The following is a 55,170-nucleotide window of genomic DNA, read 5'->3' on the forward strand; positions in this document are numbered from 1 at the left end:
CAGCCCGCCCCCTTGCGCATACCGCATGAAGACGTCGTACCGCAGGGATCACGACCCGTCACCACAGCCCGGACATCACCGATTCAACCTGAGTACCGGCGACCACCTCCGCTCGGGCCCTGACAGCCGCCTCGCGGTCAGCCTCGTAGGCGTTGGCGTCATAGACCTCGACGATGCCGCGGTCCGGCCATGCGGTGGTGCGGTACTCCGCGATGAGCGCCATGGTCGCGTGTGTCTCCCTACGGGACGATGGTGACGTAGAAGGCGTCACCATCGAGTATGCGATTTGCCGTGTACGGGACTGCTGCACGGCGATGTGACGGCCGCCGTCGACGCGGCCACGGGCACGGTGGGCGACTCGACGGGCTACTCTCCGTTCGGCGAGGTCACGGCGCAGTCGGGCGCGGCCGGCCCGCTCGGCTACCAGGGCGAGTACACCGACCCGGACACCGGCCAGGTGAACATGCACGCCCGCTGGTACGACCCGGCGAGCGGCGGCTTCTCCTCCCGCGACTCCTGGACGCTGAACCCGGTGCCGTCCGTCAACGCGAACCGGTATGGGTACGGCGGTGGCGACCCACTGGGCAACACGGACCCGAGCGGACATTGCTTCGGCCTCTGCGTGGCAATCGGCATCGGCGTGGTGCTGCTGGCGACGGCCGTCGCGACCAGCGCGGGGGTCGGGGCGAAGCAGTCGCAGGGCGCGAGCTGGACGGACAGCGGCAGCTGGAAGCAGTCCTGGAAGAACGAGAAGCGGGGCGCGGGCCGGATCTGGTGCGGCATCCGTGACCTGTTCGGCAGCCACAAGACGCACCACAGGAAGAGCACCACCGGAGGCCACTTCTCCCTCCCGAACACCTCCGGCCTCGCGGCCGCGATCCGGGCGCAGGCGCAGGCCCGTGCCGCCGCGCGGGCGAACCAGGGCAACTCCGGCGGTGGCGGTGGTGGCGGTGGCGGCGGTTACGGCGGCGGAACCGTCGGCTTCGGGAGCACCGGCCCCTGCGTCTGGGACTGCTTCGTCGAGCAGGGGCCGCCGCCGCCCCCGCCCCCGCCGCCGTGGCGCAAGCTGATCAAGCAGGCGCTGACCACCGAGACGGCACGGCCGACCACGGACGCCGATGTCGACGAGGAGCACCAGAGGTTCGTCGACGACGCCTTCACCCGGGCGCAGAAGGACCTCGGACTCACCGACAAGCAACTGCGCAGGTACTTCAAGTACTTTCCGACACTGAAGGACGACGCGAAGTTCCGTGAGGAGTTCAAGAACCATCTGGCTGGATGGAACGACCAACCGGGCAACTGCATGAGCGGCGGCAACACGTCCTCCGTCTACTACATGTCGCTCGACTCCGCGAACGGAAACCGGGCCACGGGAGTCCTCGCCTGCCTGGGTGCCGATGCCGTCGACTACCGAGGGCGGGGCAGGAAGGCCGACCCTGACAAGGAAACGGAGATCATGGGCGGCGACACCGCACGAGGCCGTGGCACGGACCGCACCAACCCGGCCGGCTGGCAGCACCTTGACGGTGACCGCGGCTGGGCGCGGGGCCACCTGCTGGGTCGGCAGCTGGGCGGCAACGGTCGGGACTGGCGCAACCTGGTCAAGATGTACAACGCCGCCAACTCCGACGTGATGGCTGGCTATGAGGAGACCGTGCGCGGGAGGCTCGACGCAGGGGAGAAGATCTTCTACGCCTCTATCCCCGAATACGACGGCGGTAATCCCGTGCCCAAGACCGTCGAAATGTACGCTCTGGGCAGCAGTGGGTCCTTCTTGCACTGGACCGTGTACAACACGCCGGACGGGCTTCCGCCCGCCACTGGAGGCACACCGTGAGTATCGAGCAACTGGCCCGTGACGCGGGGCTGATTGCTCCCCGTCGCTACCAGGTGGACTGGGATCATGCCGAGGCGGCCGTGGGTACGGGGCTGCCGGCGGACTACAAGGAGTATGTGTACTGGTTCGGTCCCGGTGGTTTCGACGACTATCTGATCGTCTGTGTGCCCGGCGTCGAGAACAGCAACACGGAGCTGGCCGCGCGCCTTGCCGAGGAGCACCGGGGTGCCCGCGCACGTGCTCAGCTCACCGGTGCGGGGCCTCGTGTGCCGTTGTTCCCGGAGCCGGGCGGATGGCTGCCTTGGGGTTTCACCACGGGCGGTGATGGCTTGTACTGGGTCAGGTCCGAGGGCGCCCCCGATCGCTGGACCGTCGCGGGCCGCCCGAGCCGCGGGTCGGACCTCGCGTTCTTTGATGGGGGCTTCACCGCGTTCTTGCACACCGTCGTCTGGGACACCGTGGAGATGCCGTTCATCGCCGAGACCGACAGTGAGGTACCGATCGCCTTCGAGCCCCGCAGCGGCAAGTGGCTGGGCGGCGTGGGCACGCGCTTGGAGGCGTACGGCCGCTTCGAGGAGGCCCCGGGAGTGGGATCTTGAGCAACTCGCTCGTCTACGCGGGGTTGACGACCCCGCGTCGCTACCAGGCGGGCTGGGACCGTGCCGAGGCGTCCGTCGGTACGGGACTGCCAGCGGACACAAGGAGTACGTCTACTGGTTCGGTCCCGGTGGTTTCGACGAGTACCTGATCATCTGCGTGCCCGGTGTCGAGAACAGCAACACGGAGTTGGCAGCCCGGCTCGAGCACGAGCATCACGGAGTGCGTGTACTGGCTCAACTCTGCGGGTGCCGATCATTCATCCGCGCAGATCAGCAGCCTGGGGGCGGCCTGTGCAGGTGTGCGGCGGAGGCAGAGGCCGAACGCGTTCAACGATTCGTCACTGATGGTTGAACGCGTTCAAGTTCATCATCCTGCGAACGCTCGAGTTGACAGCTCACAGGCTTCCTACGTGCACGGATGGGTTTTCGGCACCCGCAGCATCAACGTCCACATGGGCACTCCCTTCGGCCTGGTCAACCAGATCCTCCTGGCCCTCCTCGCCGTCGGCCTCATCTGTGTGACCGTCTGGGGCTACCGGATGTGGTGGCAGCGCCGCCCCACCCGCTCCGACCGCCGCGTCGCGCTCGGTACCCCACCCGCCCGCGGAGGCTGGCGCAACCTGCCGTCCGGGGCGCTCGCCGTCGGCATCGTCGTAGTCGCCGTGGTCCGCTGGGTCATCCCGCTGTTCGGTATCCCGCTGGCCGTCTTCCTCGCCGTCGACCTGACCGTGGGCGTCGTCCGGAATCGCAGCACGGCCGGGTCAGCCGCCGCGAGCTGACCGGGTACAGGGCGGGTGGGCCGGGGCGGGAAACTCGCCGCCCCGGCCCACCCTGTGCAACGCCCCGGAAGAGTGACACGCGCCTCGGCCGGGAACTCGCCCCTCCGCGCCCCGACTCAGTGCTGGACGGCACCGGATGAACACGAGAACCGGTGCATCCGTATCAACGGGCGTGCGAACACCGCGCCGAAACACAGGAGTTGCGCCATGGCGCAGAAGCAGTACCGCGTCACCGGCATGAGCTGTGAGCACTGCTCCGCGAGCATCACCGGGGAGGTCTCCCAGGTCCCCGGTGTCACCGCCGTGGACGTCGACGTCGCGGCGGGGTCGGTCTCCGTCGGCGGCACACAACTCGACGACGCGCGACTGCGCGCGGCGACCGTGGAGGCGGGGTACGAGGTCACGGAACCGGCCGCGGCCTGACGGATCCCTCTCTGCTCACGGCCGCCGGGGGTTGTGCGGCCCCGGTGGCCAAGAGCGGAATGACTCCTTTCGCCAGCAGGCGCCGGAGGACCCGGACCGTGGGAGACGCGGGAGCGTCAACGCGGACCCGACACGGCCCGGTTGACCGCCAGGTGCAGCCCCCCGTTCGTCACCAGCCCCGCGGCAGCCCCGATCAGTGCCCCAGGCACACTGCCGACGAAGAATCCCAGCCAGGCGTAGCCTCCGGCTAGCACCATCGTGGCCCGGACGGACAGAGACCACACCCTGCCCAGGTGTCCGCTCACCGCCGTCCACCCGCGTGCACGAGCGACCGGCCGCTCCCAGGGCCACGCCTCGTCCACGCCGCTCACCTGACTGCCGAGTGCTCCGGCCACAGCGGTCGTCGCGCACACGGGCCCGGTGTCCGCCGCGGCCGTCCGGCTCCGCCTGCTGTCGCGATGGTGGGCATCACGCGCCGCCGCCACCAGGGACTGCGTCCTCGCGCTCGTCTTGACCGTGCTGTCGTTCGTGGCGCCGCTGTCGCGGATCGGGGCGCAGCTCGGTGGCCTTCCGCCCGGGACGCGTCCGTCGCGGGTGTCCTGCTGACGTTGGGGCAGGCTTTACCGCTCGCGGTACGTACCCGGTGGCCGGCCGGCCGGCCGGCTGTCTGGCGGTGGTGGGGGCCTCGTTCGTACTCCATGAGTCCCTCGGCTACCCGCCGACTTTCGCCAGCCTCGGCCTGTACGTCGCGCTGTACTCGGTGAGGGCTCATCAGGAACGTCTTCGGCGGGTCGTGCCGTTGGTGGCGACGGGCGGATATGTGGTCCTCTGCGTCGTCCTGCACGCGCTGGGCTCGCCCAACGGTCTGACCGACTGTCTGGTCTACTACCTGGCCCTGGCTGCGATGTGGGCCCTGGGTGTCCTGTTCCGCGAGCGGCGCGGACCCGTGGGCCATGGCGGTCAGGGCGCTCCTCGGCGAGTTCGGCGCCGGGCGACTGTTGGTCGATACGAACCGCTTCGGCCATCTCCTCGATGGGCCGGAGTCCGTGTTGCAGCACCACCGCGGCCGTCCCGCCCAGCACCACCCGGGCGAGCACCGCGAAACCGAGGCCGCTGCGCTCCGGCCGCCGCACAAGCACGACGTCGTCAGTGCGGTCGCGGGTAGGAGCGCCTGGCGCGGTCCACGTCCTGCTGGGCGCGTTCCCTGCGCTGCTGCCAGACCTTCTCCACGGCGGCGCGGTCGGCCAGAGCTTGCGTCACGGCCTGGACATGAACCTTGACCGCCTCCGGCGTGAGAAGAGCCAGGACCTGCTCGGTGACGTAGGGGTCCAGACTGCGTGTGCCGGTGCGCAGGAGGGCGACGAGCAGGCCGCGGGAAGTCTCGATGGCCACTGGCATCGGATCGGCCTCGGTGTCGCCGTGCCCGGCGAGCAGGTCCAGCAGCTGCCGGTAGCCGGCCGCATCGTCTGAGATGCGGGCCTTGGCGATCAGCTGCCCGGTCGCGTCGACCAGGGCGACATCGTGATGTTGTTCCGCCCAGTCGATACCGCAGAACACGCTCATATGCGTCTCCTTCGTTCGCTTGTCTGCGCTGGTGACGAGCGCATGCGGGCCGCGCGACGCTCTAATGCCAGGACTCACCGGTCCGCCATCTCACAAGCCGTTCGCGGCACCGGCGCACCGCACGGGCCTCGGTCTCGCCCAGAGCTCACGGGCTCGCGGAGACGAACGGGAGGTCACCATGCGGCGGGCTCGCACCACGAGCATCAACGTCCGCTGTGGGCCCGAGAGTTTCATGGCGGCCGGAGGACGCCGGGCGCGGCCAGTCTTTCAACAGGCATCGCCGTGCCGAAGAGGGTTCGGAGTCATCCCGACGCCCACCGGACCACCACGAAACCCACCGTGGAGAACGGTGCCTGTCTTCTTTGAGACCTCACAGGTCAGAAGGAACTGAGGCATCCGCTCCACGCGTTCCAGACCCGCCTCAACAAGCGGGTGCGGAAGCACGTACGCACTGCATTAGGGGGTGTGCCTCCAGCAGGGTGTTGATCTGCGCTTCCATCGCGCGTCGTTGAGTGTGGACGGCGGCGAGCGAAGCGGCCAGCGCGGGCACGACGATGTCGAGGGTGACGGTGCCGGGAACGACGACGGTCTGCTCGTCGAGGGCATCGAAGACGTCGTCGATCAGCCTCTGGGCGATGCGCGGGGCCTTGGGCCGGATGAGGTCGACGAGCCTGCGGCGGCCCGCCTTGCGCAGTGCCTTCGGGGATCCGTGGCGTTCCAGCAGCCAGGTCACCGCGGGGTGGTCCAGGCGCGGGCCGAGCACGCGTTCCAGGCTGGGGTGGAACTGGGTGAGCAGGCCGCGTATCCGGTGGGAGATGCGGGTGGCCTCGGCGGCGAGGTCCTGGTCGAAGCCCACCAGTACGGTCAGTTCGGCGGTGATCTCGTCGGTGAGTTCCAGCGAGCGCAGAGTGTGCGGCATCGTGCGGGCGGCGTCGGCGATGACCGCGGCGTCCTTCGCGTCGGTCTTCGTCTCGCCCGGGTAGAGGTCGGCGATCCGCCGCATCGCCAGCCCGGGCAGGTAGCGACCTTGCAGCCGGCGTCGCGGGCGACGGTCAGCGGCAGGGCGCCGATCGAGGCGGGCTGGTCCACCAGGACGAGGACCTGGCCGCCCGGAGCCGTCTGCCGTGGGCCGCGGCCGGTCCCGGTCCTACCTCAGCGGCGGCCCGGTCGACCCGCGCGGGGTGAGCGAGGGGGTGGCGACCTGGTGGGACGCGGGTTCCTCGTCGTCGATGACCGCGAACAGGGTCCGAGCCACGTCGGCGCCGAACCCGTGCACGTCGTGGCTCATCGCGGACAGCGGCGGGTGGGTCAGCCGGCACAGCTGGGAGTCGTCCCAGGCGAGCAGGGAGAGGTCACGCGGCACCGACAGGCCCAGTTCCGCGGCGACTGCGGTCCCGGCGACGGCCATGATGTCGTTGTCGTAGACGATGGCCGTCGGCCGCTCGGCCATGAGCAACAATGAACGGGTGGCGCGGGCCCCCTCCTCGCCCTCGTACCCCGTGGCGACCTGAAGGTCGTCGGCGATGCCCAGTGCTCGCGTGGCCTCGGTGAACGCCTTCGCGCGGATGGCGCTGTGGCCGAGCCCGGCGGGCCCGCCGACGCGGGCGATGCGGCGGTGGCCGAGGGCCGCCAGATACCGTACGGCCTCCGTGGCGGCGGTGGCGTCGTCCGTCCACACCGAGGTGAAACCGCCCGTCAGTGACGGGTGGCCGACCGCCACCGCGGGGAGTCCGGCGGCCCGCAGCGCGGGCACGCGCGGGTCGTTCTCGCGGAAGTCGACCAGGATCGATCCGCCTATCTGCCGACCCTGCCACCACCGCTGCTGGAGTGCGATCTCCTCATCCATGTCCCGCACCAGGTGCAGCAGGAGCGAGCAGGACCGCTCGGCCAGCACGCTCTCGACCCCGGAGATGAACTCCATGTAGAAGGGTTCCAGGCCGAGCAGCCGGGCCGGGCGGCAGATCGCGAGGCCGATGGTGTCGACCTTGGTGCCGGACGACAGGCCGCGGGCCCGGGCGTTGGGTGCCCAGCCCAGCTCCCGGGCCGCCTCGAAGATGCGGTCCCGGGTGGTGTCGGACACCCCGGGCTTGCCGTTGAAGGCGAGCGACACCGCTCCCTTCGACACGCCGGCCCGGGCCGCGACGTCCTTGATGGTGACACGTTGGGTGGGTGCGCTCACGCCGGTTCCACACAGAAGATCGCGGCACGGGCGGGTCCGGCGTCCGGCTCGGGCCAGCCGCCGACCCGGATCCTTCTCTCCTCGCCGGGGAGCATGGTGACGAGACCCGTGTCGGCCACCGCGTCGGGGGCGAGTCGGTCGGGTTGCAGGAGGAGGTCTCGTACGAGGGTGTGCGCTGTTACCACGACGTCGACTGTATCGGCATCGTCGGCGACCGGTTCCACCCGAACGTCGAACTCCGGGCGCGGATAGGGGAACTCCCGGTCCGGCGCGGGGAAGTGCACGGCGCGCAGCCCGTCCACGTCCGCGACCAGGAACTCCCCATCCCCGGTGAGGCCGAGTGCGTCCCCGGGCAGCGATGTCCGTACGGCTTCACGCGCCGCCACCTCCACGGTGAGCGGCAGTTGGGCCGTCACCGTTCCGTCGGAGGTCGTCCGGCGTACGATGACCTCGGCCCGCCAGGGGGTGGCCGACTGGTTGACCAGGCCGAGCACGACGCCGTCCGGGGTGGGTTGCAGGGTGAGCAACCGGTCGGCGTACAGGCGCCGCAGTTCGTGGTAGAGCGGCTTGAGCCGGCCGTCTCCGTCGATGGCCGCCCAGGAGCTGACGGGCCAGCAGTCGTTGAGCTGCCATACGACGGTGCCCGCGCAGACCGGCCAGTGGGAGCGCCAGTGCTCGATGCCCGTGGCGATGGCCCGGGCCTGGATGAGCTGGGTCAGGTAGTGCCAGCGGTCGAAGCCGGCCTTGGTGCCGTCGGGCAGCACGAAGTGGCGCTCGACACCGCGGTTGAGTTTGCCATTGCCGTCCTCGGCTTTCTGGTGGTGCAGCATGCCGGGCGAGTCGGGAGCCAGGTCCTCGCCTGGCAGCGCGTGGCGCAGGGTGGCCAGGGCGGGCGGCGCCTGCCAACCGAACTCGGCGACGAACCGGGGCACGCTGTTGCGGTACTCGGCGAAGTCCAGGCGGTTCCACACCTCCCAGGAGTGATGGGTGCCGTGTGCCGGGTCGTTGGGGTGGTGGTCCCAGGAACCGGACCAGGGGCTGCCCGCCGTGTACGGCCGGGTCGGGTCCAACTCGGCGACGACACGCGGCAACAGGCCCAGGTAGTACCCCTCGCCCCAGGAGTCACCGGCGAGTTCGGGCTCCCAGCCCCAGTCCCTGAAGCCCCAGAGGTTTTCGTTGTTGCCGTTCCACAGCACCAGCGAAGGGTGCGGCATCAGGCGTACGACGTTCTCCCGCGCCTCGGCCTCCACCTCGCCGCGCAGCGGCTGTTCCTCGGGGTAGGCGGAGCAGGCGAACAGGAAGTCCTGCCAGACCATGAGGCCGAGTTCGTCGCACACGTCGTAGAAGGCGTCGTCCTCGTAGATGCCGCCGCCCCAGATGCGCACGAGGTCGATGTTCGCGTCCGCGGCCTGGGTGAGGCGGTGCCGGTAGCGCTCCGGGGTGACGCGGGAGGGCAGGACGTCGTCGGGGATCCAGTTCACGCCGCGCGCGAAGAGGCGTACCCCGTTGACAACCAGGGTGAAGCCGGTGCCGTGCTCGTCGGCGGTGCGGTCCAGTTCGATCGTGCGGAAGCCGATGCGACGCTGCCACGTGTCCAGCGTGGTGTCGCCGTCGGCGAGGGCGACCATCAGGTCGTACAGCGGCTGTTCGCCGTGCCCGCGCGGCCACCACAGCCGCGGGTTGGGCACGTCCAGCACGAGCAGCGCGTGACCGTCCTCGACGGTGACCTCGGTATCCACCCCGGCCACCGAGGTCCGGGCGGTGAGGGGGCGCCCGGTGCCCGAGGCGGTGCGGTCCACCGTGAGGTGGACCTCGACACGGCCCTGCGTCCCGTCGACCGTGACCATGGGGCGGACCGCTGAGATCCGGGCGGTCGACCAGTGCTCCAGGCGGACGGGCCGCCACATTCCGGCGGTCACGACGGTGGGGCCCCAGTCCCAGCCGAAGCCGCACGCCATCTTGCGGATGTACTGGGACGGTTCGGGATAGACGTTGGGCCGGTCGCCGACCGTCTTCCGTACCGCCTCCGCCTCTTCCCGAGCCGGGGCGAAACGCACGTGGAGCTCTCCGCCGCGGCCGGTGACGTCGAACCGGTGGGTGCGATGCATGTTGCGGGTCCGGCCGAGCACCTCCCCGTCCAGAGTGATCTCGGCCGCGGTGTCGAGGCCGTCGAAGACCAGGTCCGTGCGCTCGTGGGCGGTCTCGGCCGGGATCCGGGCCGTGTACGTCCAGGCCCGGTCGCCGACCCAGGCCACCTCGTGCTCGTTGGTGCCGATGAAGGGGTCCGAGATGAGTCCCGCGGCCAGCAGATCGGTGTGCACGCAGCCCGGTACCCGGGCAGGCAGCACCGTGTCGTCATGGCGCAGCCCCCACCCGTCGCTGAGCAGGGTGACGTCCTTCATATACGGCTCCCCTCATGTGAGGCAAGGTCGGTTCTGGGATACGGCACACGCCAACCTAGCCACCCGGGCGAGCGATGTCCATAAACCGGTATAGCTCTCCTTGGAGCGCCCTATCTGCCCAGTTCTATTCGGTTTTGCCCAGGGAATCAACCACAGCCTGAAGACACTCCGTAACAATTATGTATCGCAACGAGCGGGCGAGCTTTACCGGTTCATTTCCTCGGTGCCATAGTTCCGGCAACCCAAAGGCGGGCCTGAGCCGCAATCTGGAAGGAGCTGGTCATATGGGGAGGAAGACGCTGGCCGTCGCCGCACTGATCGCCGTCACGGCGCTCACCGCGACGGGATGCACGGGGGCGGCGGCGCCGAAGGGTGAGTCCGCTGCCGCGGCGACGGACCCGAGCAGCGTGTCCGGCACCATCACGGTCCTGACGCACCGCACGGACCTGGTGCAGAACGGCACGATGAAAAGGTACGCAGCCGCGTTCAACAAGATCTACCCCAAGGTCACGGTGAAGTTCGAGGCCATCACCGACTACGAGGGCGAGGTCAAGATCCGCATGAACACCGCGAACTACGGTGACGTGCTGATGATCCCGAACGCGATCGCCAAGAAGGACTACCCCTCGTTCTTCGCCTCACTCGGCAGTAATGCCGAGCTGAGTAAGAAGTACCGCTTCACCGGTAACACGAACGTCGGCGGCAAGGTGTACGGCCTCGCCACCGTGGGCAACGCCAACGGGTTCGTCTACAACAAGGCCGTCTGGAAGAAGGCCGGCATCACCGCCTGGCCCACCAGCCCGCAGAAGTTCCTGACCGACCTCAAGGCCGTCAAGGCCAAGACCGGGGCAGTGCCGTACTACACGAACTTCAAGGACCAGTGGCCGCTCACCGCCGGCACCGCGAGCATCGGCTCGGTCAGCTGCGACGCGCAGGCCAACGACAAGCTGGCGACCTCCACCGCCCCCTGGGCCGAGGGCGGTGACCTGAACGTCATCGACACCCTGCTCTATGACGTCGTTCACGACAAGCTCATAGAGAAGGACCCCACCACCACGAACTGGGAGAGCTCCAAGGGGTTGCTCGCTCGCGGCAAGATCGCCACGATGCAGCTCGGCTCCTGGGCCATCACCCAGATGCAGTCCGCGGCCAAGACGGCCGGGACGAACCCCGACGACATCGGGTTCATGCCCTTCCCCGCGCAGCAGGACGGCAAGTTCTGCGCGATCCTCTCCTCCGACTACCAGCAGGCGGTGAGCATCCACTCCCAGCACAAGGCCGCCGCGCGGGCGTGGGTCGACTGGTTTACCGAGAAGTCCGGCTTCGCGCAGAACGAGGGCTCGATCCCGACGGCCAAGTCAGGTGCCCTGCCCGACACTCTGAAGCCCTTCGAGGACAACGGTGTCGCCCTCCTCGAACAGTCCCAGGCCAAAGGCGCCCAGGTCAACGCCATCGACAATGCCGCCGAGATCGGCCTGGCCAAGCCCGACTACCGGGCGAAGCTGGTCGACATGGCCCGCGGCGTCCAGAGCGGCAGCCTGAAGGACTACTTCGCCGACCTCAACAAGAAGTGGAGCGAGGCGGAGAAGACCGCGGGCTCCTGACGGAGAGCGGCGCGCGGGCCCGGTGACGGCGTTCCCCGGGCCGGGGCCCAGCCCGCCGACCGCATCCGCGGACGACCGAAAGGCTGAGATGACCCACACCACACACACGCCCATCGCACGTGCGGGCAAGGAAAGCACCTCTGCTCGCACGGTCAGCCGACCGGCGACGAGCGGTTCCCGTCCCGGCCACGGCCCGCTGAGCAGAGTCACTCCCTGGCTGTTCCTGCTGGTTCCGCTGGTCCTGCTGATCACGTTCACCTACGTGCCCGTGGCGAACATGATCTACTACAGCTTCACCGACTGGGACGGCGTCAGCCCGGAGATCCAGGTCACCGGGACCGCGAACTACACCGAGCTGTTCACCCGGCCCGAGCTGTTCCGGGTGTTCTTCGTCAGCCTCTACTATCTGGCAGCCTCCGCCGTACAGATCGTCATCGCTCTGTACTTCGCGACCGTCCTCAGCTTCAACCTGCGCCTGCGCAACTTCTTCAAGGGAATCCTGTTCTTCCCCTACCTCATCAACGGTGTCGCCATCGGCTTCGTCTTCCTATATTTTTTCCAGGATGGCGGCACCCTCGACTCGGTGCTGTCCTGGTTCGGCGCGGGCACCGACCACGCCTGGCTCGGCGACCCGACGTCCGCGAATGTCTCCCTGGCGGGCGTGTCCGTCTGGCGTTACACCGGCCTGAACTTCGTGCTCTTCCTGGGCGCGATCCAGTCCATCCCCGGCGAGCTGTATGAGGCGGCCGAACTCGACGGCGCCACACGGTGGCACCAATTCCGGTACCTCATCGTGCCGAGCATCCGGCCCGTGATCAGCCTGAGCGTGATCCTCGCCGTGTCCGGGTCCCTGTCGGTGTTCGAGATCCCCTACATCATGACCGGCGGCGCCACCGGCACCACAACCTTCGTCATTCAGACGGTGAAGCTCGCGTTCCAGTTCAACAAGACGGGCCTGGCCTCCGCCGCAGCCGTCGTCCTGCTCCTGATCATCCTGCTGATCACCTGGATCCAGCGCCGCCTCGTGCCCGACGAGAAGGTAGACCTCGTATGACCACCAACGCGGTGGACGGCCGTCGCCCCCGGGGCATCGGCTCGGTCCTCATCTATCTGTCCCTGGTCCTCGCCTCGCTGGTGGTCTTGGTTCCTCTGTCCGTCGTGTTCCTCACCTCGATGAAGACGTCGAAGGAAGTAACTGAAGGGGGAGGCGCGTTCCGGCTCCCCGGCGACTGGCTGAACTGGTCCAACTACGTCACCGCCTTCCGCGACGGTCACATGCTGTCGGCGTTCGGGAACACCGCCTTCATCCTGCTGTTCTCCATCACCGGCACCGTGATCATCGGCTCGATGACCGCGTACGCCATCGACCGGTTCACCTTCCGCGGCAGGAAACTGGTCATGGGGCTGTTCCTGGTCGCCACCCTGGTGCCGGGCGTGACCACGCAAGTGGCCACCTTCCAGGTGGTCAACAGCTTCGGCCTCTTCGACACCCGGTGGGCGCCGATCCTGCTCTACATGGGCACCGACATCGTGTCCATCTACATCTTCCTGCAGTTCATCCGCTCCATCCCGGTCTCTCTTGACGAGGCCGCCCGGCTCGATGGCGCGAACGCGCTCACCATCTACTGGCGGATCATCTTCCCGCTGCTGAAACCGGCGATCGCCACCGTCGTCATCATCAAGGGCATCACCGTCTACAACGACTTCTACATTCCCTTCCTCTACATGCCCTCCGAGAACCTGGGCACCATCTCCACCGCCCTGTTCCGCTTCAAGGGCCCCTTCGGCGCCCACTGGGAGGACATCTCGGCCGGGGCGATCCTCGTCATCGTGCCCACGCTCGTCGTCTTCCTCTTCCTCCAGCGCTACATCTACAACGGGTTCGCGCGGGGCGCCACGAAGTGATCCGGGCCCGCACGCCCCTCGACACAAACCGTTCCGGGCGAAGGAGCGGGGCCTGCCGAGGACGGCGGAGGGCACGCCTCCGACACCACCAACCATTGACCGCTTGAGCGGTTCACGGCTCTGAACCGCGCCCGGTTCATGCGTCTTTCGGATCGGCGTCGTGTGCCGCGTGGGTCCTACCGTCCTGCCGACCAGGGGCCTTCGTGCGACCGGAAGAGGTCGTGGGGCGCGGTACCGGCGCCGAGTGCCGCACTCTCCGTTGTTGGGGCGGGGGTGGCTGGAGGGGTGGGCCGGTTCCAGTCGCCGTCGCCGAGGATGAGTACGGGGTCGAACATGACGATGACGCCGGCCAGGACCAGGAAGATCACCGGGCCCAGCAGCATGGGCAGCAGGAGGGATGCGCCGGACTCGCCGCCGGCCGCAGAGGCTTGCGTGGTGTGGAGGTGGACGCTGACGGCGGCCATGCCGGTGTAGTGCATGCCGCAGACCGCCAGGCCCATCACCAGGGCGGCGCCCAGGGAGCGCAGCAGGCCGCGCACGGTCACGGCGGCCCATAGGGCGGCGGTCGCCGCGATGACGGCGATGACCACGGACAGGGCCACGAGGAGCGGGTTGTAGCGGATGTCGCCGTTGAGGCGCATCGCGTGCATGCCGAGATAGTGCATGGCCGCCACGCCCAGCCCGGTGACCCCTCCGGCCACGGTGAGCGTGGACGGTGCGGCGCCGCGGTAGCCGACGGTGAACACTCCCACCGCGACCACGACGATCGCGACGGCCAGGCTCGCAACGGTCAGGGGCACGTCGTAGGTGATGGGTGTCTGCGGGAGGGTGAATCCGGTCATGGCGATGAAGTGCATCGTCCAGATGCCGCAGCCCAGGGACGCGGAGCCCAGGGCGAGCCAGCCCGGTTTCCAGCCGGGGGCGCCGTGCACGGTCCGCACGACACAGCGCAGCCCCAGGAGTGATCCCAGGCAGGCCATCAGGTAGGCCGCGGCTGGTGTGACCAGACCGTACTGGAAACCGTCGATCGTGGCGTTCATCCGCTCTCTCCCTGCTTTGCGGAGGCATCGGACCGATATTCACGCGGTTTCAAGCCATGATGAGCAAGCCCTTACTCGTGGTATTGGATGAAACTTGTACGATCGTTACGGGGGTTTTCCTGCGGTCGTTCGGTGCCGCACGGGGAGCGGCCCGGTCATCGGCGGGCGAGCGCGGACATCGGCCTGCGCGCGGGGAGGCGGCTGCGTGGCATGCCCTGTCGTCCAGGTCCGGACGGCAGGGGTGAAGGGGTCGACGATGGTGCGAGACGAACCGGTCTTCCGTCAGCTGGTGGCGGAGCGGGGGGATGTGCCCGCCGCGGCGAGGGCCGTGGCCGAGGAGACGCAGCGGCGGTTGCGGCACGTCTCGACTGGAGCAGCCGGCCTGGCCCCTGGCCGGATCAGAACGGTGACAACGCCCCTTCCGCGGTGTCCGCGTGGCAGCCGTCAACCCGGGTGGGACGCGTCATGCCGTAGAGCACCCCGGATGGTGGTCGGCCCGGCAGCGCGGGGACGCTCCGGACACCGGTCGGCCCCGGGGTGCCCCCCGGCTGCCCCGCACAGGCGGAAACGAGGCTGCCTTGCGAAGGCCTGCCGCGTGGCGGGCTGGGCTGTTCGGGCCCGGCGGTTGTGGCCGAACGGCCCCGGAGCGGTGTGTGCGCGATCACGCACACTGGTGCGGGCAGGCTCTGGCGTCGAGGGCGCGTCTTCCCCCGGCGTGGCTTGCGGCGCCAGAACCCGCCGTCCGGGAGGACTTCAGGAGCATGAGCGACGAGCGCGTCTCCTGCGGTAGCGCCGCTGCGGCCCCGCACCCTGCATCACTACACCGGCCGCTGCCGATCCCACCCGGCGAGGAGCTGCGGCTGCTGGGCAGCGTTGCGCTGGGCCGTATCGTCTTCACGCAGCAGGCGCTGCCCGCCATCCGGCCGGTCAACCACATCGTGGACGACGGCGACATCGTGGTGCGCACCCGCGCTCTGTCGGCCCTGGCCCTGCAGGTGCCCGCCGGCAGCGGGCGCGGGGTGGTCGTGGCCTATGAGGCGGACGACATCGACCCTCTCACCCACCTGGGCCGGAGCGTCGCGGCCACCGGATACGCCCACCTGGTCACCGGCCACGCGGAGCTGCAGCGGTACGGCCGGCTCCTGCAGCCGTGGGTGGAACAGCCCATGGACTGCACGGTCACGATCCGGCCTGAGCTGATCACCGGCGTGCGGCTCGCTGCCTGAGCCGCACACCCTGCCCTCCTCCTTGCCCGGGCGACGCCGGTACACCAGTCCGCTTGCCTGTCTGTCACACTGCCGGTGCGCCACCGGGCCCGCTCCGGTGGCGCCGGGCTCCGCCGGAATCCCCCGTTGCCGACGGGGCCCGCCCTCATGCCCTCCCCAGTCCAGGCAGGAGGCGCCGCCGCACCCCGAGCCGCGGGGAACAGCAGGCGCGGCACCAACTCCCGCAGTAGTGACCGCCGTTGAGGTCAGGGGTACCAGATGTCCTGCCAGGCGGGGTGCAGTTCGTAGGGCAGGGCGAGAGCCTTCATGGTTTGGAAGGCGAAAGTGGACCGCCGCGGCCAGCACAGGCCCGACTCCTGCTCTTCTTGGATGCGTTGCTCGCAGTCGCGCAGGATGCGCCGGTGGGCGGCGATCCGCCGCCGGATCAGGGCCGGGACAGGACAGCCGCAGGGGCGAGCACGCCCCGGCCCGCGAGTCGGCCTGGTGGCGGCGGGGCAGTCCAGCTCGTGGAAGATCTGGCTGTCACGTTCCTCCTCCTCCCAGCGGGCGTTGAGGAACGCGGCCAGGCGGGCGGGCATGGCTCCTCCCTCTTGTCTCGGGCGCCTGCCGGGGCCGGGTCTGTGGCGGCAGGCACCTGAAGTTCGTCTCGTTGACCAGTGGCGGTTAGTGGCCGGGTGACCCGAAAATGGCTGGCGCCAGGCAACGGCCGCACTGCGAGATCCGGAGAGCCGGGCAGGCGCAGGTGCCGTACGGAGGGGCTGGACCCGCCGGACGAGGACAGGGCCTTTCCCGGCCAGCCGGAAGAGGCCGGGGGATGGCCGTACCGCCCGCTGGGTGGGGCCGGCCACCGCTCGGGACGTGTGTCGTCCCCTGACGTACGCCCCGCGCCGAACCGCTCCGGACCCTGGCACGGTGCGCGAGCATGCCCGACGCAGACACGACAACGGCCGGGACTGCTCATGGCTCCCTACAAGAAGCGGGCCCGGCCCCCGTCACGACCGGGGGGCGTGCGCCCCTCGCGCCCGCGCTACGGAACCCGCCTCATCGAAAATCCGGTGCAGCCCGCCTGCTGACGCTCGGCTCCTGGCAGGGAGCCGAGGTGCGCTTACAGGTCGTGGCCGCCACGTGGGCGGGCGTGGGCCAGAGGCCGGTGGGCTCCCTTGTAGCTGGACAGGGCGGGCACGATGGCGATGGCGGCGTCCATGTCGGCCAGGGGGAGGGGGCGTGCCGGGCCGAAGTCCTGCGCGTCCTGGATGCCGTCCTCGGCGAACCGCTGAGTGTGGCCCTCGCCGTCCGCGTGGGCCATCGGCATGGGCAGCGACAGGGCTGCGGCCGGCAGAACGGTGATCACGGCCTTCTTCATGTGCTGGAAACGATCACCCGGGAATCCAGGGTGCGCGTCTCAGTCGTTCGGGAGCCGTCACTGGCTTCGCCAACCGGCCGCCACGGGGTACCGCCAGCCGCGCCCCGTCACGCTCGCTCCGCCAGCTACGTTTCAGCAGGCTAGCGAATTCCATCGGATGCCCTACGGGTGATGGCGTTCATGGAGGGCTGGCGTGATGCTCTGCAGAGAGCCTTGAAGACCGAAGACCACCCGGTTCGCGTGCGCGCGGCCGGGCTCGTGCGGTGAGGCGGCGCTGATGTCCCTCCCCCGCACCCGCACCGCTTCACAGCTTTGCGTGGTGTCTGACCAAGTGCATGCTCGCGGGTTGAGAAGTGGGTTCTTCAGGGACTCCTCCCATCAGGTGCTCCTACGACCTTTGGGGCAATTGGGCCGGGGGCGTTGCGCGTCGACGTGCAGGTGCGCGGTACGTGGCTGAGCCGGGGAGGGGATCGGTGTGTGAGGCTGTTGTCCATGTCGATCACCGCAACCGCCTTGGTACTGCTCATCGCCGCGCTCCACGTCTACATCCTGGTTCTGGAGATGTTTCTGTGGACCGGTCCGAGGGCCCGGGCCGCCTTTGGGACCAGCGTCGGGTTCGCCTCCGAGACGAAGGCCCTCGCGGCCAACCAAGGGCTGTACAACGGCTTCCTCGCCGCTGGGCTGGTGTGGGGTGCGGTGGCATCCGACCCGGTGGGCTTCCAGGCGAAGGTGTTCTTCCTCTCGTGCGTGGCGGTGGCCGGTGCGTACGGCGCCGCCACGGCCAGCCGGAAAATCCTCTTCGTGCAGACCATTCCCGCGCTGATCGGTCTGTCGCTGGTGCTGGCTACCCGCTGAGGGATGCCTGGCGAAGCGGAGGGGGCTGACGGGATGTCAGTGGTGGGCGGCACGATCGGATGCTGTGAACGTCCCGAATCGTACCGCCCTGTCCCATCCTGCCTTCACTGGGATCTCTCGCCAACATTTCGCGGAGCCCATCTTCGAGCTGGCTCCGCGGTGGGAGGCGGCCCAGGAGTCCGGCCGTGCCGTACGCCGTGGCGGTGCCCGTAAGCGGGCGGCGGGTGCGGGACGCAAGCCGAAGCTCGTCTTCGCCGACCGGCTGCTGGTCACGCTGATCTGCCTGCGGCAGCAGCTGCCGCATGCGGCGCCGGCCGAGCTGTGCCAGGTGGACCGCTCCACCGTGGTGCGCGAGGTGCGAGCCCTGCTCGCGAACCGCGGGTTCGCCGTTCCCGACCGGCCCGGAATCCGTATCCGGACCCTGGAGCACGTGTTCGCCTATGCCGAGGCGGAGGGCGTCGTTCTGCGGGCGGACGGGACCGAGGTCCAAGTCCGCCGCCCCCGTGCCTATCGGCCCGGCAGACGGGCATTCGTGTCCGGGAAGAAGAAGCAGAACATGACCAAGACCACCACCTTCAGCGACCACCAGGGCCGCGCCCTGTTCTCAGGCGTGGTCCGCCCCGGCCGCATGCACGACCAGAGTGCCGTGCGCAGCGAGGGCATCGCCGAACAGCTCCGCCAGCACCCGGACATCAAGATGGAGGTTGACGACGGCTACCGGGGACTCGCGGACGAGTTCCCCGGCCAGATATCCGCACTTCGCCTTGTCCTTGCGGGTTCGTCGCCCGGCGCGGCCGCTTGCGCTGGCACTCCGCGTAAAGGCGCTCGCCCTCCACGTGGACCGCTACCACCCCGGTCGGGGTGTACGCCGGCAGTTCCGCCACGGGGGCCGCAGTCTGGGCGCGGATTGCTGCCACCGGGTCGGTGCCCTCGACAAGTGCGGTCACCGCGGCGAGCGTGGCGGCCGCGTACTGCGGCAGACGCTCCGTCAGTACGGTCTGCATCTGCTCCCGGTAGCTGTCGTACGTGGCGGCCAGGGCCTTCGCGTGGTCGCGCTTGAGCTCGAAGACCTCCCGGTACATGGCCAGGGTCAGCTCTCCCGTCTGCCGGCCGGTGCAACGCCTCCTTGAACTCGGCGTCGGCTCGCGTGCGTTCTTCCTTCGCCTTCTCCCTGGCCTTCTCGGCGGCGTGGACGAGCGCAGCCAGTCCAGGTATCCCTTTTCGGCCGTTGGAGGCGTCGTAGAGCTGTCCGAGGACCTTGGCGGCGCACTCCTTGAGCGGCACCTTCGTCCGGGAGGCGCGCGGCTTGGTCACACACCGCATCAGGGCCTGGCCTTGCTTGGTCATGGCGACCTGGTGCATCCACCCGAACTGGGTGGCCCGAGGGTCGGTGGTGATCAGGCCGTGTTCGACGAGGACCTTGATGGTGGAACCGGTCCCCTGGTCGTGGTGTCCGGCGCCGCGCCAGCGGTATTGCAGGTCCGTCCGGCCCAGTAGGTTGGGTACGGACGGTTCGTGGTAGGCGTCGATCGTGCGCCACTCGGCGTCGGGGACCCTGTTCCAGTTCACCGACGCGTCCGCCGCGCGCCTCCCGTCCTCCCGTCCCTGGTCCTCCTCGAAGATGGTCTTCAGGTAGAACTGCTGACGCGGGTTCAGCGCCTTCCAGATGGCGGCGTAGTCGGCGGCCGCAGTCGTCCGCTCCTCACGTGGGTCGTACGGGGCCTGGGCCAAGTGCCGGAGGCCCGGGGCGCAGGACGATTCCTTCGGTGCGGCGTCCTTGTCCAGCGCCTTCAGGGCCCCGGCTGTTGCCGGGGCGTACGCCTCGACCGCGCCCCAGCGCCGGTGTCCCCGTCCTCGGCCGGCTCGGCGTCGCCGACCTCGGCGCGCTCGATGTCGCCGACCTCGGCGCGCTCGATTTCGGTGGGCACAGGTTTCCCAGCAGATGGTGAACGGCCCGGACCGCCTCCTCCAACTGCCCGGTGTCGCGGATGTGGACGGCGGCGGGTCCGGCAGGGGTGGAGGAAGGTGCCCGGGGGGACGTGGGTCGCACGCGGTCTGTACGAACAGGTGTCACCTGTGTTGTATGACCGGATGCGAAGATCAACGTCCTGGACCCGCGGTTGGGGTGCCGCTGCCCTGCTCTCCGCGACCGCGGTCGCCGTGCTGCCCTTCCTCCGCTACGGAGCTCCCGTTCCCCGCCTGGACGTCCTGACCGCGCTTGCCGTGGCGCTCGTGTGCGGGCTGGGCTGGGTGGCCGCGACCTGGCGGGCACCGTCGGCCGGCCCGTCGCTGGCGAAACCCGAAGCGGACGCCGTCATTCCAGTGCCGGGCAGAATACCCCGCAGACCGCCGGCCGTCCTGGGCAGCGCACTGGCGACGACACTCGCCCTGTACGCGGTGTGCACGGCCCAGCTCATGGCCGTGCAGCCGGACGGTAGCCAGGCCCGTACGATCGCCGCAATCCAGGACGCGGGCGCCCGGGTGGCGACGGCCACCATCACCGAGGTTCAGGCGCGGGAGGTGTCGTCGGTGAGCGTCTCGGGTGGGGACGGCAGCACGCATTTCTGGTACGCGTCCTTCGCCGCGACGCTGTCCGACGGCACCGTGCTGTCCGTGGACCGCGGCATCATCGCCGGTCTTCCGTGGACCGACACAGAGGTGTCGGTCCTCTACGCCCCCGGGCACCCGGAGCTGGGCGGCTGGGTGGACGACAGCGCCGACGTCGCCGTGTACACACGTAGTTGGGGACCGCCCCTCGACTTCCAGACGGTCATGATGGTGCTCGTCGGTGGTTTCGCCCTGCTCCCCATCGTGATCGTCGGCCTGAAGAACCGCGGTGGCAGTCGTGTGCTGCGGGAGGATGCGGCGGCGGGCCGGGTGTACGCGGTGCGGGTGGACGCGCTGACGGCGGTGCGCAAAGAGCACATCACCGTCGGCTCCCGGTCGGGCACCACCAAAACGGAGGTCTGGCGCTCCCTGCGAGCGTCGACCGAGTACGGAGACCTCACGCTGAAGGTGCCCCCGCACGACATCCCCCTCCTCGCCGCGGATTTCGGCACGGGCGGCGGCCGGCTGCTGTTCGCCCGGCGCTGGCGCATGAGCAACGCCGACGAGGTGCCCGGCGTCCTCGTCGCCCCCGACGGCCGGATGTTCCGTTTCGGGGCCAGCTCGAGGAACGTCGAACGCCTCGCCCGCAAGGACGCCCTGCACGCCACGGACCCGTCCGTCGCGGCCCGGGACTGGTCCATGTCCTGCCATACGTCTCCCGCCCGCCGCCTGCTGATCGTCGCCCTGTACGCACTCGCGGCCGGCTCCGCGGTCCCCCTCCTCGTCGGCGCGCCGTCCCAGGGCCTGGACTTGCTGATGCTTCTGCTGGTGGCCGTGGCAGGCATCCTCAGCCTGTGCCTGGCCAGACTCGCGCCCCCGGTGATGGAACACCCGGTCTGGGAGCGCCGCAGGACCGTGGACCCGCGGGTGACGACGTAGGTCTCCCCGCGGCGGCGGGGCCCTTCGGGGCTCAGCGCAAGGAGTAGTGCACTTCGGCCCGGACGTTGCGCGAAAGGGGTTGGGCTCGCGGGGCTTTGATGCGGGGCTGGCTGGGGGGTTGGTCTGGGGTGTTAGGGGTTCGCTCGGTCGGTTGGTTTGGGTGGGGGAGTTTCAAGATACAGCCACCGCACCGGCCCCCATCAGGCACTCCGAGCGAATTCACCCTGACGAGCTGAAGTCAGTGACGTCCACTGCGTGCTGGTCAGCACCGTTGTCGACTGGGCTGCGGGCGTGGTCGCGCACTATGCGGTCGCAACGCCCAGGAAGCGCAGCACCGCTAGGACGCGGCGGTGGTCGGCGTCGGCCTTGGGCAGGTCGAGTTTGGTGAAGATGCTGTTGATGTGCTTGGCGACCGCGCTTTCGCTGACGACCAGCTCGGCGGCGATGCCGGAGTTGGACCGGCCGCCCGCCATCAGCTCCAGCACCTCCCGCTCGCGTGGTGTCAGCCGGTCGAGCGGATCGCTGTGCCGGCGCACCAGCAGCTGCGCGACGACCTGCGGGTCGAGCGCGGTGCCGCCGGCCGCCACCCGGCGTACCGCTTCGGCGAACTCCTCGACGTCGGCGACGCGTTGTTTGAGCAGATAGCCGACGCCCGAGGTGTTGGCGGCGAGCAGATCGGCGGCGTACCGCTCCTCCACGTACTGCGACAGCAGGAGCACGGCGGTACGCGGGTACTGGCGGCGGATCACCAGCGCGGCGCGCACTCCCTCGTCGGTGAAGCCGGGCGGCATGCGCACGTCGACCACGGCGATGTCGGGCCGGTGCTCCCCGACGGCTGCCAGCAGCCCTTCTGCGTCGGCGACTTGCGCGCACATCTCGAAGCCGGCCGCCTCCAGCACCTTGACCACGCCGATGCGCAGCAAGAGGGAATCCTCGGCGATCACGGCGCGCACGGCAGCTCCACGGTGATGACGGTCGGGCCCCCGGCGGGGCTGCGGCAGGAGAACGTGCCGTCGACGGACGCGACGCGCTTGGCGAGCCCGGCGAGCCCGGTGCCGCCGCCGGCCGTTGCGAGATCCGCGCCGCCCGCTCCGTCGTCCGCGACGACCACCAGCAGTGTCTCCCCGATCCGGTCCACGGTCACGTCCGCGCGGGTCGCCTGGGTGTGTTTGACCACGTTCGTCAGAGCTTCGGAGACCACGAAGTACGCGACGGCCTCGACCGTGGGTGAGGGGCGCTGCGGCAGGTCCACCGCCACGCGTACCGAGATCGGGAGGCGGGCGGCGACCCCGGACAGCGCGGCGTCGAGGCCGCGGTCCTCAAGGACGGCCGGATGCAGGCCGCGCACCAGGTTGTTCAGCTCGGCGATGGCCTCCTTCGCCTCGCGGTGCGCCTCGTCGATCACCTTGCGGGCGTCCTCCGGCAGGTCGCCGAGGGTGGACCTGGCCAGGCCCAGGTTGACGGCGAGTGAGACGAGGCGCTGCTGTGCGCCGTCGTGCAGGTCGCGCTCGATCCGCCGCCGCTCGGCGTCGGCGGCGTCGAGCACACCGGCCCGGCTCTCGGCGAGGTCGGCGACCCGGCGGGCCAGCTTCTCCGTGCGGCTGGGGCCGAGCAGGACCTCGGCCGCCCGGGTGTCCAGCCGCACCAGAGCGCCGGTCAGCCGGGGCCCGAGGAACAGCAGGGCGAGGCCGCCGGCGGTGATGTACGTGGCCTGCGTGGTGTACCCGAGGTCGGTGACCCGCCACTGCGGGGGCAGCGCCCAGATCCACACGTAGAGGGAGGCGGCCACGACAGCGGCGGCCCAGACGGCGAGGACGGCGAGGTCCAGGACGGCGAGCAGCGGACCCGCCACGGCGTGGTAGCAGACCTGCCGCCACAAGGCCCGCGTGGTCAGCCGACGTACCGCCGACTTCCAGTTGCGTCCGGGCCCGGGTACGGCGGGGCGCGGGAGGTCCTTGCCTACGAGCGCCCGGTAGCGCCGCCGCTGCCCGGCGGTCAGCAGGGGTGTCACCCAGAGCGTGAGCAGCACGGGCAGCGGAATCACGGCCACCGCGCCGGGCGCGCGCACCAACGCCGCCATCGTGCCGAGCAGCCAGAGCCACAGTGGCACCACGGCGAGGTGGAGCGGCAGGCCGGCGGCGACGAGCGCGGTCCGGTGTCCCGCCCTGCGGAACGGCCGGCCCAGCACCAACTGCCGCCACATCGTGAGTTGCATGCGTCAAACGGTAAAGCCGCAGGCCATCCCCATGCCATGACACTGTCGCCCGGTTCGGGGGTGCACTTTTCTCCACCCCGGGTCGGAATCCTGCGTGACTGACGGCGCCCCGTGTGCGGCGGAGGGTGGAGCACATGAAGGGGAGAGCCGGCGGGGAGCGGGGGAAGACGATGCGTCAACTGGTCTTGTGCGATGACGAATTGGCCGGTGCCGAGGGCTTCGACCGCGCCGAGGTCATCCCGCTCCACGAAGAGGCGGAGGAGCCGCGCCCGGCGCGGGGCATGCGGCGGGCCGGGTGGCTGCTGGTCGCCTGCGGGCTCGCCCTGCTGCCGTGGCTGTACGTGCTGGCCACCGGCCTGCCGGCCACCGCGACCGCGGCGCACTGGCCGGTCGCCTGGGTCGGGCTCGACGCGCTGGAGGCGCTCGGCCTGATCGCCACCGGCCTCCTCGCCGCCCGCGGCGACCGGCGGCACGCCCTGGCGGCCGCCGCGACCGCGACGCTGCTTGTGGTGGACGCCTGGTTCGACACCACGACCGCGGCCCCCGGCGGCGACTTCGCCACCGCGGTCGCCATGGCGCTCGGCGCCGAGCTGCCGCTCGCCGCGCTGTGCGGTCGGCTGGCGCTGCGGGCGGTGAGCCGGCCCGCGTGACGCCGACCACCCAGCCACATGCCACGGACCGAATCGATCCACCGGAGAACACCATGCGCCGCATCACCACCGCCGCCGTCGCCCCGATCCCGGCCCGGACCCGCTGGGCGGTCGCCGCCGGCGTCGGCGCCGCGTTGGCCGCCGCCTGGTGGTTGGGCGACACGGCGCCCTATCCGTACGCCCAACGCGGCCTCCTGGACGTGCCGTTGCCGTTCCTGACCGCCGACCGGATGGACGCCGTACTGCGGCCGCGGCCGGGGGAGCGGATCTTGGAGATCGGCCCGGGAACTGGCCTGCAGTCGCTGCACGTCGCCCCGCAGCTCGGGCCGGAGGGACGACTCGATGTGCTCGACATCCAGCAGGAGATGCTCGACCGCGTGATGTGCCGGGCAGAGCGCGACGGCCTGGCCACGATCAGGCCCACCCGCTCGGACGCACGTGAACTGCCCTACGCCGACGGGACATTCGACGCCGCGTACGCCGTGACCGCGCTCGGCGAGATCCCCGAGCCGGATCGGGTACTGCGCGAGGCGGCACGGGTGCTGGCACCGGGCGGGCGGCTGGTGATCGGCGAGTTCTTCGACCGGCACTGGATCCCCTTCGGCCGGCTGCACCGGCTCGCCGACGCCGCCGGCCTCCACCTGGCCGAGCGCCGCGGCCCGAGCCCGGCATACCTCGCCCGCTTCCGACCCTGCAGAGCCCACGCGCCAGGCCACCAGAGCGAACACCTCGCCCACAGTGACCGGGACATCAACGACGGGGAAGCGTGAGCACCGCACGCAGGGACCGCGGTCACCGAGCTGAACAACCTGGCGCGCGGTAGGCCGTTCCAGGAGGCGAGGGGGCTCCGCCCTAACCGCGGCCAGCCACGAAAACTGCGGCGCCCCTCCGCAAGGTGAGAGGGGAGTCCTGCGGCTGCTGCTGCGTGATTCCGGTCCCCGATCGTGCTGGGTCCTCTCCGGCAGCAAGCCCTGCGGGCGTTCGCGCGGCCGCCGCGTCTGCTGGTGGCGGTGCCGTATGCCGAGGCGGAGCGGGTGCGTTGGGCAGCCGCGGGTCTGGGCGCACTTCGTACTGTCTCGGTCCGGGCGGGGTGCCGGCGGCCTATGGGCTGGGAGAATCGGGGATGCGACCGCGTCTGGGTCGGTGCCGGCGACGGTCGTGTGCGAGGACTTGTGCCCATCCCCTGGCGTACGAGTTCCCGCACGGGTTGGTCCTCGCGGACGTCGGGGAGCGCGTGGGAACACGCCCCGATCGCGAACCGGCCGTGAGGGCCAGGGCCGGGACCGCTCGCGACATGCTGCGGGAGGCGGCCCCGGCCCGCTGAATCCGAAGCCCCTGCCCATCGCGAGTTGCGCGATGGCCCGTCAACGAGGCCTGCACGCGAATTCAGGGGCTTGTCAGGGGCTTCCCTGAGGAACCGGCGAACTCGGGCGGTCAGAATGACGCGTGGACCGGGTGACAGGGGCGGACCGCGAATGGGGAGGCCGGGGATGAACGGCGGGCGTATCGGGGGCGCGATAGGGGCCGGCGCCGCAGGCGTCACAGCAGTGGTCGGGGGGGCCGTCGTACTGGCCGGGTGCGGGTCGTCGGGCTCGCCAGGCCGGTCCGGGGACGCCCCGGCGCCCTCGTCGTCCATGGCCGGGGGCCGGACGGCGAACCTCGTCGCGTACAGCGACGACGACGGTCCCACGTCATCGGTGATCCTTACCGGCGTGATCGGCGACTACGGGTCAGCGGTCAGCGTCATCCCCGGCGGGGCTGTCGTCGCGAACCGCCGCATGGTGGCCGCCATCGAGGCTCAGCCCGTCCGCCATTCGGCCTCCCGGTCATGCACGCGACTTCGGTCAATTCGACGGTGGCGCGGGGGACTTCGGACGGTCCGGCGTTCACACCCCCCTGCACACCGAGCCAAACGCGCAACTCATCCGTGCAGGCGACTTCGGACATTGACACCCACGTGACGGATCACCGACGATCGCCGCCGGCACAGGGCCACCAGGCGCTTGAACAGCGCGTTGGCCTCGTCCACGCCGTCCCCGTAGAACGCGAACATCCGCTTGAACAGGTCCGCGTAGTCGCCCTCAGCGGCTTGCGACCCCTTCCCGTCGAAGTCCACGAGCTGCACGGCCGCCGGCAACGCGAGGTCAGAGACGAACTTGTTGATCCCCGAGGTCGGGGTGGCAGGTAGGCGCGGGGGCGAGTAGGAGATCCGGGTACTGCCGCGTCGGACCTGCACTGCGCAGGGAACGGAGGCGGCCAGCCTGGGCGACGGAGCGGTCACAGGGGTCGTTGAGAGCTCAGCCGCCGACATGTGCTGGGTGTTCGTCCACGTTGCCCCGCGTGCGGGCCTCCCCCGGCAGCTGCCATCGCCATACCTCCGAATGGATCCCGTTCCTCCATGCCCCGGTCGGCGGCCGAAGAGTGGCCGAGGGACAGGGCCGTGCCTACGTTCGTTGCATGGGTACCGAGGGCGCGACCGAGTCGCGGGGGACGGCAGCGGTGGAGGACGTCGCGCATCTCTTGGTGCGCTGCCTGCAGGCCGAGGGCGTGGAGTACGTCTTCGGGATCCCTGGCGAGGAGAACATCCGCTTCGTCGACGCGCTGAACGAATCCGGTATCCGGTATGTTCTGGTGCGCCATGAGCAGGCCGCCTCGTTCATGGCGGAGATCTACGGACGGCTGACCGGCCGGGCCGGTGTGTGTTCGGCGACCCTGGGTCCCGGCGCGATCAATCTGCTCCTCGGCACCGCGGACGCCACGACCAACAGCGCGCCGCTGGTGGCCCTGGCCGCCCAGGGTTCCCTGCGTCGCATCCACAAGGAGTCGCACCAGGTGATCGACCTTGTGTCGATGTTCACTCCCGTCACCCGATGGTCGGCCCGCATCGAGTGCCCGGACGCGGTGCCGGAAATGACGCGCAAGGCGTTCAAGATTGCTCAGAGTGAGCGTCCCGGGGCCGTGTTCCTGGCGGTGCCGGAGGATATCGAAGCGGAGAACCCCGTCGAGGCCCTGGGCTCTTTGGAGATCGACACGGTGCACTCCGATGCGCCGTCACCCTCGCAGATCGCACGGGCGGTCGAGGTGCTCACCACGGCCCGGAATCCCATCGTGCTGGCCGGCCACGGTGCCGCGAGGGCCGGGGCCTCAGCCGCGCTGCTGCGGTTCGCCGAGCAGGTGAACATCCCGGTCGCGACCACCTTCCATGGCAAGGGCGTCTTCCCTGACGACCACCCCCATGCCCTCGGCGCGGTCGGCTTCATGCGCCACGACTACGCCAACTTCGGCTTCGACACAGCCGATGTGCTGCTCTGCGTCGGCTACGAAATCCAGGAATTCGACCCTGCCAAGATCAACCCGAACGGCGACAAGCGAATCGTGCACGTGCACCGTTTCCCCGCCGAGGTGGACGCCCACTACCCGGTCGCAGTCGGCGTCGAAGGTGACCCCTCGCAGGCGCTGGACGCACTCGCGGCGGCACTGCCCGACGGCCTCGCCTACGACTCGTCGAGCAGCACGAAGATCCGTGCACTGCTTGACGAAGAACTCCGGTACGGACGCGACAACGAGGCCTTCCCCCTGGTGCCGCAGCGCGTGGTGGCGGATGTCCGCACCGCGCTGGACCGCCACGACATCGTCCTCGCCGACACCGGCGCCGGGAAGATGTGGATGTCCCGTCTTTACCCGACCTACGAGCCGAACACCTGCCTGGTCTCCAACGGACTGTCCACCATGGGATTCGCGTTGCCTGGCGCCATCGCCGCCAAACTGGCCCGGCCGGACCGACGCGTCCTGGCCATGATGGGCGACGGCTCCTTCCTGATGAACTCTCAGGAACTGGAGACCGCTGTCCGCGAACGCATCCCTCTTGTCGTCCTGGTCCTCGTGGACGAGGAATACGGCCTGATCACCTGGAAGATGGAACTCGAACTCGGCCGCCACAGCAACACCCGATTCACCAACCCGGACCTGGTCGCCTACGCCGAGAGCTTCGGCGCACGCGGCTACCGGGTCGAGTCCGTCGACCAGCTGCTGCCCATGCTGCGCCGCGCCGTCGACGACGACGGTGTCTCCGTGATCGCCTGCCCCGTCGACTACTCCGAGAACCTGCGCCTGACCGACCGGCTCGGCTCCCTCAGCGGCCCGTTCTGACCTGCTGGAAAGGGAGCGGACAACTGTCCAACCCGCCCGCGTCTCCACGAGAGACGGGCATCGTGAAGTGTTTAGGCGGGGTGAGTGGGGCTCCGCGCCTTCCCAGCCGAGCACTGGATCCAGCTGCGTGGACCACAAGCCCCATCGAGTCGCGACGTTCTCCACCTTCAAGCTTCGTACCCGGGGCACCCGCGGGTCTGTGTAGCGAACGGCTCTGTCTCACTTTCGGTGGTAGCCGTAAGTAGCTGCCGTGGCTGGCAGTAACACCCCCAGACCACATGGGTGAAACGACCGTTGCCACCGTGCACAGTCCGCTCGACGACGTGTCCGCGACTGCTCTCCTCGGACACGGCAGCTGTAGTTCCGATCATGGTTGGTCGTGAAGACGGTGTCGCCGCTGGTGGCAGGCTTGGGCGGTGGCTTGATGGTGTCGGCGCCAGGCGGTCCAGTGCAGGACGTGTTCGCGGTTGCGGGCGGGTGGCGGCAGAACGAGGCTGCGCAGGAGGCGTACGAGTTCCGGGCAGGCCAGCGGGACGAGCAGGGCGGGCTTCGCGCTGACGGTGGTGCCGGGCGTCATGGCGTGCAGGGTCAGTGCGAGGACGGCGGCGGCGATCAAGGAGAACAGCGACCAGCGCATCCAGGAGTTCCAGCAGGTGACCTGGCCCTGGTCCAGGCCGGTGAATCCCTTGGCGAGCTGGAAGGTTTCCTCGATCTTCCAACGGCGGCAGATGATCTCCACGAGGGCGCGGAGGGCCACGTCGCCCGGTGCCCAGCAGCGGAAGTAGGAGGTCTCGCCGGTGTAGCGGTGGCGGCGGGCGACAAGCACGCTCATCCCGTCCGACTGTGGTGCACCGTCCGGGGCGTCGTCGGCGCGGATGTCCAGCCAGGCCCAGTCGTACTCGCGTCTGCCCTTGGCCCCGTCGCCGGTCTGCCGGCGCATCCACTGCCCGGGGCGGACCTTGTTGAGCATCTGGCGGGCCTGCCAGCGGCGGCCGGCCCCGTCGGTCACCGGGTGGGTTGCCGGGACGCCGACGGTATAACCGAGACCCAACTGCCGGATCTGTGCGCGTAGTTCGCGGTCGCAGTACACCTCGTCGGCGGCGAACCAGCGAGCAGGCACTCCGGCTTCGAGAGCGTCGGCCACCATCCGTGCCGCCTGCTGGGGCTTGGTGGCGAAGTCGATCTCGTCGGGGACGCCGGCCGCCTCGCGCCGCTCGTCGTCGGCGGCCCAGTCGGCCGGGAGATACAGGGCCCGGTCGATGATGACCCGCATCGTCGGCGTGACCGCCGCCAGATGCACCGCGACCTGGCACAGACCCACACCGCCAAGAGCGCCGGAGTACTGCCGCCCCGCCCCACGCAGATGGTCGAGGACTTCGCGTCCCCGGTCTCGTCCACCACCAGCACCACATCCTGATCGGCAAGGTGGTCGATCACCATCCCGGCCACCTCCTCGCGAGCCCGGTCGTGATCGAGACACGCGCGGGAGAGCAGGTGCTGCAGCCGGTGCGGGCCTCGATGCCCGAGCGCCTCCGCCAGCGTCCAGCAATTACGGGTGTCCAGCTCCAGCAGCAGCCCGGCGGTCAACTGCCGGGCCGTCTCGCGTGCTTCACGCCGCGCGAAGCAGTGCGCGATTGCGTCCATCGCCGCCCCGAACGCTTTTGCCCACGCCTGCTCGGCTATCGTGGCCTCCACGGCCACCGCGTGTTGATACGTCGTCACAAACGTTCATGATCACGGTGGCCGTACCCATGCCCGCATTCACCCCACGACGCTCCTGACCAGCGGCGACACCGGAACTACAGCTGCCGTGTCGGAGCTCGGACCAGGCACACCAGCGATGACGCTCTGTCACCACCGAAAGTGAGACAGAGCCGTTAGATTTACACTCCCGGTCAAGCTTAACTAAGAGTGGATTTTGCATTGACGTAGGGTCCGTCGGCGTGTGGCTCAGGACTCTCGTGCTGTCTCCTGGCCCTGGGGGCCACCGGTGAAGAAGTCGATGAATCCGAAGGGGGCGCGGTCGCCGAGCATGAGGTCCAGCATGCCGTGCGCCTGGGCGTAGAAGGGTTCGGTGCGCGAGAACAGCGCCTCTTCGTAGGCGGTGAGAGCCGCCTCGAAGTCGTCAGGGTGAGCGGCGATGGACTTGCCGAGTTCGGCGCCGTCGAACATCGCCAGGTTCGCGCCGTCACCCGAGGGCGGCATCAGGTGCGCGGCGTCACCGAGGAGCGTGGCTCCCGGCACGCGCTCCCATCGGTGCCCGTTGGGCAGGGTGTAGATCATGCGGTCAATCGGCGCGGTCTCACCGTCGGTGATCAGTGCGGTGAGTTCCGGTGCCCACTGGTCGAACTCGGCTGCGACCCGGGCGGTCGCGGCGGCGGAGTCGGTGAAGTCGATGGCGGAGATCCACTCGGCGGATCGGTTCAGCTCGACGTAGGTGTGCAGGACGTTCCCTGCCTCGCGGTGCGCGGCGATGCCCTTGCCCGGTGTCAGTGCGCACATCGCGCCAGGACCGACCGCCTCGGCCGTCGCGGCGTGCCTCTCGTCGGCGTCGTAGAGGTAGGTCTCGATGAAGGTCGTGCCGGTGTACTCGGGCGTGGCGCCGGAGAGCAGAGGGCGGACCTTAGACCAGGCGCCGTCGGCACCGACGAGGAGAGCGCTGGTCATGGACGTGCCGTCGGTGAAGGTCAGCTCGTGTCGGCCGTCGCCGAGGGGCTCTATGCCGGTGACCTTGTGCCCCCACTGGACAGCCTGGTCGGGCAGGGAGTCGAGTAGGACGCGGCGCAGGTCTCCGCGCAACACTTCAGGACGGCGTGAGGCGCCGTTGTCGGGCTCGTCATAGAGCACCTTGCCGTGCTGGTCGAGGATGCGCTTGGCCTCGGCGCCCTCGTGGATGATCGCGCGGAACTCTTCAGTGAGGCCGGCTTCGGCGAGGGCGCGCTGCCCGTCGTCCTGGTGGATATCGAGCTGACCGCCCTGCGTGCGGTATGCGGCAGACGGGTCGGCTTCGTAGACCGTCGCGGGGATGCCGCGGACGTGCAGGACCCGGGCGAGGGTCAAGCCGCCGAGGCCGGCGCCGACGATGGCGATCGGGCGATGGATGGTGTTCATGGGTTTCCTCGTTTCTGTGTGGCGGAGCGCGAGCCTCCGCCCAGACACTCATATGGATCGGTGTTCCATAATCAATATGGAACACCGATCCACGGTGTGTCAAAATGAGGTCATGCCACGGACCCGAGGAAGAGCGCCAGCCGGAGGGCGCGCCGACGCCCTCTCCCAAGAGCTGATCGTCAGCGCGGCCATTGCGCTGCTGGACGAGCGCGGCGAGCGGGGGCTCACCTTCCGGCTGCTGGCCGAGCAGCTGAACACGGGCACTGGCGCGCTGTACTGGCACGTGTCGAACAAGGGTGAACTCGTTGTCCTAGCCGCTGATCAGGTGCTCGGCCATGCCCTCGCCGGGGACCCGCAGCGCGAGGAAAACCCCCGCGCTGCGCTGCACGCGCTCGCCATTGCCGTCTTCGACGCCCTTGACCGGCACCGGTGGGCGGCGCCCCACGTCAACGCGCCCCCCATGCTGGTGAACGCGCTGCGCCTGCTCGACCGTATCGGCACCCTTGTCGCACGAACCGGGCTGCCCGCCGAACGGCATTTCGTGGCTGCTACCGCGGTTTCCTTCTACATCACCGGCGTCAGCGCCAAGATCATCGCTCCGCGCATTCCCCTCGATGCGCCCGCCAGTCGCGACGCTTACCTCGCCCAGACCGCGGAACGCTGGGAACGACTCGATCCCGCCGACTACCCTTTTCTTGCTCACGCCGCCAAGGACCTGCGCGACCACGACGACCGCGACCAGTTCATCACCGGCCTCGACATGCTCCTGGACGGCTTGAACACGACCGCGGACCCGCGTTCGTCCACATAACGCAGCGCTCCAGGCCCCGGGGTTCGACGTAACTCGCGGGTTCTGCTATGACCCCCATGGGTATCGCCACACCTACGCCACCAGGCTGCTGCGGGGCGGCACCCCGGTCGAGGTGGTCAGCAAGCTGCTGGGACACGTCGGCTTCCTCGATCTTCCAACGGCGGCAGATGATCTCCACGAGGGCTCCGAGGGCGACGTCGCCCGGTGTCCAGCAGCGGAAGTAGGAGGTCTCGCCGGTGTAGCGGTGGCGGCGGGCGACGAGCACACTCATTCCGTCCGGCTGTTGTGCACCATCCGGGGTGTCGTCGGCGCGGATGTCCAGCCAGTTCCAGTTGTACTCGCGTCTGCCCTTGGCCCCGTCACCGGTGGATCGGCGCATCCAGTGCCCGGGGCGGACCTTGTTGAGCATCTGACGGGCGTGCCAGCGGTGGCCGGCCCCGTCGGTCACCGGGTGGGTTGCCGGGACGCCGACGGTATAACCGAGACCCAACTGCCGGATCTGTGCTCGTAGTTCGCGGCCGCAGTACACCTCGTCGGCGGCGAACCAGCGAGCAGACACTCCGGCTTTCAGAGCGTCGGCCACCATCCGTACCGCCTGGTGGGGCTTGCTGGCGAAGGCGATCTCGTCGGGGACGCCGACCGCCTCGCGCCGCTCGTCGTCGGCTGCCCAGTCGGCCGGGAGACGCAGGGCCCGGTCGGTGATCACCCGCATCGTCGGCGTAACCGCCGCCAGATGCACCGCGACCTGGCACAGACCCACACCACCAAGGACGCCGGAGTACTGCCGCCCCGCCCCACGCAGATGGTCGAGGACTTCGCGTCCCCGATCTCGTCCACCACCAGCACCACGTCCTGACCGGCTAGGAGCGTGTCTCAGTAGCAGGCAACCCGCCTGCGGTTCGTGATCATTCATGCGGGATGATCTCGGTATGCGTGATGGGGATGGGTTGTTCGAGGTCGAGCCGGTCGGGAAGAAGCGGCCGCAGGGTCGTCCGGCCGCGGTCGGCAAGACGTTCCGGGCGTTCGACCCCCATCAGGTCCTACTGCTCCCGCCGTCGCTGGAGGACTGGCTGCCCGAGGACCACCTGGCCCGGTTCGTCGCCGACCTGGTCGACGAGGTACTCGACCTCGGGCCGATCCTGGCCGGCTACACCGAAAAGCGCGGCTACCCGCCCTACGATCCGCGGCTCATGGTGCGTCTGCTGATCTACGGCTACACCACCGGCGTCCGCTCCTCCCGCGCGATCGAGCGACGCCTGGCCGACGACGTCGCGTTCCGGTTCCTGGCCGCCGGCCAGGAACCGGACTTCCGCTCGATCGCCCGGTTCCGCCGACGCCACCTCGATGCGCTCGCCGGTCTGTTCACCCAGTCCCTGCACCTCGCGACCAAGCTCGGCATGGTCAAGATGGGCCGCGTCGCGCTGGACGGCACGAAACTGGAGGCCAGCGCCTCCAGGCACAAGGCGATGAGCTACGGCCGCCTGGTCGACAAAGAAGAACGCATCGAGGCCGAGATCGCCCGGCTGGAGGCGAAGGCCCAGGGCCTGCTGGCCGACGCGGAGGCCGCCGACAAGGCCGAGGATGAGACCTTCGGCCGTGACGGCAAGGAGGCGGACCTGCCCGCCGAACTGGACCGGCGTGAGAAGCGCCTGGCGAAGCTGCAGGCCGCCCGCGCGCAGATCGAAGCCGAAGCCGCCGCCAAGGCACGCGCTCACGCCGAGGACAAGGAACGCCGCCGCCAGGAGCGTGCCGGCACCGGCGACGAGCGGGCCGTCACCGACGCGGGCGAGACGGCAGCAGCCAAGGCCCGGCCCAAGCCCAAGGCCCAGGCCAACTTCACCGACCCCGACTCACGGATCATGAAGAACAGCGACGGCGCCTACATCCAGGCCTACAACGCCCAGGCCGTCGTCGACGAGGCCCACCAGGTCATCACCGCTGCCGACGTGACGACCAACCCCTCGGACGCGCTGAACTACACCACGATGCTCGACCAGTCCGCGGCGAACACCGGCGTCCACCCCAAATAGGCCCTCCTCGACGCCGGCTACTGCTCCGAGACCAACCTTGAGTCCGCGCGAGAGCGCCACCTCGCCTGCGGCACCGACACGTTCATGGCCACCGGCCGACTCGCCCACGATGAGCAGGTCCCGCCCCCACCACGCGGACGCATCTCCAAGAACGCCACGCTGAAGGAACGCATGGCCCGCAAGCTGCGGACCAAGCCCGGCAAGGCCGCCTACGCCCGCCGCAAGGCCATCGTCGAACCCGTCTTCGGCCAGATCATGACCTGCCACAACGGCCGCCGGCTCCTCCTGCGCGGCGAGGACGGAGCCCGAGGAGAGTGGCGGCTGCTGGCCGCCTGCCACAACTTCCGCAAGATCTTCCGGCACGCCGGGACCGCAGGACTCGCCGCGGCGATCGCCTGACCGGCGCGGCCACCGGCCCTGTCCGGGCCGATTTCCGGACCGGCAGGACCGGCCACCGAACCCGCAGGACACCGGCCAGCGACCGCGAGCGACCCCGCCGATCACGACCACCCGGTCAGTTGCCCGTTACTGAGACACGCTCCTAGGTGGTCGATCACCATCCCGGCCACCTCCTCGCGAGCCCGGTCGTGATCGAGACGCGCGCGGGAGAGCGGGTCGGAGAGGCAACCGGGCCTGCCAGAACCTCGAAGAGCCGACGCAGCGGTGCGGTGCCCACCCGGCGTCGCGCACGCGACAGCGACGACGCACACGGGCATGCCGTGACCGCCTTGCCGAGACCGGCGGTCAGCTTCGCCCATACCCTTGTATACGAGACTCCCTCGAACACGGTGAGCGCGAGCACGAAGTACACCACCACCCGCGCAGACAGCAACCGCAGCCGCTGTTCCCGGGCGGCGGTCTCGTCGACAACGGCGTCGACCGGACAGGGATCGGTGATCTGGGTCAACTCGCCCAGCTGGCCCGGGGCATAGACATCAAGGGGTGTCGGGCGCCGCCCGACGCTCGCAGACTGCTGCGGCACGGGACCTCCGAGTGCTCGTTCCTGGGCTCGACACCACAGGAACTACTCGAGGTCCCGCCCATGACCAGGTACTTGACGCCCAGCCTGAACTGCTGAAGCAACGGCGTGACTCTGTTGGCGATCTTGTGAGGGTCAACCGGTCGCTGTGACGAGTGCGTGGAAGTGGCTGGGTGCCCGCTGCTTTCGGGTCGGACTGGCGATCCAGTCGGCGATCCGGGTGACGTTGCAGGCCAGAGCGGTCAGGACGTGCTGGACGTGGGTCTTGCCCAGGCCGCAGTGGGTTCATCGTGGTGTGGTGCGGGCGCGGAGGTGTGCGCGTTCTCCTTGGCGGCCGAGGAGGCTGAGAATTTCGACGGGGTGTTCGTCGGCGTTGCCGAACCAGTGGGGGATGCGGGTGTCGAATTCGGCGGCTTCGCCCGGGCCCATGATCAGGTCGTTGTCGCCCAGGACCAGGCGCAGTCGGCCGTCGAGGACGTAGATCCATTCGTAGCCCTCGTGGCTGGCCTGTTCGGGTTCGGGCGAGCGCATCTTCGGCGAGATGATCAATTTGTAGGCTTGCAGGCTGCCTGCCCGTCGGGTGAGCGGGAGCATGGTCATGCCGTGGCGGGTGACGGGCCGAAGGTGCAGGCGGGGGTCGCCCGTCTGCGGGGCGCCGATGAGCTGGCCGATGTCCACGCGCAGTTCCCGGGCCAGGGGCAGGAGCAGTTCGAGGGTAGGGCGGCGCTGGCCTGATTCCAGGCGCGAGAGCGTGCTGAGGGAGATGCCGGTGGCTTCGGCGAGGGCTGTCAGGGAGAGGTTGCGCTGGGTGCGCAGCCCTTTGAGGCGGGGGCCGACCGCGGCCATCGTCGACTGCGTCTCGTCATCCATCCTTCCACCTTGCCACCACAGCAAGGACCTTTGCGCTCCGGCACGGTCGGCGTGACTGTGGGTTCAGGCGCGCCGATCGGGTCTGCCCGCACGTGAGGGGAGAGACGTGATGAGCAACGACAGCAGAACCGAGGCGCCAGACGCGCCGCGGGCCGCAGCTACGCCCGGCGCGGCGGTGGCGGTGCGGCGTGGGCCGGTGGCGCTAGCCGTGGTGATCTTGGTGCTGACGCAGCTGATGTTCGTCGTGGATACATCGATCGTGAATGTGGCCCTGCCCGACATCGGTCGTGAGCTGCGCTTTTCCAGCGCGGGTCTGCCCTGGGGCGTCACCGCACACGCGCTGACCTTCGGCGGGCTGATGCTGCTGAGCGGGAAGGTCGGCTCCATGATCGGGCCGCGCTGCGCTCTGGTCCTGGGCGTCTCCCTCTTCGTGATCGCTTCCATCGCGGGAGGGCTCGCGCCGTCAGCGGGGGTCCTGGTGACGGCGCGCGCCCTGCAGGGGGCGGGTGTGGCGATGGCGGCGCCCAGCGTGATGGTGCTGCTGATGGGGATCACCACGCCGGGCCCGCAGCGCTCGCGTGCGATGGCGATGTTCGTCCTGGCCGTGGGCGCAGGAGCCGCGGTCGGGCTGCTGGCGGGTGGTGTGTTGACGCAGACGCTGGGCTGGGAATGGGTGATGTTCGTCAACGCTCCCATCGGGCTTGTGGTGCTGCTGGGTGCGGTGCGCAACCTGCCGGAGATGGAGCGTCGGCGCACCTCGCTGGACATCGGCGGCGCCGCGGCCTCGATCCTGACGATGGTGGCGTTGGTGTTCGCCTTCACCTCCGCCGCCGACCGCGGCTGGAGCAGCTCGGGTGGTGGTTGGGTCGTTCGCCGTCGCCGCCCTCGTACTCGCGGCCCTGGTCGTGTGTGAGCGCCGGCATCCGTATCCGGTGATGCCGCTGGCGTTCTTCCGCTCCATGCGCAGCGCGGGCCCGCCGCTGGCGATGCTGGTCGTCCCGGCCGGGCAGGTCGGCTTCCTGTTCTTCACCACCCTGCTCACCCAGCAGGTGCTCGGCTTCACCCCGCTCCAGACCGGTCTTGCCCTGGTGCCCTTCACCGCTGGCCTGATCGCCACCAACCAGCTCACCCCCCGGCTGCTGCCGCGCTTGGGCGAGCGCGTCATCGGCAGTACGGGACTTGCCGGGCTGGTGCTGGGCATCGTCTGGATGGCGTTGGTGGCCGCCGACGCCGACGCGCACACCTCGATCGTCACCGTACCGCTGCCCTCGGTCCTGCTCGGCGCGGGCGCCGGCGCCACTTTCGCCCCCGTCACCGCCGTGATCATGCACCAGGCCCTCACCGAGCACGTCGGCGCCGCCGTCAGTCTCACCCAAGGCCTGCAGCAACTCGGCGGCGGCATGGGCCTGGCCGTCCTGACCAGCGTGCTGTCCGCCACCGGCGGCCTGGATGGCGGTCTGGGAGCGACCCTGCCCGCGACCGCCGCCTTCCCCCTGGCCGGCCTGCTCCTGTTCGGCCTCTGGGTGCGCCGCATCCCCGGCCCCGACACCACCCCCGCATGATCACCCCAGACCCCCGACCACACCCTGGAGAACTCCTGATGAGTGACACCGATCCGCGCTACGAAGCCGCGTTCTGGGACCAGCGCTACCACCAGCCCACCCCCTTGTGGAGCGGACAGCCCAACCCGGCTCTCGTAGAGGCAGCGAGCGCGCTCGTCCCGGGTAGGGCGCTGGAGGCGGGATGCGGCGAGGGCGCCGACGCCCTCTGGCTGGCCCAGGCAGGCTGGCAGGTCACCGGCACCGACTTCTCCGCCCAGGCCCTCGCCCGCGCAGCCGACCACACCCCGGCCGCACTGGCCGGCCGCCTCACCTGGCAGCAGGCCGACATCCGCACCTGGACACCCCGCGATGACGGCGTCCCCTGCTACGACCTCGTCACCGCCTCCTTCCTCCACTTCCCCTCACCCCTTCGCCGCGCCGTCTTCGCCGCACTCGCCTCACGAGTCGCCCGCGACGGACATCTGGTGATCATCGGCCACCACCCCAGCGACCTGGATACCGCCATGCCTCGCCCGTCCGAGCCCGACATCTTCTTCACCGCCGACGACCTCATCGACGACCTCCCCGCACATGCCTGGAAGCCCGTCACCCGCACCGCCCGCCCCCGCACCGCCACCACACCCGACGGTCGACAGGTCACCATCCACGACACCGTCCTGACCGCCCAGCGCACCCAGTAACCCTCACCAGCACAGGAACGAGCACGACCATGCACCACGACCTCGCTCAGCAGACCGCTCTGGTCACCGGCGCCACCGCCGGCATCGGACGGGCCACCGCCCAGGCTCTGGCCGCCCGCGGCGCCGACATCATCGTCCACGGCCGCAACGAGCAGCGCGCCGCCGACACCCTCCAGCGCATCGAAGTCCTCGGCGCCAAAGCCCGCTTCGAGCCCGCCGACCTGTCTGATCCCGCTCAGGTCACCGCCTTGGCCGACCGGGTCGGAGAAGTCGACATCCTGGTCAACAACGCGGGGATCTTCCACTTCGCCCGCACCGTCGACACCACCCCCGCCATCTTCGACGCCCACATCGACATCAACCTCCGCGCCCCCTACCTCCTCGTCCAGGCCCTCGCCCCCGGCATGACCGAACGCGGACACGGCGCCATCATCAACGTCAGCAGCGGCGCTGCCGACAGCCCCGGCCTCGGCAGCGGCATCTACGGAGCCACCAAAGCCGCCCTGGAATCCCTCACCCGCGTCTGGGCCGCCGAGTACGGCCCCGCCGGAGTCCGCGTAAACGCCGTCGCCGCCGGTCCCACCCGCACGGAGGGCACCGCCGCCTACGGCGACGCCTTCGAATCCGCAGGACAGGCCGTCGCTCTCCAGCGCCTCGCCCATCCCGAGGAAATCGCCGGAGCCATCGCCTTCATGGCCTCCGCCGACGCCGGCTACGTCAACGGCGCCACACTCGGCGCGATGGGCGGCCAACCCGCCCTCGGCTGATCGGCATGCGACCGCCGAGGAAGGCACGTCACATCCTCATCTTCCGTCCTCGCCGCAGTGGGAGTGTAAAATCTAACGGCTCTGTCTCACTTTCGGTGGTAGCCGTAAGTAGCTGCCGTGGCTGGCAGTAACACCCCCAGACCACATGGGTGAAACGACCGTTGCCACCGTGCACAGTCCGCTCGACGACGTGTCCGCGACTGCTCTCCTCGGAGCTCGGACCAGGCACACCAGCGATGACGCTCTGTCACCACCGAAAGTGAGACAGAGCCGTTAAGTTGACACTCGCGGACTCGGCGTTCTCAACGTCGCCCATCACGCGGCGTCGGCCGGTGGGGTGGTGGCCGCGGTCGGGGTGTGTGGGGTGGTGAAGGGGTTGCGTCACATTCGTCATGTCTTTCCTCTGGTCTGTTGCTCAGGTCTGTCCTGGTTCGGATGGCTGTACAAGATCTCGAGGATCCTGAAGCGCCGCGGGGTCGGGCGGCCGGGGTGGCGATGGCGCCGTCCGTCGGGCTGGCAGGTGTCCTGGGGCCGCGGCTGCCCGTGGGGCGCCCGCACGTTTCGAAGCGCGGGCGCGTTGACGTTGCCTGTTGCCGGGGGGTGTTGCCGGGTGGGTGCCGGCCCGGCCGGCTCGGTGCTGCGCCCGTATGCGGGAAGCGTGGGGTGTCGGCGTGCAGCCCGGCGGTCACGGCGTCGAGGCCACTGGTGAGGCCGCGGGCGAAGCCGCTCAGGCCGGGCAGGTCAGCCGCGAGGGCCTCGTCGATCCAGGCGGGCAGGAGCACGCCGGTCTGTTGGGTGAGCATGTCGCCGAAGTCGCGGACGAGTTGGCGCGTGGTCGCCAGCTCGGGACAGTGGCACAGGACTGCTTTGAGTCGCTGGTGTTCGTCTTCGGTCAGCGAGGACGGCCTACGGGCGATCCAGCCTGTGACCTGCCGGACACTCGGTGGTGCCGGGGGCGGCCGCGGGGTCCGGCGGGGCTGGCGAAGCCGTCGGACGGCCCAGTCGCGCAGCGTGGAGTAGCCGCCGTGCCAACCGCGTTCGGCCAGTTCACGGTCGAGTGCCACCAGCGAGATGCGGCCCCGCGTCTCGACGACACGCCGGGTGAGATAGGCATGGTGAGTATCCAGCTGCTGCCGCGCAGGTGGCGTCCGGTAGAGACCTGGTGCCAGTGCTCGGCGCGGGCGTATCGCTGCACGGTATGACGACCCCAGCCCAGATGGCGGGCGATGGCCCGGATCCCCATGCCCCGCTCCAACAGGCCGTGGACCAGGGCGTGATGAGCCTGAAGACGGGCGGCAAGGCGACCGTTACCGTGCGACGTCGCCGGGCTCGGCGGCTGCGCGGCCGGAGGCGAGTCCGGCGTCGAGAACCGGCCGGGCAGGAGCGGTGGGCGGCGCACTTCTCGACGGCCTGGCCGAGGTTGGCCCACATGCGGTAGCGATCAGCGACTTGCCGTGCCCCGGGCGCACCGGCAGCCGTAGGCGCCGACCCGGTCGCGGCAGATGACCTCCACGCCGGGATGCGCGAACAGTCACCCGGCCTCCCGCGTGGGCAGCACATCGACGACCCGGTGGGTATCTGCGAAGGTCAACACGGTGGCATAGGTGTGGCGGCGCTTTATAGCGAAGTCGTCCACGCCAAGGACCTGCGGGGTGCAGTACGAACGTCGAGCGGTGGGAGTGTAGCGGGCAGGGATGCCGTCACGGATGTCAACGGCTTCTGCCCGCACACCCCTCGAAGGAGTGCCCACGACGGCGGTAGTGGCAGCGGTGGGCCACCGCTTGGCGTCGTCGACGCCAGTGCGACCAGCTCAACGCCTGGGTGAGGGTGTGAAGGTCTCGGGGGTGGGTCCGGGAGAAGAAGGTGCGGGAAGAGGTCCCCCGGGCCTATGTGGATCGCTGCGACCGGGAACTGCAGGCCGGCGGCCTGCACGGCACCCGGCCGAGCGCGGGGATGGCCCGGCTGACCCCGCAGGAAAGGGCGGTGGCCCGGCTCGTCGCGGACGGCGCCACCAACCGGCAGACGGCTCTCGAGCTCTTCATCTCCGTCAAGACGGTCCAGTACCACCTGACCCATGTGTACGCCAAGCTCGGCATCCGCTCACGCAGTGAACTCGCCGCGAGCTTCCGGGAGGAGGAGCCGGCGGACTGACGGCCACCGGACTGATGGCCCGCCGGAGTCGCAAGGTCTAGGAGGGCACGTCCGGCACTGCCACGCCCAACTTCGCGGCGTGTTCGGTCAGCTCGCGCCACACTTTCGGTGCCACGGGGATGCCCTGCCTTCCCCGCTCGCCGGCGATGTGGGCGCTGCGCTCGCCGGGGTAGTACACACCGTCGGCGCCTTCGGCCACGGGCAGTCCCTTGAGGGTGCTCAGCGTCGCGTCGACGTCGGCGGTGAAGGTGTCCGCGTCGCCGAAGGCGGCCGGATCGACGGCGATGAGCAGGGCGTTCTGGCGGTGCCTGCGTCCGGCCGGGTCGTCCGAGTGGAACGCGGAGAAGATCGGTGCGCCGACGAGCACGCTGGTCAGCACCTCGAAGGCCAGCGACATGCCGGAGCCCTTGGCGCCGCCCAACGGCAGCGGCATGTGCGCCTGTTGCGGGTCGGTGGTCGGGGTGCCGTCCTCGGTCGCCGCCGCGCCTTCCGGCAGCAGGGTGCCGCTCGCCTTCGCCTGGCGGATCTTTCCGAGGGCGATGGTGGCGGTCGCCATGTCGAGGAGCAGCGGGGCGTGGTCACGGGCCGGGACGGCGATGGCGAGGGGGCTGGTGGCCACCGCGGCGCCCTTGACGCCGGTGTAGCCCATGTTGGGCATGCCGGCCACGAACCCGATGCCGACCAGGCCCTGTTCGGCGATCTTCGAGACGTAGTAGCCGATGGCACCGGTGTGCACGGTGCGCCGTACGCCCACGGAGGCGATGCCGGTCTCTCGCGCGCGCCGTACGGCGTCCTGTGCCGCCGCGCTCAGGGCGACGGGGCCGGGGGCGCGGTCGGCGTCGAGGACGGCGGCGGCCGCGGTCGTGGACTCGACCTTGATGTCGGGGTCGGCGTTGGCGACGCCCTTGGTGAGCAGGTCGAGGTAGGCGGGGACGCGGGCGATGCCGTGGGACTCGACGCCGCGCAGTGCGGCCCAGACGAAGACGTCGGCGGTGGTGCGGGCGTGTGCGGCGCTCAGTCCGCCCTTCTCCAGGAGGGCGGCGGCGAGGGCGCGCAGGTCCTCCGCGGGCACGAGGACGGTGGCGGTTTTCTGGGACATGGTGGCGGGTCGTCTCCTGGGTCAGCGGGTCACGAGGACGTCGACGACGGCGGTCGTGCCCTCGGTCACGGCCTTGAAGGCGCGCTCCAGCGCGGGCACGAGGGCGTCCGTGGTGTCGACGGTCTCGGTGTGCATGCCGAAGGGCTCGGCGAACGGGGCGAGCCGGGGCAGCCGGTGCAGATCGGTGCCGAGCCACTCCCCCGTCTCGGCGGCCGCGCCGTCGGGGTAGAAGCGGCGGTGGTTGAGGTTCATGGACTTGTAGACGCGATTGTTGAATACCACCACGAGCAGGGGTAGTTCATAGGTCTTGGAGGCGTCGTAGGAAGGGATGACCGGGTTGTAGGTGAAGGCGCCGTCTCCGATCGTCAGCACCACCGGGCGTTGCGGCGCGGCGAGTTTGACGCCGAGGGCGACCGGGAGGCCCTGGCCGAGACCGCCCTGCACGTAGAAGTACGAGTCGGGCTCCGACGTGCGCAGATGGCGTTTGACGGTGCGGCTGTGGGTGATAGTCTCGTCGACGACGATGCCGTTGCGGCCGTCGAGCAGCTCGCGCAGCGTCGCGGCGACCAGCACCGGATCGATGCCTTCGGCTTCTGCCGCCTTGCTCTCGGCGGCGGTGATCGCGGCCTGTTCCGCGTTGTGCCGCTGCTCCTGGGCGGCCCGGCGGGCGCCCACGGTCGCCCCGTCCAGGTCCTTGGCCCGTTTCGCCAGCTGGCGCAGGGTGTTGGCGGCGTTGCCCTCCAAGTACCGGTCCGCGAAAAGCACTTGGTAGGCCATGTGCGGGCGTTGCGGCACCTCGTCGACCACGACGACCGTGGCCTTGGACGGACGCCGCGAGGGCGGGTAGAAGGGGGCCCGGCAGTTCACGAGGAGGATCAGGTCGGCCTCGTCCATCCACGGCCGGAGGTCGCTGCCGGCGTGCAGGGGGTGGGTGCGTGGGAAGTTTCCGCACACCGCCGAGTCGGGTTCGACGACGGGGATCTGCCAGGCCTCGGCGAAGGCCGTCAGGGCCTCGAAGCCGCCCGCCTCGCGGCCCGCGGTCTCCGTGACGATCACGGGGTTCGCGGCTTCGCGCAGCAACTCGGCGACGGCGTCGGCCTCTTCGGGCGAGCTGTGCGTGGAGCCCGGTGGCACGACGGGCTTGGCCTCACGCCCGTCCCACTCCTGGAGCAGGATCTCCAGCGGGATGTTGAGGTACGCCGGTCCCGCCGGTGCCCGCGAGGCAAGCTCCGCCGTCCGCGTGATCACGGTGGGCAGGGTGTGGACGCTCGCGGCCTCGTTGGACCACTTGGTGAACGGCCGGGCGACGCCGTGCGGGCCGCCCACGATGGACAGGTTGCGGTACCACTGGCCGCCCGGGTCGGGGCCGGTCCCGTCGCCGTAGGTGGTCGACTCCGAGGAGGCGACCACCATCGGCACGCCGGCGAGCAGCGCGCCGTGCACGGCCATCGAACCCTGGAGGAGGCCGGGGGCGGCGTGCAGGAGGACGCCCTGGGGGCGCCGCCTGACGAGCCCGTAGCCGGTGGCCATGCCGACGGCGACGGTCTCGTGGGTGAGGTCGAGGTAGCCGGGGCACGGGATCCCGTCCCGGTGGCGGCGGGCCAGTGACTCCCACACCGGGGCCCACTCGGACCCCGAGGAGCAGAAGATGTGGTCGGCGCCGACGGCGTTGAAGGCGGATACGAGGGCATCGCCGCCGTCACCGCCGTCGGTGCCTCGGGTGTGCTGGGTGTCCGTCATCTCGCGTGCTTCCTCAGCCCTCGATCGGCCAGTTCAGGACCTCGGAGATGCCGCGGCCCATGATCCATTCCAGCTCTTCCGGGGTGAAGTCCCAGTGCTTGGTGAACTGCTCGATGGTGTCCGTGTAGGTGATGCCGTGGCCGAGCAGGCGGGTGATGTCGGTGCCGTAGAAGCAGCGCTGCGGGCCCATGCGGTCGACCATCTCGCGCACGTACTTCTGGATGTTGTTGTTCGGGAAGGGCTGCGTGGAGTAGCCCGGCAGCGCGGAGACCTTGACGTAGATGTTGGGGTGGACGTGCAGGTCGGCGGTCTCCTGCGCCCAGTAGCCGATCGCGTCGTCGACGCACCGGGCCATGATGCCCATGTGGTCGATGATGATCTTCAGCTCGGGGTGCTTCCCGGCGGTCTCGCCGAGCTCCCGCTTCCAGATGGGGGCGTGGACCATGGTCGGGATGCCGAGCTCCTCGGCGATCGGCCAGTACCAGTCGTTGGTGCCGTCGATCATCCAGTTGCGGTCGATCGGCCGGTGGAAGGTGAGGCGGGTGCCCTTCACATGCGGGTTCTGCGCGAAGTCCTTGAGCATCGCGGTGCCCTCTTCGGGCCTGTTCTGCGGGATCCGGGCCATGATCCCGAAGCGGTCCGGGTGGGCCTCGCACGCCTCCAGGGCGTAGTCGATGCGGTCGCCCTCCCAGGACGGCGGCAGGATCAGCGCCCGGTTGACGCCGGCCTCGTCCATCAGCTCCAGGGCCTCCTCGTAGGAGAAGGGGTCCTCGCGGTGGCCGTTGAGGCGGATGCGCTCCCGCGCGCCGGGGACCCAGGGGCGGTCCGGGGTCTCTTCCTTCCAGATGTGGATCTGGGTGTCGACGACGAACATGTCTCAACTCTTTTCGCAGAAGCGGGCGGTGGGGTGGTCCGGGAGGAACGCTAGGCGGGCCGTGGGCCCTTGCGGAGCCCCTGGGAGTGCAAGCACTTGTTGCGCGCAAGTGCCGTGTGAGCAGGACATTCTCAGCTCGCGGAGCCGTCGCCGAAGACGGCGTCGGCGATGTGCTCGGCGATCGCCATGGACGCGGTGGCGGCCGGCGAGGGCGCGTTGCGTACGGCCGTGATGCGGCCCGAGCGGTGGATGCGGAAGTCGTCCACGAGGGTGCCGTCGCGGTCCAGGGCCTGGGCGCGCACGCCCGCGCCGCCGCGTACGACGTCCCGGGCTCCGACGGCGGGGAGGTAGAGCCGGGCGTCCTTCATGAAGGCGGCCGTCGACAGCGAGCCCCGGTACTCCTTGACGCCCGTGCGCCAGTGCCGGGCGGCCATCCGCCAGGTGCCCGGGTAGGCGGCGAGCCCCGCGAGGTCGCGCACCGAGACGCGGCTGCGCCGGTAGCCCTCCCTGGCGAGGGCCAGGACGGCGTTCGGGCCGACCTCGACGGAGCCGTCGACACGCGGCGTGAAGTGCACGCCGAGGAAGGGATAGCGCGGGTCGGGCACCGGATAGACGAGCCCACGTACGAGATGGGTCCGGTCCGGCTTGAGGAGCATGTACTCCCCCCGGAAGGGGACGATCCGCGGCTCCCGCCCGCCGTCGGCGAGCCGGGCCACGGAGTCGGCGTGCAGGCCCGCGCAGAGGATCAGCCGGTCGGCCCTGACCCGCTCCCGGCCGGAGGCCACCTCGATGCCGTTGGGCACGGTCGTGACCGACGTGACGGGGAATGAGAGCCTGACCTCGCCTCCGGAGTCCTCGATGTCCTTCGCGAACTCCCGGGCGACCGCCGGGTAGTCGGTGATCGCGGTGCGCGGGGAGTGCAGGGCGGCGATGCCTCCGGCGTGGGGTTCGATCTCCCGGATCTCCTCCTGGGAGACCTTCCGCAGGTCGGGCACGTGGTTGTTCCGGGCCCGCTCGTAGAGGTCGTCCATGCGGCCCAGCTCGTCCGGACGTACGGCCGTCACGAGCTTGCCGATCTCCCGGTACGGCACCCCGCGCTCCTGGCAGTACTCACGCAGCCGGGACACACCGCGCACGCACAGGTCGGCCTTGAGGCTGCCGGGTGCGTAGTAGATGCCCGCGTGCACGACGCCGGAGTTGTGCCCGGTCTGGTGGGCGGCGACCTCGTGCTCCTTCTCCAGCACCACGACCCGTGTGCCGGGGCGGCGCAGGGCGATCTCGCGGCCCGTGGCCAGGCCCACGACGCCGGCGCCCACGACGGTGATCGTCTCGTCAGCCATGGGCGCGCTCCGCGGCGCCGAAGTGGACCGCCACCGTCTTGACCCGGGTGGAGAAGCGCAGGACCTCGTCGCCCTGCTCCTTGTAACCCGTGCCGGAGTCGTGGAAGCCGCCGAAGGGGAGGTGGACGTCCCAGCCGGTGGTCGTCGTGTTGACGGCGACCTGCCCGCACTCGGCCTCGTCGGCGAAGCGGTACGCACTGCCGAGGTCGCGGGTGAACACGGCGGCGGCGAGACCGAACGGGGAGTCGTTGACGGCCTCGACGGCGGCGGCGAAGTCGTCAACGGCACGCAGGGCGAGGACCGGTCCGAAGACCTCCTCGCGCCAGATCGCCATCGCCGGGGTGACATCGGCGAGCACGGTCGGCCGGACGTAGCAGCCGTGGGCGCGCTCCCCGTCGGTGTCCGTCCGGCCGCCGGTGAGGACGGTGGCGCCCTGGTCGACGGCCCCGACGAGGTCGGCGAGGACCGCGTCGCGCTGCCTCGGGCTCGACAGCGGGCACACAGTGGTCGCCGGGTCGCTGCCCGGGCCGGTCCTCAGCGCCTCGACCTCGGCGACCAGCAGACGGGTGAACTCCTCGTACACCGGCTGGTCGACGAGAACCCGGCTGGTCGCGGTGCAGCGCTGGCCCGCCTGCCCGAAGGACGCCGCCACAACGGCCTTCGCGGCAGCCGGCAGATCGGCGTCCCTCAGGACCACCGAGGCGTTCTTCCCGCCGAGCTCGCCCTGGAAGCGCACGTTGCGGTCGGCGAGCCGGCGGCGGATGCGGTTGCCGACGGCGTTGGAACCGGTGAAGGTGATGCCGGCGATCCGCGCGTCGTCGAGCAGGGCCTCCTCGATCTCGGCCGTACGGCCCGTGACCACGTTGAGGACGCCCGCAGGCAGCCCGGCGTCGTGCAGCGCGCGGGCGAAGTGCAGCCCGGACAGCGGGGTTTCGGTGGCCGGCTTGAAGACGGCGGCATTGCCCGCGGCGAGCAGCGGCGCGAGCTTGCGCGCGGGTGTGATCAGCGGGTCGTTCCAGGGACTGATCACCAGGATCACGCCGATGGGCTCGCGCTGCGTGTGCGTACGGTGATTCGGGCGTACGTCGTGCAGGAGCGTGCCGTAGCCCTGGCGGGCCAGACCGGCGTAGTAGTCGAGGAAGTCGGCGGCCTTGAGGGTCTCGCCGGTCGCCTCCGCGAGGGTCTTGCCGTTCTCGGCGGTGACGTCGGCGGCGATCTCGTCGGCGCGTTCGCGGATCAGCCGGGCGGCGCCGGTGAGGATCCGGGCCCGCTCGAAGGGGCTGCTGCGCCGCCAGTCGGCGAAGGCGCGCCCGGCGTGGTCGTAGGCCCGGGTGACGTCCTTGGCGGACAAAGCGGGGACCCGGGCGAACGGAACACGGACGTCGGCCGGGTCGTGGACCTCGATCCACTCCGCGGTCGTGACCCACTCCCCGCCGGAGAGGGTTTCCAGTGTGCGCATGGAGATCACTTCCTTGGTCGTCCGCGGCGCGGATCGTGCGGGCCGGATGCGACGACACACCATGGGGGAACGGGCCACCAGCCCCGCGGGGGCAGGCAATGCTTGCGCCGGGCGGAGGTCGGCGGCCGGATGATCCATGCTGGAATCGGCCTGCCGAACCCGTCACGAGGAGAACACGCATGGCCTACACAGTCGTCGCCCACTACCGCTGCGCGCCCGCCGACGAGGCCACGGTGCGTGCCGCGCTGCTGAAGGCACAGGAAGGGACCCGGACCGAGGCGGCGAACCAGGTGTACGAGGTGCACGTCGTAGCGGACGAGCCGGGTGGCTTCCTGTTGTACGAGCGGTACGACGATCAGGCCGGTTTCGAGGCGCACAAGGCCGCCGCGCACTTCAAGGACCTGATCGTGGAGACCGTGTGGCCGCTGCTGACGGATCGGTCGGTGACGTTCGTCGAATCGTTGTGAGCCGTCAGGGGGCCGGGTTCCCGGCCCCCTGACCCCCATCAGAACTCGTTGCCCCAGACGTACCGGGCGAGAGTCTCGACCAGTACGAGCTTCTTGCGCTGATCCTCTGCCGACAGGAGCGGACGGGATGCCACGTCCGCGAAGCCTCGGGACGGGGACAGGGCGCCGTCCTCCAGGTCCTTGAACTCTCCCACCGCGTCGAGGCGGGCCATCACCGTGTCGATGTCCTCCAGCTCGGGCATAGTCGCGTCGACCACGCCCAGGCAGAAGTCACGGTCCTCGGGCAGCGCCTTGACCAGGGCGAGTTCGGTCGGCGTGCCCTGGTCGAAGGGCAGCACCCAGCGGCCCGCGCCGATCGCCCCGAACAGCTTCTCGGCGCGGGCCCAGTCGATCGCGCCGGGGACCGTCCAGCCGGGGGCCACGGCGGTCCGCACACCCTCGGGGCGCTCGTCCAGCCGTACCGCCAGGGCGTCGACCGCCAGGTGCTCCTCGAAGGAGAGCGCGCCCGAGTCGCCGGGGTCGGTGGCCAACTGGCCCAGCAGCAGCGGGTTGTTGAGCTGTATCAGGCGTACGCCCTTGGCGACCAGCAGCTCGATCTCCGCCTGGATGGTCTCCGCCAGGGCCACGCCCAGCTCGCGCGCCGAGGATACGCCGAGGCCGGGTCGGAACGTGGTGGCGGCGAGATAGGCCGGGGAGGGCAGCGACGCCTTCGGGGCGATGACCGTCAGTTCGGCGAGACGGGCCGTCCAGTCCGCCAGCAGCGGACCACTGGCCTTCGGCAGGGATTCCGCGACCCACTCCACCAGGCCGTCCGAGTCCGTCCCGTCCGTACGGCGGAAGCCTGATACGGCGTCGAAGACCGCGCTGCGGAAGTCCTCACGGGGGAAGTCGCCGTCCGTGACGACCGTGGAGCGCAGCTTGCGCTGGTAGGCGACCGCCTCGCGCACCGCGTCCGCGACCGACTCCGGAGCGCCGGTGTTCAGCCCGATGGGACGCACCAGGCTGCCGTGGTGGTCGATGCGGTAGTTAAACGTATCCGCCATGACTCACGCTTCCTTTCCGGCGTTCTCGGCCGGCTTGCCCGCGACGCCCCAGGCGGCGAACTCCAGCTCGTAGCCGAGGGCCTGGAGGACGTCCTCGGCGATCTGCTGGTCCTCGTCGGCGGTGCCGCCGGCGATGCCGAGGCCGCCGATGATCTCGCCGTCCTTCTTGATGGTCATGCTGCCCTCGGTGGCCATGACGGGCAGGGCGGCGCCGGGCAGTTGGGAGAGCTGGGAGAAGAAGACGGGCTGGCTCTCCTGCCACTTCTTCAGCATCCTGCCGGGCCGTTGCATGATCGCGGCGGTGTAGGCCTTGGCGCGGGCGATGTCCGGGGTGAGCGGGCGGGCGCCGTCGGCGCGGAGGACGGCGACCGGGAAGCCGCCGGCGTCCACGACCGCAACGCTCACCGCCTTTCCGACGGCCTGGGCACACTTGTGGGCGGCGTCGATGATCTCCTCGGCGGCGTCCAGGGTCAGGCTGCTCATGCTGCTTCCTTCGTGGTGAGGGTGCGGCGCAGGTGCGCGACGGCCGCGTTGTACTTCTGGGGCGTCTCCCAGTACATGGAGTGCGGGGCGCCCTCGACGATCTCCAGGTGCGAGCCGGGCAGGAGTTCGTGGGCGCGGGTGACGGTCTTCACGCCGAGCACCGCGTCCTTCTCGCCAGCCAGGAACGCGACCCGGACACCGCAGGCCTGGATCTCCTCCAGGGTGGGGCCGTTGGTGTCGAGGTTGCGCAGGTCCTGCATTCTGGCGACGTTGAAGGTGCCCATCTGCTGGAAGAGGAAGGTGAGATCGGCCCGCTCCCGCTGGAACGGCTTGGTGAGCAGGCGGTCGATGACCGGCAGCTTCACGGCCTCGGCACGGTCGGCGGCGGCCAGTTCCCTGAGCTCGGGGTGGCTGATGCCGCCGAGGGAGTGGCCGAGGACGACGGAGGAGACCCGCTCGGGGCGCATGAGGCCGGCGCGCAGGGCGGCGACGGAGCCGATGGACTGGCCGACGAGCATGGCATCGGTCAGGTTCTCCGTGTCGAGGACGGCGGCGACGTCGCCGGGAAAGTCCTGGCCGTCGAATGCGTCCATCGACGAGTCGGACGTGCCGAAGCCGCGCAGGTCCACGGTGACGACGGTGAACTCCGTGCGCAGTGCGGCCACTTGCTGCCACCACGCGGCGTGGTGGCCGCCGCTGCCGTGCACGAACAGGATCACCGGTCCGCTGCCGTGGCGCTCGTAGTAGATGGAGGTGCCGTCGGAGTCTGCTATGGGCATGAGGGTGAACTCCCGTACAGAACGACTTAGTTGGGGCGGCGGCCGTGGTAGACGAGCTCGATCATGGTGTGGTCGGGGTCGTGGATGTAGCAGAACTTGGACTGGTTCTCGGGGCGTTCGATCGGCCGGGTGTGCCGGATGCCCAGCTCATTCAGGTGGCCGAGGAAGTCGTCCCAGTCGTCGACCTCGACGGCGAAGTGATAGGGCGCCATGCGCTCCATCTCCTCGACCGGTGTGAAGTGCAGATCGAAGGTGCCCCTGGTCATCAGCACCACGCGGGTGTTGGACTTGGGCGTGATCCGCTTCATCCCGAAGACCTTGGTGTACCACTCGGCGGTCCGGTCGGGGTCGGTGGTGGGGAAGTTGACGTGGTGGATGTAGCGGGGTTCCCTGCTCATGGGTCGGTCCCTTCGAGGTGTACGGGGTTGGACAGCACGCCGATGCCGCTGATCTCGACGTCCACGGTGTCGCCGGGGGCGATCTGGCAGGTGGACTCGGCGCCCATCCACAGCACGTCGCCGGGGTGCACCGTGAGGTGTCTGGTCATCTCGACGAGGTGGTCGAAGGGGTCGAACACCATGTCGCCGGTGGCGAATCGAGCCCGTACCTCGCCGTTGACCTTCAAGGTGGTCTTCTGGGCCAGGGCGTCGACGTCGGTCTCGATCCAGGGCCCCATCGGCTTGAAGGTGTCGCTGTTCTTGCTGCGCCAGAAACTGCGGTCCTGGTGCTGCCAGGTGCGGGCACTCACGTCGTTGCCGATGGTCCAGCCGAAGACGGCCGCACGGGCCTCCTCGTACGTGGCGTGCCGCAGCCGGCGGCCGATGACGGCGACGAGTTCGGGCTCGGCCTCGAACCGGCCCTCGACCGCGGCCGGCTTGACGATCGGCGAACCGTGCCCGGTCAGCGCGTTGTTGGCCCGGTAGCCGACCTCGGGTCGCTCGGGGGTGGCGGCACCGGCGTGCACGATGTGACGGGGATAGTTCATGCCGACGGCGTAGAACACGGACGGCACGACCGGCGCCAGCCATACGGTCGTCGACCGCGGCATCGCACCGATGACGCCGGGCTCGCCCTCGATCGGGGACCCGGACAGCAGCTCGACGTCCGACTCCCCCACCCGGGCCCACACCGGCCGGCCGTCGACCGAGACGCGCGCGTACCTCATGGCACCAGCAGGTGGGAGACGCGCTTGGTGATCAGATAGGAGTCCAGGGCCTCGGGCCCGCCCTCCCGGCCGTGGCCGCTCTCCTTCACCCCGCCCGACGGGGCCTCGTGGACGGAGCCGCCGCAGTGGTTGAGCGAGAGGATCCCGGCCTCCAGCTCGTCCGACAGGCGCTCGGCGGTGGCGGCGGAGCGGGTGAAGCCGTAGGCGGCGAGGCCGTACGGCAGCGCGTTCGCGGTCCGCAGCGCGTCGTCGAGGTCGGCGAACGGCACGATCGGTGCGAGCGGCCCGAAGGGTTCCTCGTGCAGCAGGCCGGCGTCCGCCGGCACGTCGGCGAGGACGGTCGGCGCGAAGAAGTAGCCGGGGCGGTCGAGGCGTTCGCCGCCCGTGAGCACCTTGGCGCCCCGCTGCGTGGCGTCGGCGGTCAGGCGCTGCATGGCGGCGAGCCGCCGCTCGTTGGCCAGCGGCCCCATCGTCGTGCCGTCGGCCACGCCGTCGCCGACGACGACCGCCTCGGCGGCCTGCACGAACTCGGCGGTGAAGTCCGCGAGCAGGCTCTCGTGGACCAGGAACCTGCTCGGCGAGGTGCACACCTGCCCGGCGTTGACGAACTTCGCCCGGGCGGCGCTGCGCGCGGCCGTCACCGGATCGGCGTCCTCGCACACGATCACCGGTGCGTGGCCGCCCAGTTCCATGAGGGTCGGCTTCATGACCCGGCCGGCCTCGGCCGCGAGCAGCTTACCCACGGGGACCGAGCCGGTGAAGGCGATCAGCCGTGTGACCGGGGAGGCGATGAGGTGGGCGGAGACCTCGGCCGGTTCACCGAAGACCAGGTTGAGGACACCGGCCGGCAGGCCCGCGTCCACGAAGCAGGCGACCAGCGCGGCGGCCGTCGCCGGCGTCTCCTCGGATGCCTTGATCACGATGGAGCAGCCGGCGGCGAGTGCCGAGGAGATCTTCCGCATGGGGCCGCCGGCCGGGAAGTTCCACGGCACGAACGCGGCGACGGGACCGACCGGTTCGCGCCGTACGGAAAGCACGGTGCCGGGGGCCGACGGGATGATCCGGCCGTACGCGCGACGGGCGTCCTCGATGTGCCAGCGCAGGGTGTCGGCGACCCGGCGGGCCTCGCCGGTGGACTCGGCGAGCGGCTTGCCCTGCTCCCGGGTCATGATCCGGCCGACCTCGGCGGCGCGCTGGGTGAGCAGGTCGGCGGCGGCGTGCAGGACCTGGGTGCGCCGGGCGACGGACGTGTTGGACCAGGTGCGGAAGCCGCGGTCGGCGGCTTCCAGGGCGCGGTCGAGGTCGCCGGCCGTGGCCAGCGGTACCTCGCCGATCGCCTCCTCGGTGGCCGGGTCGACGATCGGGACGGTGCGTCCGGTGCCGCCCTGGCACCACTCGCCCGCAATGTACATGCGGACGGCGGGGTAGCCGTGGTCGATGGTCATGGGTGGATGCCCTCTCAGGGGGGGTCAGGAGGCCGAGGTGTCCTGCTGGTCGCGATTGGTGCGCAGCGCCCAGATGTGGTGCGGCGGGGTGCTCTCGTGGACGCGGGTCGCGTAGCTGTCGTCGACCCGGTCCATGTCGGCGGCGTACTCGACGCGGCCGCCGCACGGCGCGTGCAGGAAGCGGAAGACGTTGGAGCCGATGGTGTGGCGGCCGAGCCGGCGGGCCTCCCGCCACCCCTTGTCGATCATGTGGTTGCCCCCTTCCACGACGTCGTCGAAGCCAGGGACCTCGTACGCGACGTGGTTGATGCCGGCCTTGTCGGGGCGGTGGCACAGCAGCATGGTGTGCTGGTCGTCGTCGCCCGGGGCCTGCATGAACACGCCCATGGGTTCGACGACGTCGGTCGGGCGGAAGCCGAGGAGATCCGTGTAGAAGGTGACCGCCTTGTCTTTGCCCGGCTTGGGGATGTTGAGGGCGACGTGGCACATGCGCAGCGGGCGCACCCGCTCCACGGGGGCGAGGGCGGCGTTCCAGCGGTTCACGCTGCCGAGCGCGTTCGCGGGGCGCGGGGTGACGGGGACCGTTTTCGGCCGGGCGAGCGTCAGGCCGGTGCCGAAACCGGTCTCGTCGACGGCGTGGTGGACACCGTCGGCGCTCTCCCGCACCTCGCGGTCCTTGGCGACGGCCGCCACCAGCCGTGCCAGCTCCTCGGGGGTGTCGACGCCCCACACCACCTCCCGCAGGGTGGGTCCGGCCTCGACCGGGGGCGGGAGCAGGGGACCGGGAAGGGTGTCCAGGTGAACGGTCTGCCCGGTGAGCGTCTCGAAGACTGCGTGCTCCTCGGTCCGCTCCACCAGGAACAGCCCGAAGTCGTTGAAGAATCGGACGCATTCGTCGAGCTCGTCGATTCCGTACGTGACCGATTCGATCCTCTGGATTCCCATGGATTCCTCTTCTCGCGGCTCATCTGTGAGCGTAGATATCCGCAGGCCACAGCCTCAACGGACCGAGGCCCGCGGAATACGCAATCGTTTCTTGCGCCTACTGCCCGATCGCCGGGATCGGGTTGCGCGAGAACCACTCGGTGAGGAAGTCCAGGAACACGCTGACCTTGCGCGGAGTGGCCTGTCCGGGGCCGTAGATGGCGAACAGCGGGCGGTCGGGCACCGCTAGGTCGGGCAGCAGCACCTGGAGCGCTCCGGAGACGAGGTCGTCGTAGGCCGGGCGCTGCGGCAGCAACGCGATGCCGCGCCCATGCACCGCCGCCTTCTGTAGGACGATGTAGGAGTTGGACGAGAACGCGATGGTGCGGATCTTGTGCAGGGCCGAGGCGTGCCCGTGGCCGATCCGCCACACCGGGTCGTTGAGGTGGACGAGGCAGTCGTGGGCAGCCAGGTCGTTGGGATGACCGAGTGAACCGTGCCGCTCGACGTACGCCTTCGACGCACACAGGACGAAGGGCAGCGAGGCGATCTTCTTCAGGCGCACACTCGAGTCCCGTAGGTCCCGGGTGTGGAAGGCAATGTCGAATCCGCTGTCCAGGAAGTCGTACGTCCGGTCCGACATTCCGCCGAGCTCGAAGCGCACCTGTATTTTCGGATGGGTGGCGGAGAACGCGGCGATGGCATCACCGAGGTCCAGGCTGCCGATCCATTTCGGGCAGATGATGTTGAGCGTGCCCTCGGCCCGGTCGTGGAGGTGGGCGATGCCGGCGTCCTCGGCCTCGATCTCCTCAAGGATGCGGGCGGCGAATTCGGCGTAACGCCGGCCAGGCTCCGTCAGACTGACCGAGCGAGCGGTGCGATTGACCAGCCGGACGCCCACCTGCCGTTCCAGCTCCGCCACGTGCCGCGACACCAGTGAGCCGGACGAGCCCAGCTCCTTGGCCGCTCCGCTGAAGCTGCCGACCTGCGCGACGGTGACGAAGCTGTGCATCAGGAGCAAGCGATCCACGTTTCCTCGCTTCCACGTCGGCCAACCATGCTCAGGCTTCTTCAGTTGCATCACCGGCACCAGCCGTGGTGCGCTGGTAGCCGCGG

At 69.9% G+C, this 55,170-nt stretch carries 52 protein-coding genes and 5 pseudogenes (1 of these 57 only partly in view); 24 read left to right on the forward strand and 33 right to left on the reverse strand.

Going from position 1 to position 55,170, the window contains the following annotated elements:
• Positions 1-58 precede the first annotated feature (58 nt).
• Positions 59-223, reverse strand: coding sequence for a hypothetical protein (locus tag ACIRPX_RS29205; RefSeq protein WP_404200747.1), 165 nt, complete (start codon positions 221-223; stop codon positions 59-61).
• A 63-nt stretch (positions 224-286) separates the two neighbouring features.
• Here ACIRPX_RS29205 and ACIRPX_RS29210 point away from each other — a divergent pair, with 63 nt between their 5' ends.
• The 4 genes from ACIRPX_RS29210 (at position 287) to ACIRPX_RS29225 (ending at position 3,638) form a co-directional block, all read left to right on the forward strand.
• A complete protein-coding gene (locus ACIRPX_RS29210) occupies positions 287-1,837 on the forward strand; it encodes an RHS repeat-associated core domain-containing protein (RefSeq protein WP_404200749.1) in 1,551 nt (516 codons plus the stop codon).
• A complete protein-coding gene (locus tag ACIRPX_RS29215) occupies positions 1,834-2,436 on the forward strand; it encodes a hypothetical protein (protein WP_404200752.1) in 603 nt (200 codons plus the stop codon). The genes ACIRPX_RS29210 and ACIRPX_RS29215 overlap by 4 nt, the downstream gene beginning before the upstream one ends.
• Positions 2,437-2,780: 344 nt before the next feature.
• Complete coding sequence (locus tag ACIRPX_RS29220) at positions 2,781-3,215, forward strand: PepSY domain-containing protein (protein WP_404200970.1); 435 nt, start codon at positions 2,781-2,783, stop codon at positions 3,213-3,215.
• Between the two features lie 207 nt (positions 3,216-3,422).
• Positions 3,423-3,638: a heavy-metal-associated domain-containing protein gene (locus ACIRPX_RS29225; RefSeq protein ID WP_404200754.1), complete on the forward strand. Its 216-nt coding sequence runs from the start codon at positions 3,423-3,425 to the stop codon at positions 3,636-3,638.
• A gap of 1,329 nt (positions 3,639-4,967) precedes the next feature.
• Here ACIRPX_RS29225 and ACIRPX_RS29230 read toward each other — a convergent pair.
• The 4 genes and pseudogenes from ACIRPX_RS29230 to ACIRPX_RS29245 form a co-directional block, all read right to left on the reverse strand.
• Positions 4,968-5,201 (reverse strand): annotated as a pseudogene (locus tag ACIRPX_RS29230) (transposase); the annotation flags it as partial.
• 457 nt (positions 5,202-5,658) lie between these two features.
• Positions 5,659-6,308 (reverse strand): annotated as a pseudogene (locus tag ACIRPX_RS29235) (IS110 family transposase); the annotation flags it as partial.
• Positions 6,309-6,348: 40 nt separating this feature from the next.
• Positions 6,349-7,380, reverse strand: coding sequence for a LacI family DNA-binding transcriptional regulator (locus tag ACIRPX_RS29240; protein ID WP_404200756.1), 1,032 nt, complete (start codon positions 7,378-7,380; stop codon positions 6,349-6,351).
• Positions 7,377-9,782: a glycoside hydrolase family 2 protein gene (locus tag ACIRPX_RS29245; protein WP_404200758.1), complete on the reverse strand. Its 2,406-nt coding sequence runs from the start codon at positions 9,780-9,782 to the stop codon at positions 7,377-7,379. Before ACIRPX_RS29245 ends, ACIRPX_RS29240 begins: the two co-directional genes overlap by 4 nt.
• A gap of 284 nt (positions 9,783-10,066) precedes the next feature.
• On the opposite strand from ACIRPX_RS29245, the gene ACIRPX_RS29250 reads away from it, so the two are divergent.
• The 3 genes from ACIRPX_RS29250 (at position 10,067) to ACIRPX_RS29260 (ending at position 13,291) form a co-directional block, all read left to right on the forward strand.
• Positions 10,067-11,386 (forward strand): ABC transporter substrate-binding protein, encoded by a 1,320-nt coding sequence (locus ACIRPX_RS29250; protein WP_404200760.1) that lies wholly within the window; start codon positions 10,067-10,069, stop codon positions 11,384-11,386.
• Between the two features lie 88 nt (positions 11,387-11,474).
• Entirely contained in the window at positions 11,475-12,440 is a 966-nt protein-coding gene (locus tag ACIRPX_RS29255) for a carbohydrate ABC transporter permease (RefSeq protein WP_404200762.1), read from the forward strand.
• On the forward strand, positions 12,437-13,291 hold the full coding sequence (locus ACIRPX_RS29260; RefSeq protein ID WP_404200764.1) for a carbohydrate ABC transporter permease: 855 nt from the start codon (positions 12,437-12,439) through the stop codon (positions 13,289-13,291). Before ACIRPX_RS29255 ends, ACIRPX_RS29260 begins: the two co-directional genes overlap by 4 nt.
• Before the next feature lie 176 nt (positions 13,292-13,467).
• Here the strand turns inward: ACIRPX_RS29260 and ACIRPX_RS29265 are convergent, their stop codons facing one another.
• On the reverse strand, positions 13,468-14,331 hold the full coding sequence (locus ACIRPX_RS29265) for an MHYT domain-containing protein (RefSeq protein WP_404200766.1): 864 nt from the start codon (positions 14,329-14,331) through the stop codon (positions 13,468-13,470).
• Positions 14,332-15,092: 761 nt separating this feature from the next.
• Here ACIRPX_RS29265 and ACIRPX_RS29270 point away from each other — a divergent pair.
• Complete coding sequence (locus ACIRPX_RS29270; RefSeq protein WP_404200768.1) at positions 15,093-15,557, forward strand: pyridoxamine 5'-phosphate oxidase family protein; 465 nt, start codon at positions 15,093-15,095, stop codon at positions 15,555-15,557.
• Positions 15,558-15,802: 245 nt separating this feature from the next.
• Here the strand turns inward: ACIRPX_RS29270 and ACIRPX_RS29275 are convergent, their stop codons facing one another.
• On the reverse strand, positions 15,803-16,135 hold the full coding sequence (locus tag ACIRPX_RS29275; protein ID WP_404200770.1) for a DUF6221 family protein: 333 nt from the start codon (positions 16,133-16,135) through the stop codon (positions 15,803-15,805).
• A 527-nt stretch (positions 16,136-16,662) separates the two neighbouring features.
• Positions 16,663-16,920 carry a hypothetical protein gene (locus tag ACIRPX_RS29280; RefSeq protein WP_404200772.1) on the reverse strand — a complete coding sequence of 86 codons (258 nt, stop codon included), beginning with the start codon at positions 16,918-16,920 and terminating at the stop codon, positions 16,663-16,665.
• A 492-nt stretch (positions 16,921-17,412) separates the two neighbouring features.
• Here ACIRPX_RS29280 and ACIRPX_RS29285 point away from each other — a divergent pair, with 492 nt between their 5' ends.
• Together ACIRPX_RS29285 and ACIRPX_RS29290 are read left to right on the forward strand one after the other, a co-directional pair.
• The gene (locus tag ACIRPX_RS29285) at positions 17,413-17,775 is read left to right on the forward strand and encodes a DUF1304 domain-containing protein (protein WP_404200773.1); all 363 of its coding nucleotides are present in this window, start codon (positions 17,413-17,415) and stop codon (positions 17,773-17,775) included.
• A 532-nt stretch (positions 17,776-18,307) separates the two neighbouring features.
• Positions 18,308-18,436: pseudogene (locus tag ACIRPX_RS29290) on the forward strand (IS5/IS1182 family transposase); the annotation flags it as partial.
• A 31-nt stretch (positions 18,437-18,467) separates the two neighbouring features.
• Here ACIRPX_RS29290 and ACIRPX_RS29295 read toward each other — a convergent pair.
• Positions 18,468-18,857, reverse strand: coding sequence for a hypothetical protein (locus ACIRPX_RS29295; RefSeq protein ID WP_404200987.1), 390 nt, complete (start codon positions 18,855-18,857; stop codon positions 18,468-18,470).
• On the opposite strand from ACIRPX_RS29295, the gene ACIRPX_RS29300 reads away from it, so the two are divergent.
• Positions 18,856-19,272 (forward strand): hypothetical protein, encoded by a 417-nt coding sequence (locus ACIRPX_RS29300; RefSeq protein WP_404200775.1) that lies wholly within the window; start codon positions 18,856-18,858, stop codon positions 19,270-19,272. The genes ACIRPX_RS29295 and ACIRPX_RS29300 overlap by 2 nt on opposite strands.
• Before the next feature lie 293 nt (positions 19,273-19,565).
• On the opposite strand, the gene ACIRPX_RS29305 is transcribed toward ACIRPX_RS29300, so the two are convergent.
• Entirely contained in the window at positions 19,566-19,703 is a 138-nt protein-coding gene (locus ACIRPX_RS29305; protein WP_404200777.1) for a hypothetical protein, read from the reverse strand.
• Between the two features lie 163 nt (positions 19,704-19,866).
• On the opposite strand from ACIRPX_RS29305, the gene ACIRPX_RS29310 reads away from it, so the two are divergent.
• The gene (locus ACIRPX_RS29310) at positions 19,867-21,261 is read left to right on the forward strand and encodes a hypothetical protein (protein WP_404200779.1); all 1,395 of its coding nucleotides are present in this window, start codon (positions 19,867-19,869) and stop codon (positions 21,259-21,261) included.
• A 302-nt stretch (positions 21,262-21,563) separates the two neighbouring features.
• Here ACIRPX_RS29310 and ACIRPX_RS29315 read toward each other — a convergent pair whose 3' ends face one another.
• Together ACIRPX_RS29315 and ACIRPX_RS29320 are read right to left on the reverse strand one after the other, a co-directional pair.
• Complete coding sequence (locus ACIRPX_RS29315; protein ID WP_404200781.1) at positions 21,564-22,214, reverse strand: response regulator; 651 nt, start codon at positions 22,212-22,214, stop codon at positions 21,564-21,566.
• The gene (locus ACIRPX_RS29320) at positions 22,202-23,476 is read right to left on the reverse strand and encodes a histidine kinase (protein ID WP_404200783.1); all 1,275 of its coding nucleotides are present in this window, start codon (positions 23,474-23,476) and stop codon (positions 22,202-22,204) included. The genes ACIRPX_RS29315 and ACIRPX_RS29320 overlap by 13 nt, the downstream gene beginning before the upstream one ends.
• Positions 23,477-23,610: 134 nt before the next feature.
• Between ACIRPX_RS29320 and ACIRPX_RS29325 the strand changes: the two genes are divergently transcribed.
• Both ACIRPX_RS29325 and ACIRPX_RS29330 read left to right on the forward strand, forming a co-directional pair.
• The gene (locus tag ACIRPX_RS29325) at positions 23,611-24,126 is read left to right on the forward strand and encodes a hypothetical protein (RefSeq protein ID WP_404200785.1); all 516 of its coding nucleotides are present in this window, start codon (positions 23,611-23,613) and stop codon (positions 24,124-24,126) included.
• A 53-nt stretch (positions 24,127-24,179) separates the two neighbouring features.
• Positions 24,180-24,896, forward strand: coding sequence for a class I SAM-dependent methyltransferase (locus ACIRPX_RS29330; RefSeq protein WP_404200787.1), 717 nt, complete (start codon positions 24,180-24,182; stop codon positions 24,894-24,896).
• A gap of 1,151 nt (positions 24,897-26,047) precedes the next feature.
• Here ACIRPX_RS29330 and ACIRPX_RS29335 read toward each other — a convergent pair.
• Positions 26,048-26,362: a hypothetical protein gene (locus tag ACIRPX_RS29335; protein ID WP_404200789.1), complete on the reverse strand. Its 315-nt coding sequence runs from the start codon at positions 26,360-26,362 to the stop codon at positions 26,048-26,050.
• A 221-nt stretch (positions 26,363-26,583) separates the two neighbouring features.
• Here ACIRPX_RS29335 and ACIRPX_RS29340 point away from each other — a divergent pair, with 221 nt between their 5' ends.
• Positions 26,584-28,275, forward strand: a complete 1,692-nt coding sequence (locus ACIRPX_RS29340; RefSeq protein ID WP_404200791.1) for an acetolactate synthase large subunit — start codon at positions 26,584-26,586, stop codon at positions 28,273-28,275.
• A gap of 367 nt (positions 28,276-28,642) precedes the next feature.
• Here the strand turns inward: ACIRPX_RS29340 and ACIRPX_RS29345 are convergent.
• Positions 28,643-29,919, reverse strand: a pseudogene (locus tag ACIRPX_RS29345) (IS701 family transposase).
• 306 nt (positions 29,920-30,225) lie between these two features.
• The gene (locus ACIRPX_RS29350) at positions 30,226-31,386 is read right to left on the reverse strand and encodes an FAD-dependent oxidoreductase (protein WP_404200793.1); all 1,161 of its coding nucleotides are present in this window, start codon (positions 31,384-31,386) and stop codon (positions 30,226-30,228) included.
• 112 nt (positions 31,387-31,498) lie between these two features.
• Here ACIRPX_RS29350 and ACIRPX_RS29355 point away from each other — a divergent pair, with 112 nt between their 5' ends.
• Positions 31,499-32,197, forward strand: a complete 699-nt coding sequence (locus ACIRPX_RS29355; protein ID WP_404200795.1) for a TetR/AcrR family transcriptional regulator C-terminal domain-containing protein — start codon at positions 31,499-31,501, stop codon at positions 32,195-32,197.
• Here the strand turns inward: ACIRPX_RS29355 and ACIRPX_RS29360 are convergent.
• A complete protein-coding gene (locus ACIRPX_RS29360) occupies positions 32,133-32,957 on the reverse strand; it encodes a transposase (RefSeq protein WP_404200797.1) in 825 nt (274 codons plus the stop codon). The two genes, ACIRPX_RS29355 and ACIRPX_RS29360, sit on opposite strands and share 65 nt — an antisense overlap.
• Here ACIRPX_RS29360 and ACIRPX_RS29365 point away from each other — a divergent pair.
• Entirely contained in the window at positions 32,931-33,053 is a 123-nt protein-coding gene (locus ACIRPX_RS29365) for a hypothetical protein (protein WP_404200799.1), read from the forward strand. The genes ACIRPX_RS29360 and ACIRPX_RS29365 overlap by 27 nt on opposite strands.
• Positions 33,054-33,144: 91 nt before the next feature.
• A pseudogene (locus ACIRPX_RS29370) lies at positions 33,145-34,626 on the forward strand (IS1182 family transposase).
• Between the two features lie 154 nt (positions 34,627-34,780).
• Here the strand turns inward: ACIRPX_RS29370 and ACIRPX_RS29375 are convergent.
• Together ACIRPX_RS29375 and ACIRPX_RS29380 are read right to left on the reverse strand one after the other, a co-directional pair.
• Entirely contained in the window at positions 34,781-35,209 is a 429-nt protein-coding gene (locus ACIRPX_RS29375) for a transposase domain-containing protein (protein WP_404200801.1), read from the reverse strand.
• A gap of 282 nt (positions 35,210-35,491) precedes the next feature.
• Entirely contained in the window at positions 35,492-36,076 is a 585-nt protein-coding gene (locus ACIRPX_RS29380; RefSeq protein WP_404200803.1) for a helix-turn-helix domain-containing protein, read from the reverse strand.
• A 109-nt stretch (positions 36,077-36,185) separates the two neighbouring features.
• Here ACIRPX_RS29380 and ACIRPX_RS29385 point away from each other — a divergent pair, with 109 nt between their 5' ends.
• From ACIRPX_RS29385 to ACIRPX_RS29400, 4 genes are read left to right on the forward strand one after another with little or no spacing between them, the layout of a single operon-like run.
• Positions 36,186-36,989: an MFS transporter gene (locus ACIRPX_RS29385; protein ID WP_404200805.1), complete on the forward strand. Its 804-nt coding sequence runs from the start codon at positions 36,186-36,188 to the stop codon at positions 36,987-36,989.
• Positions 36,931-37,638: an MFS transporter gene (locus tag ACIRPX_RS29390; RefSeq protein ID WP_404200807.1), complete on the forward strand. Its 708-nt coding sequence runs from the start codon at positions 36,931-36,933 to the stop codon at positions 37,636-37,638. Before ACIRPX_RS29385 ends, ACIRPX_RS29390 begins: the two co-directional genes overlap by 59 nt.
• A 38-nt stretch (positions 37,639-37,676) precedes the next feature.
• Positions 37,677-38,318, forward strand: coding sequence for a class I SAM-dependent methyltransferase (locus ACIRPX_RS29395; RefSeq protein WP_404200809.1), 642 nt, complete (start codon positions 37,677-37,679; stop codon positions 38,316-38,318).
• A gap of 29 nt (positions 38,319-38,347) precedes the next feature.
• Positions 38,348-39,085 carry an SDR family NAD(P)-dependent oxidoreductase gene (locus ACIRPX_RS29400; RefSeq protein WP_404200811.1) on the forward strand — a complete coding sequence of 246 codons (738 nt, stop codon included), beginning with the start codon at positions 38,348-38,350 and terminating at the stop codon, positions 39,083-39,085.
• A gap of 1,531 nt (positions 39,086-40,616) precedes the next feature.
• Here the strand turns inward: ACIRPX_RS29400 and ACIRPX_RS29405 are convergent.
• Positions 40,617-40,835 carry a transposase gene (locus ACIRPX_RS29405; protein WP_404200813.1) on the reverse strand — a complete coding sequence of 73 codons (219 nt, stop codon included), beginning with the start codon at positions 40,833-40,835 and terminating at the stop codon, positions 40,617-40,619.
• A gap of 113 nt (positions 40,836-40,948) precedes the next feature.
• Here ACIRPX_RS29405 and ACIRPX_RS29410 point away from each other — a divergent pair, with 113 nt between their 5' ends.
• Positions 40,949-41,236, forward strand: coding sequence for a helix-turn-helix transcriptional regulator (locus ACIRPX_RS29410; protein WP_404200815.1), 288 nt, complete (start codon positions 40,949-40,951; stop codon positions 41,234-41,236).
• 37 nt (positions 41,237-41,273) lie between these two features.
• Here ACIRPX_RS29410 and ACIRPX_RS29415 read toward each other — a convergent pair whose 3' ends face one another.
• The 5 genes from ACIRPX_RS29415 to ACIRPX_RS29435 form a co-directional block, all read right to left on the reverse strand.
• Entirely contained in the window at positions 41,274-42,335 is a 1,062-nt protein-coding gene (locus ACIRPX_RS29415; protein WP_404200817.1) for an Ldh family oxidoreductase, read from the reverse strand.
• A gap of 21 nt (positions 42,336-42,356) precedes the next feature.
• Positions 42,357-44,075, reverse strand: coding sequence for a thiamine pyrophosphate-dependent enzyme (locus ACIRPX_RS29420; RefSeq protein WP_404200819.1), 1,719 nt, complete (start codon positions 44,073-44,075; stop codon positions 42,357-42,359).
• 13 nt (positions 44,076-44,088) lie between these two features.
• Entirely contained in the window at positions 44,089-44,949 is an 861-nt protein-coding gene (locus ACIRPX_RS29425; RefSeq protein WP_404200821.1) for an amidohydrolase family protein, read from the reverse strand.
• A 131-nt stretch (positions 44,950-45,080) separates the two neighbouring features.
• On the reverse strand, positions 45,081-46,289 hold the full coding sequence (lhgO, locus tag ACIRPX_RS29430; RefSeq protein ID WP_404200823.1) for an L-2-hydroxyglutarate oxidase: 1,209 nt from the start codon (positions 46,287-46,289) through the stop codon (positions 45,081-45,083).
• A complete protein-coding gene (locus tag ACIRPX_RS29435; protein WP_404200825.1) occupies positions 46,282-47,748 on the reverse strand; it encodes an aldehyde dehydrogenase family protein in 1,467 nt (488 codons plus the stop codon). The genes lhgO and ACIRPX_RS29435 overlap by 8 nt, the downstream gene beginning before the upstream one ends.
• 179 nt (positions 47,749-47,927) lie before the next feature.
• On the opposite strand from ACIRPX_RS29435, the gene ACIRPX_RS29440 reads away from it, so the two are divergent.
• On the forward strand, positions 47,928-48,215 hold the full coding sequence (locus ACIRPX_RS29440) for a putative quinol monooxygenase (RefSeq protein WP_404200827.1): 288 nt from the start codon (positions 47,928-47,930) through the stop codon (positions 48,213-48,215).
• Between the two features lie 38 nt (positions 48,216-48,253).
• Here the strand turns inward: ACIRPX_RS29440 and ACIRPX_RS29445 are convergent, their stop codons facing one another.
• The 9 genes from ACIRPX_RS29445 to ACIRPX_RS29485 all read right to left on the reverse strand — a co-directional run.
• Complete coding sequence (locus tag ACIRPX_RS29445) at positions 48,254-49,258, reverse strand: methionine synthase II (cobalamin-independent)-like protein (protein ID WP_404200829.1); 1,005 nt, start codon at positions 49,256-49,258, stop codon at positions 48,254-48,256.
• A 3-nt stretch (positions 49,259-49,261) separates the two neighbouring features.
• Complete coding sequence (locus tag ACIRPX_RS29450; protein ID WP_404200831.1) at positions 49,262-49,741, reverse strand: heme-binding protein; 480 nt, start codon at positions 49,739-49,741, stop codon at positions 49,262-49,264.
• Positions 49,738-50,520, reverse strand: a complete 783-nt coding sequence (locus ACIRPX_RS29455; RefSeq protein WP_404200833.1) for an alpha/beta fold hydrolase — start codon at positions 50,518-50,520, stop codon at positions 49,738-49,740. Before ACIRPX_RS29455 ends, ACIRPX_RS29450 begins: the two co-directional genes overlap by 4 nt.
• A 26-nt stretch (positions 50,521-50,546) precedes the next feature.
• Positions 50,547-50,918, reverse strand: coding sequence for a VOC family protein (locus tag ACIRPX_RS29460; RefSeq protein ID WP_404200835.1), 372 nt, complete (start codon positions 50,916-50,918; stop codon positions 50,547-50,549).
• Positions 50,915-51,685, reverse strand: coding sequence for a fumarylacetoacetate hydrolase family protein (locus ACIRPX_RS29465; protein WP_404200837.1), 771 nt, complete (start codon positions 51,683-51,685; stop codon positions 50,915-50,917). Before ACIRPX_RS29465 ends, ACIRPX_RS29460 begins: the two co-directional genes overlap by 4 nt.
• Complete coding sequence (locus ACIRPX_RS29470; RefSeq protein WP_404200839.1) at positions 51,682-53,130, reverse strand: NAD-dependent succinate-semialdehyde dehydrogenase; 1,449 nt, start codon at positions 53,128-53,130, stop codon at positions 51,682-51,684. The genes ACIRPX_RS29465 and ACIRPX_RS29470 overlap by 4 nt, the downstream gene beginning before the upstream one ends.
• A gap of 24 nt (positions 53,131-53,154) precedes the next feature.
• Complete coding sequence (locus ACIRPX_RS29475; RefSeq protein WP_404200841.1) at positions 53,155-54,075, reverse strand: VOC family protein; 921 nt, start codon at positions 54,073-54,075, stop codon at positions 53,155-53,157.
• 97 nt (positions 54,076-54,172) lie between these two features.
• Positions 54,173-55,084: a LysR family transcriptional regulator gene (locus ACIRPX_RS29480; protein ID WP_404200843.1), complete on the reverse strand. Its 912-nt coding sequence runs from the start codon at positions 55,082-55,084 to the stop codon at positions 54,173-54,175.
• Between the two features lie 31 nt (positions 55,085-55,115).
• On the reverse strand, positions 55,116-55,170 hold the final stretch of the coding sequence (locus ACIRPX_RS29485) for a carboxymuconolactone decarboxylase family protein (RefSeq protein WP_404200972.1). Its footprint extends 515 nt past the window's final position; only the last 55 of its 570 coding nucleotides appear in the window; its start codon lies off the right edge, out of view; the stop codon is at positions 55,116-55,118.

The organism is Streptomyces sp. NPDC101225 (assembly GCF_044767585.1).
Classification (GTDB): domain Bacteria; phylum Actinomycetota; class Actinomycetes; order Streptomycetales; family Streptomycetaceae; genus Streptomyces.

Coding starts and splice junctions, on each gene's coding strand:
- ACIRPX_RS29205 (WP_404200747.1), bottom strand. CDS start 223: ATGGCGCTCATCGCGGAGTACCGCACCACCGCATGGCCGGACCGCGGC.
- ACIRPX_RS29220 (WP_404200970.1), top strand. CDS start 2,781: ATGGTTGAACGCGTTCAAGTTCATCATCCTGCGAACGCTCGAGTTGAC.
- ACIRPX_RS29225 (WP_404200754.1), top strand. CDS start 3,423: ATGGCGCAGAAGCAGTACCGCGTCACCGGCATGAGCTGTGAGCACTGC.
- ACIRPX_RS29245 (WP_404200758.1), bottom strand. CDS start 9,782: ATGAAGGACGTCACCCTGCTCAGCGACGGGTGGGGGCTGCGCCATGAC.
- ACIRPX_RS29250 (WP_404200760.1), top strand. CDS start 10,067: ATGGGGAGGAAGACGCTGGCCGTCGCCGCACTGATCGCCGTCACGGCG.
- ACIRPX_RS29255 (WP_404200762.1), top strand. CDS start 11,475: ATGACCCACACCACACACACGCCCATCGCACGTGCGGGCAAGGAAAGC.
- ACIRPX_RS29260 (WP_404200764.1), top strand. CDS start 12,437: ATGACCACCAACGCGGTGGACGGCCGTCGCCCCCGGGGCATCGGCTCG.
- ACIRPX_RS29265 (WP_404200766.1), bottom strand. CDS start 14,331: ATGAACGCCACGATCGACGGTTTCCAGTACGGTCTGGTCACACCAGCC.
- ACIRPX_RS29270 (WP_404200768.1), top strand. CDS start 15,093: ATGAGCGACGAGCGCGTCTCCTGCGGTAGCGCCGCTGCGGCCCCGCAC.
- ACIRPX_RS29275 (WP_404200770.1), bottom strand. CDS start 16,135: ATGCCCGCCCGCCTGGCCGCGTTCCTCAACGCCCGCTGGGAGGAGGAG.
- ACIRPX_RS29280 (WP_404200772.1), bottom strand. CDS start 16,920: ATGAAGAAGGCCGTGATCACCGTTCTGCCGGCCGCAGCCCTGTCGCTG.
- ACIRPX_RS29285 (WP_404200773.1), top strand. CDS start 17,413: ATGTCGATCACCGCAACCGCCTTGGTACTGCTCATCGCCGCGCTCCAC.
- ACIRPX_RS29300 (WP_404200775.1), top strand. CDS start 18,856: ATGGCCAGGGTCAGCTCTCCCGTCTGCCGGCCGGTGCAACGCCTCCTT.
- ACIRPX_RS29295 (WP_404200987.1), bottom strand. CDS start 18,857: ATGTACCGGGAGGTCTTCGAGCTCAAGCGCGACCACGCGAAGGCCCTG.
- ACIRPX_RS29310 (WP_404200779.1), top strand. CDS start 19,867: ATGCGAAGATCAACGTCCTGGACCCGCGGTTGGGGTGCCGCTGCCCTG.
- ACIRPX_RS29320 (WP_404200783.1), bottom strand. CDS start 23,476: ATGCAACTCACGATGTGGCGGCAGTTGGTGCTGGGCCGGCCGTTCCGC.
- ACIRPX_RS29325 (WP_404200785.1), top strand. CDS start 23,611: ATGAAGGGGAGAGCCGGCGGGGAGCGGGGGAAGACGATGCGTCAACTG.
- ACIRPX_RS29330 (WP_404200787.1), top strand. CDS start 24,180: ATGCGCCGCATCACCACCGCCGCCGTCGCCCCGATCCCGGCCCGGACC.
- ACIRPX_RS29340 (WP_404200791.1), top strand. CDS start 26,584: ATGGGTACCGAGGGCGCGACCGAGTCGCGGGGGACGGCAGCGGTGGAG.
- ACIRPX_RS29350 (WP_404200793.1), bottom strand. CDS start 31,386: ATGAACACCATCCATCGCCCGATCGCCATCGTCGGCGCCGGCCTCGGC.
- ACIRPX_RS29355 (WP_404200795.1), top strand. CDS start 31,499: ATGCCACGGACCCGAGGAAGAGCGCCAGCCGGAGGGCGCGCCGACGCC.
- ACIRPX_RS29365 (WP_404200799.1), top strand. CDS start 32,931: ATGCACCGCGACCTGGCACAGACCCACACCACCAAGGACGCCGGAGTA.
- ACIRPX_RS29380 (WP_404200803.1), bottom strand. CDS start 36,076: ATGGATGACGAGACGCAGTCGACGATGGCCGCGGTCGGCCCCCGCCTC.
- ACIRPX_RS29385 (WP_404200805.1), top strand. CDS start 36,186: ATGAGCAACGACAGCAGAACCGAGGCGCCAGACGCGCCGCGGGCCGCA.
- ACIRPX_RS29395 (WP_404200809.1), top strand. CDS start 37,677: ATGAGTGACACCGATCCGCGCTACGAAGCCGCGTTCTGGGACCAGCGC.
- ACIRPX_RS29400 (WP_404200811.1), top strand. CDS start 38,348: ATGCACCACGACCTCGCTCAGCAGACCGCTCTGGTCACCGGCGCCACC.
- ACIRPX_RS29415 (WP_404200817.1), bottom strand. CDS start 42,335: ATGTCCCAGAAAACCGCCACCGTCCTCGTGCCCGCGGAGGACCTGCGC.
- ACIRPX_RS29420 (WP_404200819.1), bottom strand. CDS start 44,075: ATGACGGACACCCAGCACACCCGAGGCACCGACGGCGGTGACGGCGGC.
- ACIRPX_RS29425 (WP_404200821.1), bottom strand. CDS start 44,949: ATGTTCGTCGTCGACACCCAGATCCACATCTGGAAGGAAGAGACCCCG.
- lhgO (WP_404200823.1), bottom strand. CDS start 46,289: ATGGCTGACGAGACGATCACCGTCGTGGGCGCCGGCGTCGTGGGCCTG.
- ACIRPX_RS29435 (WP_404200825.1), bottom strand. CDS start 47,748: ATGCGCACACTGGAAACCCTCTCCGGCGGGGAGTGGGTCACGACCGCG.
- ACIRPX_RS29440 (WP_404200827.1), top strand. CDS start 47,928: ATGGCCTACACAGTCGTCGCCCACTACCGCTGCGCGCCCGCCGACGAG.
- ACIRPX_RS29445 (WP_404200829.1), bottom strand. CDS start 49,258: ATGGCGGATACGTTTAACTACCGCATCGACCACCACGGCAGCCTGGTG.
- ACIRPX_RS29450 (WP_404200831.1), bottom strand. CDS start 49,741: ATGAGCAGCCTGACCCTGGACGCCGCCGAGGAGATCATCGACGCCGCC.
- ACIRPX_RS29455 (WP_404200833.1), bottom strand. CDS start 50,520: ATGCCCATAGCAGACTCCGACGGCACCTCCATCTACTACGAGCGCCAC.
- ACIRPX_RS29460 (WP_404200835.1), bottom strand. CDS start 50,918: ATGAGCAGGGAACCCCGCTACATCCACCACGTCAACTTCCCCACCACC.
- ACIRPX_RS29465 (WP_404200837.1), bottom strand. CDS start 51,685: ATGAGGTACGCGCGCGTCTCGGTCGACGGCCGGCCGGTGTGGGCCCGG.
- ACIRPX_RS29470 (WP_404200839.1), bottom strand. CDS start 53,130: ATGACCATCGACCACGGCTACCCCGCCGTCCGCATGTACATTGCGGGC.
- ACIRPX_RS29475 (WP_404200841.1), bottom strand. CDS start 54,075: ATGGGAATCCAGAGGATCGAATCGGTCACGTACGGAATCGACGAGCTC.